Below are 57,671 nucleotides of genomic sequence, written 5' to 3'. Positions count from 1 at the left end.
CACACAGAACATTCATGGTGGAGATTTAATATTTGATAGTGCCAATAGGTTGGTGCATCTTTTGACATTTGGTGGTACAGACAGTGGAGCCTTGTTTTGCTATAGAAAAAACATGAAAAGCATACAAAGGGTAGTAGATACAAGAAGCTTAATCACTCGACTTTATGCATATGGAAAAGATGGGATGACATTTGCCTCTATTAATGGAAATAAAGAATATGTGGAGGACTACAGTTACTCATCAGAAGTAAGAGTGGCAACCCTTGATGCCTCATCCTTTAGCAATCCTTATCAGATGCTCGAGTTTGCTAATATGCGATTAGCACAGTATTCAAGGCCTAGAATTTCCTATGTTCTTTCAGCTATGGATTTATCCGTGCTGACAGGTTATGAACATGAAGCTTGGAATCTTGGAGACATCGTTACCGTTGATGATAAGGATTTAAATCTGTCAGTGAAAACTCGTGTGGTGCGCAGGCAGTACAATCTACAAGAGCCATGGAAAACAGTACTGGAGCTATCCACCACCTTAAGAGAATTAGGGGATGCATCTGCTGGGTGGGATAAAGCTGCCGATATTTTATCCTCAGCCGATGTCCTTGACAGGCAGGAAGTAAAAGATTTAGTCCCCTTTAACCATCTAAGAAACTCAAGAGCCGATGATGGAATCACCTACTGGCTCAATTCAGGATTTGATGTTGATCCAAACAATGGTGTCTCAGGAGATGCTTCTTTTAAAGCTGATGGGGTTTTAGGTATGACAAAAAGTCTAGCTCAAACTATTTATCCAGCAAGCAGGAAAAGTTACACCTTCTCGGCTCAGATTGGATCAGAGAATCTTCAAAAAGGCCCTAATGGACAAGTCGGCATTGAAGTTATGATTGAATACGAGGATGGTACAACCGAAACAAGGTTTATTGATCTCTTTTAGGAAGGAGTGGTGCTATGGCTTATTTTTTCCATACAGCTCATGTTATCTCACCCCGAGGGTTTAGCAAGATAAAGGCTCTAACCATTCGTATATATGTTTCTGATTGCACAGGCGCAGTATTTTTTACTGATATGCTTTTACAAGGAGGCTCTATTGCTACAGGCTGGACTCCCCATGTATCAGAAATTAAATGGACACTAGATGGGTAGGTGGTGATATTGTCAGTTTCTTTTACTAGATTTGCAGAGACCATTCATTGCAAAGAAGAAAAGCGTGTTGTTAGCATAACGGTGAAACTACTTTTAGAAGACTGCACCGGTACGGTTTATTTTACCGACATTCAAGCGCAAGAAGGAGACCGCTTGACGGGTTACACAATCAATACAGAAACCATGCTCGAGAAATTTAGGCAGAATAATAGCATTGTGCCTGTTCGTTTTTATAACGGAGTGGTTCGTAGTAGTGAAACAATCATTCTCTTTAATCTTGGTAAAACCTCAGCTGGACTTGATTGTCACATTTACCCGATACAGGGTATGCAAGCAGGAGGTATTGAGTTATCTCAAGGAGCTGGAGCACATAAGGTTAAGTTTAAAGATTCCATAAACCCAGGAGACACACTTTCTCTTTTAGCCTCTACCAGGCAGTGTTTGAAAAATGGGAGCCCTTCTGAAAAAGAGGGCTTTTTTCAATACACCGCAGCTAGTGATAGTAAGCATGTGGTGAAGTTAGAAGATAGAAAATCTGCCAGGGTATTATTCGAGTTTCAAGAAATGCAGGAAGGAAGTGAACGCCCATGAGAGATTATTTAAAAGGAAAACGGTGCATGGTTTGGAGCTTCATGGGCAATGCTCGTATGTACCAAGCCTTACGTGATTATGGTGATCGCTTGGATACCGTAGGGATTTTTACCTTTGAAGTAGATATTACCGGAACAATAACAGAAACAGGTACAAGCATCTCCAGCATGCTTACTTACATCAACCGATGGCCACATATCAAGTGGCTGCTTACAATCATGAATCATGGTACAGCATCCATTTTTACAGCCCTTAGAAATAATACAAACGGCGCGAAGGATAAATTCCTTACTGAGATTATTCGTATTATGATTAAATACCCTTGGTGCGCTGGAGTGGATATAGACTTAGAGCGTGGTGGTGGCTATGAAAATAAGGATGCGGCCAATGCTCTCTTTCAAGATATCTATAATACGGTTAAAGCATACAATCCATCTAAACTCGTGAATATTTGCTTACCCGGCATGACAGGGGTACAAGGCTCCGTTGGTGGTGAAAACTGGTGTGTTTATGAAGACTTAGATCCCTACTGCGATACAGCAGCAATCATGAGTTATGGCATGGCTTGGGCGGGTTCTGCACCGGGACCTGTATCCCCTAGGAATTGGCTGGAAGGGACCTATGATTATGCGGCTCGCGTAATGACTCCTGAAAAAGTGTTCTTTGGACTGCCTGCTTATGGTTGGAACTGGAGGATACACGATTCTCCTGCGAATCTAGGCATTACCTACCGAGGAATTTCCAACACCTATTATGCAGCCCAAAACTGGATGACTGGAGTCTATAACTTCACAAATGATGCTCCTCCCCAACCTCGTATTCCTATCATTGCGTATTGGGATGATTACGATAAAGTTCCTTGGGCTTTGCCTCAGGTGTATGACTACATGGAAGGGTGGGATGCGGTTTCAAGAACGTATCCGTTAATTGGAGAAACCTATAACAGGCGCAGATATTTGACAGCCTATAGTAAACAGCAAAGAACTGAGTTTGGCACAATCTATGTAGACCGGACTGGAGGAAGTCCATATAGCCATACTGGGAACGTGTCCGTTTCTACTCAAATGGTAACCCTTGGAGAAGGAGGCGAAGCAGAATATGAATTTGAAATAGCTACTGCCGGTGTTTATGATGTTGCATTCCGTATCTCTTTTCCCTTTTGGGATAAGAATGGTATTCATGTTGCTTTGGATGGTGTAAGTTCTACTTTTAGTGAGAATAGACTATGGTGGCCATATTGGCGCACAACTTGCTGGCTTTCCTTGTCTTCGGGTGTATATCTTTCAGCCGGCACGCACACAATCAGCGTCAGTGCGCTAGTACCAGGTGTGCAGTTTTATGGATTTCGTGTATGCTCTAATTTCTCTGAGAGTCCTTCTGCAGGAGAGGCAGAATTTATGTTATCACCACGAATGTTTAAAGATGTTAACGGAGTGATGGCTGAACCGGATCGAGGATTTAAGCTAACCACAGAGGTGCTACGTCGAAAAGCAGACTCTGCACTAGTTTGGTATGAAGACTTTAGGGATGACAACCCCTTACCATCTAGTTATTGGACAGCTTTAAGTGGACAGTGGCAGGTGTGGAGAAATCCTAATCAAACAACTAGTCGTCCCTACTCACAGCTTGATGGATCAGGAGAGTTGGCATGGAATTACACAGGTTTTTCAGATGTTCATTTACGAGCAAGAATAGCATTTACACCGGAAGGAAATGGCCGAGCGGGGGTATTTTGCGGGGGTGTATTTTGCTGTCTTAATTTCAATACGCAACGCATCGAGCTTTATAAAGGTTCTTCCCTACTAGGTAGTACTGCCACTGAGATTATAAAAACAACAGAGGCAAATCTTCGTTCCAATCCGAGGATGTACACTATTGAAATGAGGATTAGAGGTAACTCGGTAAGGGTCTATTCAGGGGCAAGTAATACTCTTCGATTTACTGCAACCCTTAATGGGTTTTCAGGAGGTTATGCAGGGGTTCGTTCTGATGGTCGCATTCTTTGTGAACTATTAAGGTTGGGAGATGCTTGGGTCTATGAACCGTATGAAAGGTTTGATGTGATATTTCCAGGAGGAACGACCGTAGAGTATGGAAGGCTTTCAAGGACTGGTGTGACTTGGGATAATGAGTTTCAGGTATTCGCTGTAAATAGTGATGTGGAGGAGTCTTCAACAAGAAGCCAAGACATCTCTATGGATTATGATTTCTTTCACTCAGGAGTCTTGCCACTTGTATGCGGAAATGATTATTCAGTAAAAGTCGTGCCTAAGGATATCAATGTTTGGATCTCTCGCCTATTTCTTGGAGATGCTGATGGTTTTTCAATTCTTTATTACCAGGACGTAGACAGCCTTGTTTATTGGGCAAATGAAGCAGCATATCGGTGGAAACTTAGAGGAATTGCCATTTGGTCTTTAGGACAGGAGGACATGAGATTATGGGAGGCACTGCCTAAACAAATATAAGCGAATCAATTATAACGATCCAAGAGTGTTTGCGAAGATGCAGGCACTCTTTTTATATATTCAAAATCATGAAGGAGGTAAAAGTCATGAAGGAAATTTGGAACTGGGTACAAGTGGCACTAACTGCATTAGGTGGATTCTTGGGATGGTTTTTAGGAGGGTTTGATGGGTTTTTATATGCATTAGTTACATTGATGGTGGCTGATTATATCACTGGTGTCATGTGCGCCATCGTTGATAAAAAGCTATCCAGCGAAGTCGGTTTTCGAGGCATTTTTAAGAAGGTGCTTATTTTTGTAATGGTAGGAATCGGCCATATTATCGACACGAACCTTATAGGAGACGGTAGCATGCTCCGAACCGCCATCATCTTTTTCTATTGCTCCAATGAAGGGGTTTCCATGTTGGAAAATGCAGGGCGCTTAGGATTACCGATACCAGAAAAATTAAAGGATATTCTTGCTCAGCTGCATAACAAAGGAGGAGAGCAATAATGAATCTCAGAAAGCTTATTTTTACAGAGAATGCTTGCTACAAGGTAGGCAGAAAGATTACACCAAAAGGTATCATGGTTCATAGCACCGGAGCGAACAATCCAAATTTACGCAGATATGTTGGACCGGATGATGGTCTATTAGGAGTAAATCAATATAATAATCATTGGAATCAAGACAGACCAGATGGAAGACTGGTTTGTGTCCATGCCTTTATAGGGAAACTTAAAGATGGCTCCATTGCAACTTATCAAACCCTACCATGGAATCATAGAGGTTGGCATGCTGGAGGCGATGCAAATAACACACATATTGGCTTTGAAATCTGCGAGGACGGTTTGACCGATGCCTCGTATTTTAATGCGGTCTATAAAGAAGCGGTGGAACTGTGTGCATATCTTTGTAAGGAGTATAAACTCGACCCGATGGCTGCCGGTACGATTATCGGCCACTATGAAGGGTATCAACGAGGGATTGCATCCAATCATGCTGATCCAAGGCATTGGTTTTCAAGACATGGTAAGAGCATGGCCACTTTTAGAACAGAGGTCAAAAAGTTACTTTCAGCAAATGAACCACCTGCAGGGGGGTCTGAAAATACAACCTATCCTGAAAAGCTGACTACAGGCTATTACCGTGTTAGAAAGACTTGGGCAGATGCGAAATCACAGCTTGGTGCATATCGTATCCTTTCCAATGCAAAGGCACAGGTTGATAAGAACCCAGGTTATTATGTTTTCAACAACGATGGGATGATTGTATATCCCACCGGTAGCACCTCTTCACCAACTTACAAAGAGTATACGGTAGTTAAAGGTGATTCTCTCTGGGCAATTGCAGCCAAGCTACTCGGTAGCGGCACAAGATACACAGAGATTGTTAAACTGAACAATTTAAAATCAACGATTATCTATACCGGTCAAAAGCTGAAAATCCCTAACTAAGCATGATGCCCTTGGAGGTTTAAAACTTCTTTGGGCATTTTTTTTATTAAACCGTCAGATTTATGTATCTCCTGAGGCTACCAGGTAGAGGGCAACAAATAAAAGCGCCCTTCAGAAAGAGGTGATGGATATGAAGCACAATCTAAAAATTAGTGTTTCAAAGAAACCACAGACAGGCGGGATTGTTACTTACCGTAACTTTTCCGTGAGGGAGCGCATCCTTCGATTCCTTCTTGGGGGAAAGCAGCGTGTAACGATTGTAATCCCCGGAGACAGCATCGAGGAACTCTCTATCTGTGAGATGACGAAAGGAGGAAATGACCTTGAGCAAAATAAAGTTACTGCTTGATGTGGTAAATGATATGCGAAGTCTTGCTGATAGCATACAAGCGGTTTGTGATGCAATGGCAGATAGCGATTCTGCTCCAAAAGAAACACCTACCACAAAGACAGAAAAAGCAAATGAGCCGGATATTTCGCTGGAAAAAGTGAGAATGGTACTTGCCGAAAAAAGTCAGCTTGGCTTTACCGCTGAAGTGCGGGGCATCATTGGGAAGTATGGTGCTGACAAGTTAAGTGCTGTTGATAAGGCTTATTATGCTGACATCTTGAAAGATGCGGAGGTTCTTGGGAATGGGTAATCATGCAATATTATCTGCATCTTCATCACACAGATGGCTTCATTGTTTACCGTCTGCAAGGCTGGAACTTGAGTTTGAAAACACAAATGGAGAAGCAGCAAAAGAAGGTACGGCAGCACATGCCCTCTCTGAACACAAGCTAAAAAAGGCACTTCGAATCAGAAGTAAGAGGCCTACATCAGAGTATGATTCAGATGAAATGGAAGAATGCACCGATGCCTACGTTGACTTCATCATGGAGCAGGTAGAACTTGCAAGAAAGTCCTGTACAGATCCTATCGTTCTTATTGAACAACGTCTTGATTTCTCTTGTTATGTTCCAGATGGTTTTGGGACAGGAGATTGTGTGATCATCTCAGATGATAGACTTCACATCGTAGATTTCAAATATGGTATGGGCGTGCTAGTGGATGCAGAGGACAATCCACAGATGAAACTGTATGCATTAGGCGCTTTAGAGATTTATGACAGCCTATACGACATCAAAGAAATATCAATGACAATTTTTCAACCACGAAGAGAAAATGTCAGCACATGGACTGTTCCGGTAGAAGAACTTAAAGCCTGGGCAGAAGAGGAACTAAAACCAAAAGCCGCAAAAGCCTATCAAGGTGAAGGTGAATATATGCCTGGCCCGTGGTGTACCTTCTGCAGAGCATCCACCAGATGTCGCGCTAGAGCAGATGAAAATCTGAAACTGGCACAGATGGAGTTTAAGATGCCACCGTTACTTACAGATAGTGAGATAGAAAAAGTTCTAACCATTCTTCCCGACCTTACCAAATGGGCGAATGAGATAACTGCTTATGCGACAGACGCTGCAGTCAATCACGGTAAAGAGTGGCATGGTTTTAAGGTTGTGGAAGGTCGATCTGTTCGAAAGTATAAAGATGAAAATGCAGTAGCAGAAAAAGCTGTCATCAGCGGATACAAGGACATTTATCGTAAGAGCCTCATCCCTATGACAGAGATGCAAAAATTGATGGGTAAAACCAAATTTGAGGAAATTCTAGGAAACCTCATTTATAAACCACCGGGCAAGCCGACTCTTGTCCCTAACTCGGATAAAAGACCGGCGATGAACGTAGCTGATGCAAAAAACGAATTTAACGAAATTATGGAGGGTTAATATTATGAGTAAAATTGAAAACAGAACTAAAGTTATTACAGGTGTAAACACAAGGCTTTCTTATTTTCACGGATGGGAGCCAGTATCCATCAACGGTGGCGCAGAAAAATATAGCGTATCTGTGCTTATTCCCAAAGACGATACAGAAACCATTAATGCTATAAATGCTGCAGTGGATGCAGCCATTGAGGAAGGCATCGCTAAATTTGGTGGAAAGAAACCGAACAAAGCGGCAATTAAGCTGCCACTGCGTGACGGAGATGTAGAGCGTGATGATGAGGCTTATAAGGGGCATTATTTTATCAATGCCAATAGCAAAACTGCTCCACAGATTGTAGATAAAAGTGTTAAGCCAATTATGGATCGCAGCGAGGTGTACAGCGGTTGCTATGGTAGGGTTTCACTCAACTTCTATGCTTTTAACTCAAACGGTAATAAGGGTGTTGCTTGTGGTTTGGGTAATATTCAAAAAATTAAGGATGGAGAGCCTCTTGGTGGAAAGACCTCTGCAGCAGATGATTTTACAACTCTTGCAGAAGATGACTTCCTTGCCTAATAGAAAAGGCCAATTGACGGTGGTGGGGGTATTTCCTCTACCACCTGCTTTTTTAGGAAAGGAGGTATATTAAATGGATGAGATATGGAAAGACATACCCGGATATGAGGGGAAGTACCAGGCAAGCAGTGAGGGCAGAATTAAGAGTCTTGAACGTGTAATTCATAGTAGTAATCAGAATGGCGAGTTTGATTATTTATTAAAGGAAAGAATACTTCGACCCGGAAATCGAGGTAATTATCTAATGGTTGTCCTAAATGATCCAAGGCAAACCTTTGCGGTTCATCATTTGGTTATGGCTGCTTTTGTAGGCGAAAGGGATGGTATTTATGTGCTTCATACAAACGGGAATCCAAAAGATAACCGCCTAGTGAACCTTCGATACGATACGCAGACTGAAAATGTTTATGATGTTTATCGCCAAGGCAAGGCATGGAAGAAACTTACAACGGATGATGTTGAAGGAATACGATTTGGATTATTCTGCGGGTTTACCTGCACACGGCTTGGAGAGTTGTATGGTGTGGGTCATCAGGCTATAAGCAAAATAAAGAATGGAGATAGGTATGTATGGTTGAAATAAAAACGTTACACTGTGATATTGAAACTTATAGTAGCGTCAATTTAGCAAAGTGTGGTGTGTATCGTTATGTTCAAGCAGATGATTTTGAAATACTGCTCTTTGCCTATTCCACAGATGGAAGTGAGGTTAAAATAATCGATCTAGCCCGCGGTGAAAAGATACCACCATTGATACTTTCTGCAATAGAAGATGATAAAATTATAAAATATGCTCATAATGCTTCCTTTGAGCGGATATGCTTCTCGCGCTTTCTAGGATACCCAGTGGGCAAGTATATTTCTCCTGAATCATGGAGGTGCACAATGACATGGGCAGCATATATGGGGTTGCCGTTATCATTAGTAGGTGTGGGTGCGGTTCTTGGCCTTGGGAAGCAAAAAATGACGGAAGGTAAAGACCTGATTCGTTTCTTTTGTTTTCCTTGTAGCCCAACTAAGGCAAATGGAAACCGCACAAGAAATTTACCCTCTGATGACTTAGATAAATGGGAACGATTCAAAGCCTATAACATTCGTGATGTCGAAGCTGAGATGGAGATTGAGCAGAAATTGATTAAATTTCCTGTGCCAGAATTCATATGGGATGAATACCATTTGAGTGAGAGCATTAACGACCGCGGCATAAAGGTAGATATGGATTTTGTAAAACAGGCCATTACCATGGATGAGAAGTCACGCACCAAGCTGATGGATCAGATGCAGAAAGCAACAGAACTTGATAACCCCAACTCAGTACAGCAGATGAAAGGCTGGCTCTCTGAAAATGGTGTGGAAACAGATACGCTTGGTAAAAAAGCAGTAGCAGAGTTATTAAAGGACGCACCAGAGCATCTAGCTGAGGTGCTTAAACTCCGTCAGCAACTGGCAAAGTCATCTGTTAAGAAATATTCTGCAATGGAAAATGCAGTCTGCAGTGATGGCAGGATTCGTGGCATGTTTACTTTTCTGGGCGCCAATCGGACAGGACGCTTCAGCTCAAAAATAGTGCAGCTGCAGAACCTGCCGCAAAACCATATGATGGATTTAAAAGAAGCTCGAGGTATCGTCAAAAGTGGTGATTCTGAAGTCCTCGAAATGCTCTATGAAGATATACCTGATACACTTTCGCAGCTTATTCGGACAGCTTTTGTGCCAAAGAAAGGCTGTAAGTTTATAGTTGCCGACTTTTCTGCCATTGAGGCTCGTGTGCTGTCATGGCTTGCGGGTGAAGAATGGAGAACTGAAGTATTCGCAAGTGGTGGTGATATTTACTGTGCATCCGCGTCACAGATGTTTAATGTCCCCGTAGAAAAGCATGGTGTGAACGGTCATTTAAGGCAGAAAGGGAAAATTGCAGAATTGGCACTTGGTTATGGTGGATCAGTGGGTGCTTTAAAGGCTATGGGAGCCTTAGAGATGGGAATTTTAGAAGAAGAACTAAAACCCCTTGTTAATGCCTGGAGGCAGGCCAATCCATGCATCGTAAAATTCTGGTGGGATGTGGATAGAGAAGTTAAGAAATGTATTAAGGAAAAAAAGTCTCAAGAAGTTCAAAATATCAAGTTTCATTACATGAGTGGAATGCTGTTTATTGTTCTTCCTTCTGGCAGAAAGCTTGCCTATGTAAAGCCTAATATTGGAGAAAATATCTTCAGTGGTGAGTCAGTTACTTATGAGGGAGTTGGTGCTACAAAGAAATGGGAGCGGATTGAAAGTTATGGACCCAAGTTTGTAGAAAACATTGTTCAAGCAATCTCCCGTGATATTTTAATGTATGCCATGAAGACACTTAGCACTTGTAGCATTGTGGCTCATGTACACGATGAAGTAATTATTGAGGCTGACCAAAGCCTGTCACTTGATATGGTATGCAAGCAGATGGGCAGAGTACCTCCCTGGGCAAAGGGACTGCTCCTTGATGCCGATGGCTACGAATGCGATTTTTATAAGAAAGATTAAAGAAAACATCAGATTTCACCTCCCACCGTGGCTACCAGGTAGGAGGTGTTTTTTTATGAACATTATTGAAGTGAAAGATGGTTCTCCTATCAAGGGTGAGACAGAACCGATGTCAGAAGAACAGTTACAGAAAGAATATGACTTTTATATAGCTGAGAGCATTGTAGGCATGCTCTATAAAGAGGGCAAGATTACACAAGATGAACTACACAAAATATCAGCATTAAACCGCCAGAAATTCTCTCCGAAGTTAGCCGAGATAATGCCCTGAAACACTTGCTATTATTACCTTTTAGAGTGATATATGTAATAGCAGAAAGTGAGGTGAGATGATGAAAAAGATAACGAAAATAGATGAACTGCCCAAATCACAGCTATCAAAAAACAAACTTCGAGTTGCCGCTTATGCAAGGGTTTCAACGGATAGCGATGACCAACTGGTAAGCCTTAAAGCTCAGCGGGAACACTATGAAAACTATATTAAATCCAATCCAGAATGGGAATTTGCCGGGCTTTATTATGACGAAGGCATATCGGGCACCAAGAAGGAAAAACGACCTGAACTTCTCCGGATGATTCGTGATTGTGAAAGTAATAGGATTGATTTTATTATCACCAAATCCATCAGCCGTTTTGCACGAAATACCACGGATTGCCTAGAGCTGGTAAGGCATCTAATGGATATCGGTGTTTATATTTATTTTGAAAAAGAAAATCTGAATACAGGTGATATGGAAAGTGAATTAATGCTTTCTATTTTATCTGGTTTTGCTGCTGAAGAGTCCGCGTCTATTTCACAGAACACAACATGGTCAATCAGTAAAAAATTTCAAAATGGCAGTTACATTATTGGCACTCCGCCATATGGCTATGCAAACGTAAATGGTTTGATGGTTATTGTTCCTGAAGAAGCTGAAATAATCAAACGTATTTTTGCAGAGTGCCTTTCAGGGAAAGGTGGAAGTGTTATCGCAAAAGGCCTGAACAGAGACAAAATCCCTGCAAGAAGGGGCAATCATTGGAGTTCTGGTACGGTGATTGATATGCTTCGTAACGAAAAATACAAAGGTGATGTGCTTTTCCAAAAGACTTACACGGATAGCAACTTCAATCGACACATTAACTATGGAGAGAAAGATCAGTTCTACTGCAAGGATCATCACGAACCGATTATCAGCAGAGAAGTATTTTCCAAGGCTCAAAAGCTGATAACGCAAAGAGCAAAATCTATGAGCAAAACTGCTAATAAGAAAGCTTATCAAAACAGGTATGTGCTAAGTGGCAGAATCCTATGTGGAGAGTGCGGCAGTAAATTCAAGAGAAGAACAAACTACTCTGTTGGCAGAAGTTATATTGCTTGGAGCTGCAAAGGACACATTGAAGACAAGGACAGCTGCTCCATGTTATTTTTGCGTGATGGAGAGATAAAAGCAACATTCTCAACCATGATGAATAAGCTCGCATTCAGCAAAAAGCTAATACTGAAGCCACTTTATGATTCTATAAACAAGATTGATGAAGAATGCGATCTTGCAAGAATTGATGCCATAGATAAACGCATGGAGCAATTAACCGAAGAACGCAATACACTGATTGGTCTTATGACTAAAGGGTTTCTTGAACCGGCACTTTTTAGTAAAGAACGAAATGTTCTTGATAGCGAAATGAAAAAGCTAACCACTGAGAAGACAAACCTGGTCATGTCATTTACAAGTGGAACATCACAGGCAGACGAGATAAAAGCGCTTCTTGAGTATGTTTCGAAAGATAAGTTTGATGGCAACTATACAGACGAGGCATTTGAAAAGTATGTAGAAAACATCATTGTAAATTCAAGGGATGAACTAACATTTAAATTAAAATGTGGGCTTTCCCTTAAAGAAAGGGTGGTGAGGTAAATGGCCTATGTACCATACGGATATGCAATTACGGACGGAGTTGTTACCGTTGATGAAAGGGCTGCGGATCAAGTAAGGGATTTCTTTGAAAAGTACATTTCCGGGCTTTCCCTTGCTGTGGCTGGTGAGCAGGCTGGTATTCAGAAGACTCATTCATCCATGGGACTTATTTTGAAAAACGTCAACTATCTTGGAAATGACGTATACCCCGCAATCATTGATAAAGAGACGTTTGATAAGGCTGAAGAGGTTAGAAGTAAACGTGCGAAGGATCTAGGGAGGATTGCAGAGCTTGCAGCTTTCAGTGCTCCCCCACCTATAGAGCGATTTAAAATGAGAAAATCGGAAGGGAAACTTCCAGAAGATCCAGTAGGACGAGCGGAGTACCTGTATAGTCTGATAGAAAGCGAGGTTTAAATTGGCAGAGAAAAACATAACTGTAATTCCAGCACGAAAAAGGGTCGGAAGTACAGCCGCAAAAGAAAAAGTAAAGAAACTGCGTGTTGCTGCTTATTGCCGTGTTTCTACAGAAACTGAAGAGCAGAACTCAAGCTATGAGGTGCAGGTAGCTCATTACACCGAGTTTATAAAGAAAAATGCTGAATGGGAGTTTGCTGGCATATTTGCAGATGACGGCATTTCAGGCACGAACACGAAAAAACGAGAAGAGTTCAACCGCATGATTGATGAGTGCATGGAGGGGAACATCGATCTAGTTATTACAAAGTCCATCAGTCGATTTGCCCGTAACACTCTGGATTGCCTAAAATATATTAGGCAGCTGAAGGACAAGAACATATCCGTATTTTTTGAAAAAGAGAACATCAATACAATGGATGCCAAGGGGGAGGTGCTTCTGACCATTATGGCATCCCTCGCGCAGCAAGAAAGTCAGAGCCTTTCTCAGAATGTTAAACTTGGACTTCAGTATCGATATCAGCAAGGGAAAGTCCAGGTCAACCACAATCGATTTATGGGGTACACAAAAGATGAAGAAGGAAACCTAATAATTGTTCCTGAAGAGGCTGAAATCATTAAGCGCATTTACAGAGAGTACCTTGAGGGTAAAAGCCTAGCAGGCATTGGTAGGGATCTTGAGAAGGACGGTATTTTAACAGCTGCAGGAAAACCAAGATGGCGACCGGAGACCATAAAGAAGATTCTCTTGAACGAAAAGTACATCGGGGATGCCCTATTACAGAAGACCTTCACCGTGGATTTTCTAACAAAGAAAAGAGTCAAGAATGAAGGCCATGTCCCACAGTATTATGTTGAAAACAGCCATGAGGCAATCATACCGAAGGAACTTTTTTTACAGGCTCAGGAAGAACTTCATCGAAGGAATAATATTTACACGGGGGCAGATAAAAACAAAAGACTCTATAGCAGTAAATACGCTTTGAGCACCATAACCTTCTGCGGAGATTGCGGGGACATTTACAGACGGGTGTATTGGAATATACGCGGTAGAAAAGAGTTTGTATGGCGATGTGTTACGAGAATCGAGCAAGGCCCTGAAACGTGTAAGAACCGAACAGTAAAAGAAGGTGAATTATATGATGCAGTAATGACTGCCATTAACAGATTGCTTGCCGGTGGGGACAACATGATAAGAATACTGGAAGAGAATATACATGCGGTAATCGGTGATACCACGGAATATAAGATTTCAGAGATTAATGCTTTGCTTGAAGAAAAGCAGAAGGAAGTAATCAACCTCGCCAATAAGGGAAAGGATTACGATTTTCTCGCAGACGAGATAGATAGGCTTCGTGAAGAGCGACAGAGCCTTCTTGTGGAAGATGCATCCTTAAGTGGTGAGAATGAGCGGATCAACGAACTGATAGGATTTATCCGCAGGAACAAATATCGCACCCTACTGTATGATGACACTTTAGTAAGGAAGCTGATCCAAAACGTCACGGTGTACGAAGAACACTTTGTGATCAGCTTTAAATCTGGCATTGAAATTGAAGTATGAAAGACGAATTGAAATAGCCCATGACTCATAAAAGAGCTGTGGGGTTTATTATGGTTATGCAATTTTGAGAAAATAGGAACTAGAATTTACAGTTTAGTTGTGAACTAGAATTTACAGTTTAGTTGTTGACAAAATTATAAAAAAATATTATTATAACTATATAAATCGTACGAACGACCGAATTGTGAGGGGATGATATTGTGTTTTCTGAAACAAATGAACAAACTCAATCGGGGAAAATATTATTAGCAGCTTATTCTTGTATATCGACTAGCGGTTATGCCAATGTTTCAATGAGAAATATCGCCGATGAAGCGGGAGTAGTATTAAGCCAATTAAATTACTATTATAAAAACAAGGAGGGATTGTTTAAAGAAGTTGTAAAAATGATGATTTCAAAATACCTAAGGGAGATTGAAGAATCATTAAAGCAGCAAAGTTCTCCTCAAAAGAGAGCAAGAGGCCTAATTAATTACTTTAAAAACATGTTGCAGCATAATCCGGAACTTTTTAGATTGTTATACGATTTTACAGGTTTAGCTATTTGGTCCCCTGTGTTCGGCAGCTTGCTTAGTGAATTATTTAAAGATTTATCGGATATGATTGAAAAGCATCTTTTTAATGATCTTCAAATAAAGGAGTTAAAAGGTTACTCTGCAAAAACTTTGTCTCGCTTGATTTTGGGGTCGATGTTTGGCACAGGGATTCAGGTATTACTTGACCAAGACGAAGAATTACCTGAAGCATTAAACGCTATGCAAATATTATTTGAATGATTTCATGAAAGTGAGGTAGTTTATTATGTCAGGATTATTTGAAAAGTCAGTCAATTTAGGTCTGGGGTTGTTTGCTTACTCGAGAGAAAAAATTGAAGAAGTAGTTGATGAATTGGTGAATAAAGGTGAAGTGGCAAGGAAAGACGCAAAGGATCTGGTTAATGATTTAGTGAAAAAAGGCGAAGAACAACGTGAAGATTTCAAGAAAATGGTAAAGGATGAAGTTTTAGAAGCTTTAGATGCAAAAGGTATCGCCCGCAAAGAAGATCTCATGGAAAAAGAGGACTTCAGAAAGATTATAAAAGAAGAGTTAATTGACATATTAAAAGAGAAAGAAATAGCTACAAAGAAGGGCATAAACGAGTTAAAAAAATAGGATTTTGATTGGCTAGTTAAAAGACAGAACAACGGTAGGTTATTAAATGTTGGTATGTTTTTTAGCTGAGCAATCTATTAATTAGGAGGCGTTAGAAATGGGGATAGTTATTGTTACCGACTCAAATTGTGATTTACCTATTGAATATATTTCCCAAAACAATGTGCATGTTATTCCATTTACCTATGTACTAAATGGGATTAATTATACAGATGATTTTGGGAAATCATTAAGCTATAAGGAGTTTTATGACGAAATTCGAAATGGAAGTATGCCAACAACTGCTCAGATTACAACGTATACTTTTGAAAATGAATTTAGAAGTTTTGTTTCAAAAGGAGATTCAGTTATCTATATAGGTTTCTCATCTGCTCTAAGTGAAACGTTTAATAGTTCTGTTCTAGCTAGAAATGAAATAATGGAAGCGGACCCAGAAGCAGATATAACAGTGATTGATTCGAAAAGCGCTTCTGTTGGTCAGGGCTTATTGGTGTATTATGCGTGCGAGATGTTAAAACAAGGAAAATCTAAACAAGAAATCGTAGATTGGATTGAGTCTAACAAACTTAAGGTAAATCATTGGTTTACTATAGAAAATTTGGAACATTTAAAGAGAGGGGGGCGAATATCGCCCACCAGTGCAGCTATAGGTGGTTTGCTTGAAGTTAAACCGGTTTTACATGTCTCTAATGATGGAAGTCTTAATGTTGTAAAAAAAATTAGAGGAAGAAAAAAATCAATCAAGACTTTATTTGAAGAATTTAAAACACGTGCCATTAACCCAGAAGAACAGATGATATACATCGCTCATGGCGATTGTATAGAAGATGCAGAGTATCTAAAATCTCTGATTCTGAGTGAGACAACGCCCAAAGACATGGTAATAAATAGTTTGGGGCCAGTTATCGGTACTCATACTGGACCAGGACTGGTTGGCTTATTTTTTTTAGGAAAAGAAAGATAGTAATGTTGTCTGCTCCACTAAGATTAAAAAAGGTATATTAGCTTACGTTTAGGCAGATATAGATGACAGAGCATCTTTTCAATCTATATCTGCTATTTCTATTGAGAAAAATGAGATTAGGCTGAGTGGTGATAAATGATGGCGGTTAGTAAATATAGAAAATTTAAGAGATCCAAGCAAATTGTCAAGGTATTTGTAAATCATGGATTTGGCACCTTAATGGACAGATTGGGCATCCTCAATTACCTTAAAATAGGTAAGCAAACTACAAAATATGCAGAGAGGGAAATTTCAAAATTATCAGTTGGTGAGAGGTTGAGATTATCTTTTGAAGAGTTGGGACCGACATTTATAAAATTAGGTCAAATCATGAGTACTAGACCGGACTTATTGCCTCGTGACATTATACATGAACTGGAAAAACTCCAAGATGCTGTAGCTCCATTTCCTATAACCGAAGTAAGAGAAGTAATAGAATTTGAGTTGGGAGATAAACTTGAAAATATATTTAGAGAGTTTAAAGAGGAACCCATAGCTGCAGCTTCTATTGGTCAAGTCCACCGCGCAAAATTATTATCGGGTAAAGAAGTGGTAGTAAAAGTTCAAAGGCCAAATATAGAGAAAAATATCGAGCTTGATTTAGGTATATTAAAAGATCTGGCAGATTTTATTGATAATCGAACTAGGTTTGGGAAACTTTATAGCTTTAGCAAAATGACTGAAGAATTTGAAACTACTTTAACGAATGAATTAGACTTTAGAATGGAAGGAGAAAATGCAGAAACATTTAAAGTGAATTTCAAGGATGATTCCACTGTAATTGTTCCAGAGATTAGTTGGATTCATACGACTAATCGTATTGTAACAATGGAAGAAATCAAAGGGACTTCGTTAAAAAAAATTGAAGCATTAGATCAATTGGGGTTAGATAAAACAATTATTGCAAGAAATTTAGCTAACTCTATTCTATATCAGATATTGCGGGATGGTTTCTTTCACGGTGATCCTCACCCGGGAAACATTATGGTGCTTGAGAATAATACAATAGCATTTTTAGATTTAGGTATGATAGGACAATTGAACACTCATAGGAAAAACCAATTCCTGAAAATGTTGATGGGAATAACGTTGAAAGATAGTAAACTGATTGTTCAAGCGATTATTGAACTTGATGCAATGTCAGAAAGAATCAATATGAGAAACCTGGAAAAAGATATTGATCGATTGAGAGATCAAGTATTGTCAATCCCATTGAGTCAAATAAAAATTGGTGAAGTTTTTAATGAAATTTTTGATTTGGCATTTTCTTATAATATTATGATTCCTGGAGAATTTACAATGCTTGCCAAATCCCTTATCACCTTGGAAGGGTTGGTTGAAAAATTGGATCCAGAGCTAAATGTCTTGGAAATTGCCGAACCTATTGCGGGAAAGCTGGTTTTTACATTAATTACCCCAGAGAAAATTGGTAGGGAAATCCTGGGTGGCGCTATGGACTACAGCAATCTTGTTCGAAAATTCCCTTCTATTTTCTTGAATTTTCTAGATAAAATGGAACACGATGATTTTACAGTGCAACTTAAGCTTAAAGAGGCAGACCGATATGCGCAAAAGCTTGATAAGGCATTTAACAGGTTATCAATCAGCCTAGTGTTGTTATCCTTAAGTATAGTAATCGCAGGAACAATCGTTGGATTAAGTTTAACTGATGTGGAAGGGTCTAACTTTATAACAGTCGCAAGTACAACACTAAGATGCAGCCTTATCCTAGCATTAAGTACCTTTGTGGCATTGATTATTGCAATTTTAAGATCAAAACGAATATAACCTAATCAATGAAAATTAACTTTAGAGGTGAAAAATTAATATGGTAGTTGATATGATACTTTTTTTTGCGATTTATTCATTCTTAGGATGGGTACTTGAAACTGCATTTGCAAGTATAATACACAGAAAATTTATCAATAGAGGCTTCCTGATAGGACCCTTTACACCGATTTATGGATTTGGCGGGATTCTTATCGTTTCATATTTTAATTGGAGTCCATTTTCTTTAGAGGATAAATCTTTATTATTGATTATGAATTTGATTGTTTCAATATCCTTAGTCACATTATTGGAGTTTGTTACTGGATTTGCATTGGAAAAAATATTCCATTCAAAATGGTGGGATTACAGCGATAATTTTTTGAACCTTAAAGGGTATATATGTATTAAATACTCAATTTTATGGGGAGTGCTCGCCTTTATATTAATTCAGGTAGTCCATCCAATTGTTACGAATTTGGTTCACATAATTCCGGTTCAGTTTAAAAATTCTGTTGCTATCATTTTCATTGTTTATTTTATTATTGATACTACAAAATCTATTGTTGATGTATTGGATTTAAGAAAAACAATTTTACTTTATTCTGAGCTATCTGTGCGCGTATATAAAGAAAAGGTTATAAAATATAAAAAGATATTTCTTGCCTTTCCTAAATTGTTATTCCTAAATGCGGGTATTATAAATCGCGATGTGAGGAGAATTTTGAATGGTAGAGTTAATAAAATCAAAACTGAATTTAAAAATAAATTTCAACCTTAAAAAAGAATATTGCGATTGTGTTCATGATTTGATTGAGCATGAAAAGGTAATGTCTATGGAAAACTATATGCAACATGGAGATATAAGTTGTTATGCTCATAGTCTACACGTGTCTTACATAAGTTTTCGATTATGCAAGAAACTTGGACTGGATTACTTTTCTGCAGCAAGGGGTGGACTTCTTCATGATTTTTTCTTGTATGACTGGCATGCTGATAAAAAAACTTATACTGGGCTACATGGATTTGTTCATCCTGGTATAGCAGTGAAAAATGCTAATGAGTATTTTTCGCTTAATAATATTGAGAAGGATATTATTGAAAAACATATGTGGCCATTAACATTAAGGCTACCAAGATATAAGGAGTCATATGTTGTCTTAATGGTAGATAAATATTGTGCCTTTTCTGAAACCTTGAAATTAATAAGCAAAAAAAATACTAACCCGCTTAAAACATACGAAAGCAGAATCAGCAAATAGTCTACTATACGTTTAATTAACTGAAAAGGTATTAGTGACTGATATGTTCCCACATACGATATCCAATCTTAGATATGTTTCCGAAAACGACCCTTTATAAAAAAAGGGCTTGAAAATTTTTATATGACAGCTATGACCTCATCTCCAAGCATGTGGAGACGGTTGTACTTCTTTCCCACAAAAAAGCAGACACGCATATCAACGTAAATGTAGAGTTTGGCGAGGGTGAAGGGAAAATCCCTGTGGGTAAGATTGTTGAAAAAGCTGGGGAAAATAATGGATTTTAATAAAATATCATAATATTTGAGGCTAAGTCTGAGTCAATAAAATGGCACGTAAACTTAGCCTCTTTTTTTGTATAATACTGGGAATATTTTGATGAAACGTGTATAATAAAAGAAAAGTGTGCAAGGAGTATGAATATGAACTCTGAAATTATAATGTACCAGACCGAAGATGGATTGACAAAAATAGAAACTACTTTTGACAATGATACCGTTTGGCTATCCATTGACCAAATGGCTGAATTATTCCAGCGTGATAAATCCACTATCTCTAGGCATATAAAAAATATATTTAACGAAGGGGAACTGATAAGAAATGCAGTTGTTGCAAATTTTGAAACAACTGCAGCTGATGGTAAAACATATCGAGTTGACTATTATAACTTGGACGTAATTATTTCTGTGGGCTATCGTGTAAAATCTTTACGGGGCACACAGTTTAGAATTTGGGCTAGTAATGTTTTAAAAGAATATATGAAAAAAGGATTTGCCATGAATGACGACCTTCTAAAAAATAATGGTGGAGGAGTTTATTTTGATGAATTGTTGGAGCGAATTCGTGATATTCGTTCATCAGAAAAAGTATTCTGGAGGAAAGTTCTTGATATCTAGGCGACAAGCGTTGATTATGATCCAAGAATGGAATCTTCAATGTTGTTTTTTAAAACAGTGCAAAACAAAATGCATTGGGCTGCACATGGACAAACTGCGGCAGAAAAGATTTACTACTCGGCAGATGCAGATAAACCTTATATGGAATGCTTAGTTTTGAAGGAGAACAGCCTAAACAAGCGGATGCATTAGTAGCAAAAAACTATTGTACAGAAGAGGAGTTATCTGCATTAAACAGCATAGTTTCTGCTTATCTTGAATTTGCTGAAATGCAGGCGAGAAGAAGAATCCCGATGTATATGTCAGATTGGATTGAAACATTAGATGGATTTCTGAAATTGTCCAAGCATGAAATTCTTACTCATGGGGGAAAGATTAGTGCTAAGACTGCTGAACTTAAGGCTAAAGAAGAATATAAGAAATATAAAGCTTTAAATATAAGTGATGTTTCAAAGGCAGAGAGAGATTACATTAAAGCATTAGAAGATATGGAAATGAAACTGCTAGGGGAAGGAGATAAAAACTAAGTGTGAATTATAGTAATAATAAGAAGTCTAACAACCAGCTTTTATGAGATGACTTTGTTGGTGAGTTTATTAAGAAATTGTTTTAAGAGAATATGAAATGTAAAATATTCACATAACATTTAGACAAATAGGAATTTATTGAGCAGACAGGCATAATTAAAAGCACAAAAACTGGTCTTAGGTAAATTATAGGAGGTTTATAAATGAACAAAATAGTTAAGATTAGGAATGAAAAAGAAACAGATTATGAGAGAGTAGAAGAAATCACGAGGAAATCTTTTTGGAATTTATATATTCCGGGGTGCAATGAACATTATTTAGTTCATGTTATGCGATCCCACAAGGACTTTGTGCCGGAGTTAGATCTGGTGATTGAAGTTGATAATCAGATCATCGGGAATATAATGTACACAAAAGCAAAACTGGTTGATGAGTCAGGGGAAGAAAAAGAAATCCTTACCTTCGGTCCGGTTTGCATTATTCCGGAATACCAAAGAATGGGTTACGGGAAAATGCTTATAGAGCATTCTTTTGAACAGGCGGTTTCACTTGGTTATGATGTGATTGTAATATTTGGAAACCCAAGCAATTATGTAAGCCTTGGCTTTAAGAGTTGTAAAAAGTACAATATCTGTCTTGAGAATGAAACATTCCCAGCAGCAATGATGGTAAAAGAACTGAAGCCGGAAGCTTTGGACGGGAGGAAATGGGTTTATTATGACAGCCCTGTGATGAAGATAGACGAACAAGAAGCCGAGCGCTTTGATGAGAGTCTGGAAAAAATGGAGAAGAAATTCCAGCCAAGTCAGGAAGAATTTTATATTCATAGCCATTCTATTATACAGTGAAATTCCTTTAGTGGTATAAAGATAAGCTATAACTTCTAATTTTTAGATTAGATTATGAGCATAACCAAAGTCAGACAAGGCAAGTCGGCTTCCCATTATGTTTATTAGTAGAGAGGTTTCTAATTTTTCCATAAAACTATCAATCTACTTTAATAAAATTTCTTGATGATAGTTTGTGGGGATATGTTTTCAAATTGTAATACCGACGAGACGGTAGTTTTGATGTCAAGGAAATAGAGAAGTGCACTCGGGAAGGCTTGATATAAGCCTTTCACGGGTTTTTACACAAAAAACTGTAAGCGGAAAAACGATGATTTTTTGCTTTAAGGAAACATGTCCAAGATGGCATTTAGATCCCGTAAGAGCGGATTAGATGTCATCGGATGTGTACAGAGCAGATTGGATGTCAGTAGTTCGCGAGTGGTCGATTTAGATGTTTTTTTTAAAATCCGAGGTTTTGTGGTTAGGATTGATTTTTAAGGTTGAGTTGATAAAACGGCCGTGTAATAGGCTAACCAACATAGCCGAAATTTGATTAGATGTTTATTAGCTATAATGCTAAATGGAAAGATGAATTCATGTTATAATAGAGATTGGGAAGTGTGGCAAATTTGAATGTACCGGGCGTCTTTGAGCAAAGATTATTTATATTTGACGTAGAAAGGAATACAGTGCAATGAAAAAAAGTCTATCCCAACTTGTAGTTTTGACTGTGATGTTTGTCATTACTATTGGAGTGGTTTTACTAACAAAAATCCCATATGCCAACGCATTCTTTAACGAAGCAGCGGCAATAGTTATTATATTTTGTGCTTTCTTGGCTATAGATGTATTGCGCTGGATTATTCGCATGACGATAGAAGGTGCTGTGACACAATCGAAAAGGCAGGAAATCAGTTGGACAATCGGCGCGGTGGTGTGTATGGCCTATTTTTTGTGGCGTACGTGGCATCGCTATTCCCTGTGGCAGGTTTGCATAGTGGCGGTGGTGTGTGCTGTGTTGATGCTGGGACTACTGGTACGACTATTTAGTCGGTGGGATGCGGATTGTGTACGCTGGAACACCTGGGCTGGCTGCTGTTTTCTGGTGACGTTGGCCATCGGTATGAGCGTGCTACTATGGAAACCAATGACTGTCACAGAGGCGGAGGAATTGGTCGTTGCATCTACAGGTGATAACAGCTATGCCTTTCAGTATATAGATTCTTCAAAATCGCCTGAATATCCTTTGGGATTCTATCTCTGCCACCGCAAACGAACAGACGGCAGTTGGAGTTCTGACGGTAGGGGGCGAGCCGTGGTGTATCTGGGTGAAAATCAAGAAAACTGGCGTAGTCCAGCTCCGCAAGAATAGGGTGTCCATAACAGCATAGAGTGGGTAAATATATTTCTGCCTCTACACTGCACTTTGCAGATATGATAATAACATTACGAAAACTCTTCTCTATCTTCATCTAAATCAATTAGACACAAGAAGATAGCCAATAGTCGAGAAAAAACGGGGAGAAAACCTGGCGGTCAGCTAGGCCATAAAGGTCACTGTAGAAAAAAACAAATCCCAACTTCTGAACCCGTCTTACTGCTTCCACCACAAGAAATTCTTGATGATCCTGATTTTAAAAAGACATCAAAAACGATTGTAAAACAACATGTAAGAATACGTTTGGTATTGGATGTAACAGAATATCGTGCTGATGTTTATTATAATACCAAGACAGGTGAACGGATTCATGCCGCCTTTCCACCAGGCGTTGTCAATGATGTGAATTACGATGGAAGCATTAAAGCATTCCTGTTCCTTTTGAATAATGACTGCTGTACATCGATTGACAAAAGCAGAAAGTTTCTGTCTGACTTAACCGATGGAAAACTTGCCATTTCCAAAGGCATGATTAACAATCTCTGCAAAGAATTTGCAGAGAAGTCTGAGCAGGATAGAAAAGCAATGTTTGCAGATATGCTGCTGTCTCCGGTCATGCATACTGATTGTACGAATGCGAAAGTGAATGGAAAAAGCGCATATGTATTCATCTGTGCAACGCCCGATGGAAAAGCCATGTATTTTGCACGTGAGAAAAAAGGGCACGAAGGTGTTAAAGGTACACCAACAGAGGAGTACCAGGGAATCCTTGTGCATGATCACGAAAAAACATTTTTCCGTTATGGCACGGATCATCAGGAATGCCTTGCCCATGTCCTTCGTTACTTGAAGGACAGTGTTGATAATGAATCTGACCGTACATGGAACAAAGAGATGTGTTCACTGGTACGTGAAATGATCCATTACAGGAATGGACTTCCTCCCGAAGGAGAATGCAGTTCGGAGAAAATCTCTGAATTCGAAGGTAGATATGACGAGATTCTCCAAAAGGCAACAGAAGAATATGAATATATACCGCCAAGTACATACTATAAGGATGGATATAATTTATATCTGCGAATGAAAAAATATAAGTCGAATCATCTTCTGTTTCTTCATAATCGCAAAGTTCCAGCAACAAACAATGAAGCCGAAAGATTGCTTCGAAGCTATAAAAGGAAACAGGCGCAGGCTATGTCATTCAGGAGTCAAGAGAGCATCGATAATCTCTGCCAATGCATGAGCATGCTTGTTATGATGCGGCAAAAAGAAGAAGCGAATATATTCGACAGAGTATCCAGAACATTTGGATAAAGAAAAACCGATGGTTTTGACATGTATAAGTCTAAACCATCGGCTTATTTAGTTCAAGTTAGCCTCTGAACAGTAACAATTTCATGATGATAACAAACCAGATGCACCGCTTTTTTATGCAACAACGCATGGTGAGAAACATCATCTTTCGACGGATACGGTAGAGAAAATGCTAAAACGCTATGCAGCAAAATGTATATCAAATGGAACAAAGATGCCCTCAAGTGTCCATTGCCATATGATTCGAAAAACGAGAGCCATGAATTTGTATCAACAGGGAATTCCATTGACACATATACAACAACTGTTAGGACATGAGAATATTTCAACCACCTCCGGATTCTATGCTTTTGCAACACTTGATACCTTAGCAAAGTCATTAGAAAAGGCTAATGAGAGCCAGACCGCTAAAAAGTGGAAAGATAAAAAGGTGATGGAAAAACTTTATCGCCTGTAATCAGCGAAATACTATACCGAAATTTATGCTAAGAAACCAGTAGAATGATACTTTCAACAGAATCTCGGTATAGTTATTTTTTCGGTATAAGCAATGCTATACCGATTTCGGTATAGCATTGCCTGTGGCGCAACTGATTTTCGCAAGCAGATAGAAGGACTGGTGGCGATTGTGAATCTACAATTCAGGCTTGATCCATTCTCAGACAGATGTGCCTTCATCTTCTGCAACAAAAGAAAAACAGGCATTAAGGTTTTAAGATATGATAAAAATGGTTTTATTCTGGCCAGCAAGAAGCTGCTGGAAGGAATGAAATTTCAGTGGCCAAAGAATCCGGCTGAAGTAAAAGAGATTACATTCCAGCAGATGGAGTGGCTTCTTCAGGGATTAGAAATGGAACAGAAAAAGGCACTTTATCCTGTTGAAATGAGCGCCGGAAAAACCTGTTTTTAAGCTTCGTGAATATGACAAATAAAAGCCAGGAAACACGCATAAAATCAACACTTTTCAGTTCATCAATATCGTTGGAAATATAGATAAAGTCTGTGAAAAATGGTATACTTAAATCAGCTGAAAAAGAAGGACGAGTATACCCATGACAGAGAATGAAGAACTACAAATGCTTCGAGCCTTAGTTGAAAAACAAAAGAGAGAACTGGAAGCAAAAGATAAAATCATTGAAAAACAGAATATTCAGATAGAAAATATGATACAGGCTCTTCTGCATGCCCGTAAGAAACTCTTTGGTGCTTCTACAGAGGTTACCAAACATGTAGACGAACAGATGAATCTGTTTGAAACAACACAGGAACTGGCAAAGGAACTATTTAAGGAACAGAAAAAAATAACCGTTCCAAGCTACCAAAGAACTGCAAGACAGCCTGGTGTCAGAGCCGAAATGCTTGCAGGTATTCCGAAAGAGGTGGAGGAATATATTATTCCTCCGGAAGAAAACTGTTCCGAGTGTGGAGAAGCACTGAAAGTTATTGGTAAAAAACTTATACGCACCGAAGTGGAATTCATCCCGGCGAAGCTGAAAGTGGTACAGGTTGTCCAGGAAGTTGCCAAGTGCACCAGATGTGGAAAGGAAGGGAGTGAAAATCCCAAAGACCATTTCCAAAAAGCTGCAGTTCCAACTCCGGTTCTGCCACATTCCATAGCAACTGCATCCCTTGTGGCGCAGGTCATGTATCAGAAGTTTGCAATGGGGATTCCTTTCAACCGTCAGGAAAAGGACTGGTACCGTATGGGATTGGTATTACCAAGAGCTAACATGGCGAACTGGACGATCCGATGCAGCGAGGAATGGTTGACTCCGATTTACAACCGAATCCATGAGGAACTTTTAAAATGTGAAGTTCTCCACATGGATGAAACGAGAATCCAGTGCAATAAGGAAGAGGGCAAGAAAGCTAGCAGTGATTCCTTTATGTGGGTCATTCGAAGTGCAGCTTGTGAGGAGATAAAAGGAGCATATTTTTACTACTCCAGAACCAGAAGCGGTGAAGTAGCAAAAATGCTATTAAATGGTTTTCATGGATATTTGACCACAGATGCATATGCTGGTTATGAAAAAGCCGAGGGAATAAAAAGAAATTTATGTTGGGCTCACTGCCGCAGATACCTAATCGAAAGTATTCCACTGGATAATAAGGGAAAAGAAATCCCAGGTTCCAAAGGTGCTGAAGGCAGAGAATTCATTAATCTTCTCTTTAAATTGGAAGATGAGATGAAGGAATTAACATATGAAGAAAAGAAAGAGAAGCGTCAGGTGGCGTCACGAGCCATCCTAGATGCCTTTTGGTCGTGGGTTGAAGAAACATCTGCTCTTTCTACTACAAATGAGAACCTGACAAAAGCCCTTAATTATGCCAAAAACCAGAAAAAATATCTGGAAACATTTTTGGAAGACGGAAGACTTCCCATCTCGAATAATTTATGTGAAGCAAATATTAAACCATATGCTACGGCAAGAAGAGCTTGGCTCTTTGCTGATACACCTAAAGGAGCAACAGCCAATGCTATTCTCTATACAATAGTAGAATCTGCAAAAGCAAATGATCTGGATGTGTATGAATATCTAAGATATATCCTAGCGTCGATCCCGGATACAGATTTTCATAACTATCCTGAAATACTAAATAAGTATCTGCCCTGGTCAAAGGAATTGCCAGAGAAATGCAGATTGAATCAAAGAAATAAAAAGTGCTTCCAAAAATGATAGTATTAGCTTACCACAATGAATATAACGCGGCTATACGTCATCTTTTGAAGCCCTTACAAGAAATATATTCTTTTATTTTTGATCTGTCTAGATTAATTGATGAGCAATAGAGTCTTTTACTTCGTCTTGCTGCCAGACAAAAGAAGAAAAAACGCAGTAGTGCTATTCGTAGGAGATTGGTACTTCTAAGCAATGTTTATATATCATTATCAGAGTAAAATCATTTAGTATATCGAGGGTATGTTTTCCTATACGGCACATGTGGAGTGCGTAATAGGAATGCAAAGGAAAGATACGTAGAAATCCTTAGTTTTCAGCACTTTGCGCGATATACTACTTTCACCACGGATGGCGATGATTTCAGGAATAAGATTTTGAAAAATAAAATTGATGTTTCAGTTGTATTAGATATGGAGTGTGTAGACATGTTTACGCAGTGCTTTATTTAGAGAGTTCAGACATGTCTATATTAGGCAGTGTGAGGTAATTTGAGACTGGGCAATTATGAGAGAATGTTGGCTTTTTGGCTGGCGTTCTCTTTTTATATATTACTTTTAATAGCTACTATAAGAGATAATAAATATTCGAAGATTTTGAAAATTATAGTGTTTTATGTTGAAATAAATCTCCTGAAGATATAAAATTGTTAATAACAATATTGACAATATTGTTATTTTCATCTTGGAGGTTGAAAAATGCCAAATGTTAATGTGCTTTTAGATATTGCGAAGAGTGAAATATCTAATCTTGATCACGGTGAAATCTTTTTGTTAAGGGATTTATTCAAAGGTTATGAGTGGAACAGAATATCAAGAAGTGACCGGCTCCTGCTGGGAACACTGTTTCTAAACTATATTAATATATCATCTAATGAAGTAAAGGCTATTGAAAAGACCTCATCAGGTCAGCAAAGATATATAAAATCTACGGATATCTAAAAAAAGGGGGTAATTATGTATGTGGTTAGATAGAGAATCGGAAGTTGACTTGTTGGCATATAGTCCTTTTGCGGAATTAATAACCAATATAGCGGCAAATAAGCGACTTAATCCTTTGACAATAGGGTTGTTAGGTAGCTGGGGAGTTGGAAAATCAACATTATTAAAACTAGTTGAAGAGAATATTAAAAAAATTGATCCGTCTCATAAGGATATTGTATGTATTCCTTTGAACTCTTGGATGTTTGAAGGTTATGATGATGCTAAAAGCGCTATCATGGAGAGTTTATTAAGGGCATTGTTGGATAACCAGCCTGCTTTTAAAGAATTAAAAGATAAAGTGAATACTCTAATAGGTAGAATTGATTTTATAAGATTAGGTGCAACAGTGATTAAACATGGAATGCCTTTTGCGATGAGTGCTATTAATCCAGCTGTAGCGACTATCACTGCTGCTCAATATCTTACAGAAGATAAACGTAAAGAATTAGTTGAAGATTTCAAAGAGATTTGGAAAGAAAAAAAAGACGATAATACTACAGTAGAAAACATTCGGTTATTCAGAAAAGAATTTGGAGAATTAATTGATCAGTCTAAAATCAAGAACTTGGTGGTAATGATTGATGATTTAGATCGTTGTACACCAGAAAGAGTAATTGAAACACTTGAAGCTGTAAAATTGTTTTTATCTGTTCCAAAGACGACGTTTATAATTGCTGTTGATACCCAAGTTATAAAGTATTCTGTAGAAAAAAAATATCCTAAAATAAGTGAAGATACTATAAGGTTTTCGGACAACTATATTGAAAAAATAATACAATTACCGATTAACATTCCAGAGTTATCAGAAATGGATGTTAAAAACTATTTATTGCTTTTGATTTGCGAATTATATCTTATTAAAGGCGATACAGCGGATGACAAGAAAACTAAAGAAAAGAATCAGTTAAGTATATTATTAAACAGAGTAAAAGAAAAATCAGTTTTTATTAGTGGTGAAAAAATAGATTTGGATTTTATCAAAAGTTCATATGAAAAGTATGATAAAACAATCTTTGAAGATGGTAAACTTGATGAATTTGAAAGTATATTTAATATAATATCCAGTACAAGTGAAGTGATTTCAAGTACTTTAAAAGGAAATCCTCGTCAAGCGAAGAGGTTTTTAAATACTTTCTTGGTAAGGAAAAGTTTGGCTGAGATATATTATAAAGCAGATAAATCCTTTGATTATTCAATTTTAGCAAAACTTATGGCATTAGAATATATTGATGATAAATTGTTTAAAGAATTATATAAGTGGACTGTAGGAAAGAACAAAACCCAAGCAGAAATTAATGAGCTAAAGACGTTAACTGATATTGCAATTAATAATGAAGAGTTTCCAGAGGAATATCGTAAATGGTCAGATAAGAATATCATCAGATGGTTGAAATCTGATCCTGTAGATTTATACAAAAAAGATTTGCCTAAATACTTCTATTTGACGCGAGAATCTTTAGATATAAATTTAAGTATTTCTGATTCTTTAACTAAGGCCGAACTAGAGGTATTTAATAAGATAGTTCAAGGAAAAAGAGCGGTAGCATTTAGCAAGTTAATAAAGGATTTAAAAGATAATTTAAATATAAAATACACAAAGGTATTAGATGCTTTAATTGAAAAGTTCCAAGATGAAATAACTATGCTAGATAAAATACAATATGTGTATATTGATTATCCGGATTATAGGGTAGATATAAAAGATATCATCAAAAAGTTTAAACCATCTGATATTAAACCAGCTAGCATCACTTCTTTAAATGGAATGTATCGTGTAGACTCGAGAGAATTTGAAGATGTAGTTCAAACATTTAGAGATAAAGGAGTTAAGGAAGAAGTATTGGAAATCATTTGCAAAAATAATGAGAAAGATTCTTATGCGGCTACAACAGCTAAAAGATAGCTGAAAGGGAGGTTAGTATGGGGACATCGAAGGGATATATCCCACCTAAAAATGCACAATGGAGACAAGCCAAAGATGCAGTAACTAGAATGTTAGGAACTTCAAAGGGTAATGAAGGTACCAAAAAAGCAATCTCAAAGTATGCAGAAGCATATATGTCCACTCATCTTGCTAATAGCAACGTTGCTACGGTTGTTGGTGGAGTTATGAATTTCTTAAACTCCGTTAATGCAAATGGAATAAATGATACAGCTCAATCATTGGGGTTAGATTCTCTCATAGACAAATCAGGGAATGAACTCTATAAAGGAATTCTTGACTATTTTGCAAGGGATTTTTCTACTATAGATATGCAAATCATAAGAGATAGCTTATCTGAGACTTTTAAGCATTTAGAAGTTGATACCTTTGAGGATTTTGGGAAAATAGCGAGTGATGAGTTCTTGATTAATTTTTTAATTGAATTTGCTATACAGAATTTTGAAGCGTGCTTTGCTGAAAAAATTTTATCAAAATCCGATATAGCCAATGATTATGATCAAATTATGGACGATGTGAGCAGAATAATTGAGAATAAAATTGTTACAGACGTTGTGCTAGGAGAAAAACTTCAACTCGATTATTTGAGTAAGGAAGGACAAAATTACATAATGTCTGTTTGTAGAGATTGTTTTAATACTTTAAGAGTTATGGAGGATGGATATGAAAATTTGGATTAATAAAACTATCGTAGAAAGTCCTTCAAATGATTTTAATGGGGCAATTAGATTTGATATGTTAGATGATAGTACAAAGTCAAATCTAAAAACTAATTTTGACGAAATATGGGGAAGATTTGCAAAGGATAAATTAGAATCTGTTTGTGAGGATTTACTTGTAATAGCTGCAAGTGTATATGCAGCTGATAAAAGAGTTCCTCGATCGGGTACTTATTCTGGAGAAACTTATGACAATTGGACAAGAATTTTAGAGGTTTCAGTTCCAGTAATAGATATAGATAAGTGGTTAGCTGTTAAAGATGAACTTGAAGCAATTCTACGTTTCCTAAGTGGAGATAATTGGAACTTTAGTTTTCGCAAAACGGAACAGCATTACCGTGAATACCTACATCAGGGAAATGGCTCCATAATTGAAAAAGATTTTGATGGAGTTGCTCTATTTTCAGGAGGACTTGACTCTTTTTCAGGAGCAATTAAATTATTGGAGGAAGATAAAAACATCTGTTTTGTTGGCTGCAGGGAATATTATACTCTCGGAAATAGAATAGAAGAATTGTTTGAGTTAATTCAAAATGAATATGTAGAAAGAAATGTTGATAGAATTGTGTTTTACACAGATCCAAGGCATCCGAGGAATATTGATGAAAGTTTGAAGAAAAAATTTAGAGAAGATACAAGCAGAAGTCGTTCATTCTTATTTCTTGCAGCAGCATTAGCAACTGCTTCCTTAATAGGCGAAGAAGTTCCAGTATACATACCCGAAAATGGCTTTATTGGTTTGAATATGCCGTTGACACCTAGTAGGTTAGGTAGTTGCAGCACCAGAACAACACACATTTATTTTTTAAACCACTATAATAAAATTTTGCAGAAACTAGGGATTAAGCATAAGGTCGAAAATTTCTTTGCTTTAAAAACAAAGGGTGAGATTGTCGAAATGGTAAAAGAATCTAATGCATTTATTAAGGGTGCCGGTCGAACTATTTCTTGCTCCCATCCAATGCGTGGTGCAAAAGGGGTTCCGGGCAGACCTAGAAATTGTGGTTATTGCTTCCCTTGTTTAATACGTAGGGCTTCCTTAAATAACATAGAAGTTGATGACGAGTATCTCGACACTTTTATAAAGGACTATAAAATAAGTACTGCATTTATTAGGAACAGCAAATATGCAAATCCGGAAAATGGTAGGACTAAAGATTTAAAAGCTGTACTATTTGCGCTACATGAATACTTGAAAAACGGAAGCTTTGATTATTATATAAATAAAATGATAAATTTAGGTGGATTAAATCTAGATGATATACAACGTTTCGCGAGGGTATATATGAAATCTATGGAAGAAATAAAAGTAATGATAGAAAAACAAGCTGATATAAATGGTATGAATTTATTAGAATATGTAAAAGTAGGTTTAAGGAATGGGTAAATTGATAGACATGCATTTTCATTTAGATTTTTATCCTAATCATTCACAAATATATCATGGTATAAATGAATTTTGCCAACATACATTGTGTGTTACAAATCAGCCTGAGATATTTGAAGCCTGTATGGACATGTATTCAGTAACTAAATATGTGCAATTTGGTCTTGGGTATAATCCACAATGTGTCAATGATGTTTCGTTTAATAAAAGCACATTTTTAAAAAATTTGAAACGAACTAAATATGTTGGTGAGGTAGGACTAGATTTTTCTCCTAAGTATTATAAAAACAAAGACAAGCAAATAGAGATATTTGACTTCATTTGCAAAAATTCCACTGATAAAATTATGTCTGTGCATTGTAGGAAGGCTGAAAAAATATTGCATGAAATTTTAAACAATAATGCAAATTCAAGGGTAGTATTGCATTGGTATAGTGGTGATGAAGTTTGGCTAAAGAAGTTCTTATTGTTTGGAACGTATTTTTCAATTAATGCAAATATGATTAATTCAGATAAAGGTAGAAAAATTATTGAGCGGATACCAATAGAAAGGTTATTAATTGAAAGTGATGGACCATTTACAAAGGTTGATGGTAAAAAATATACTTACGATAAATTAAGCAAAGTTTATGTGTGTCTTAGTGACTTACTTAAAATTAATTCAGATAGAGTTAGAGACCAAATTTCACAAAACTTTATAAGGCTAGTAGAGGGCTAAATATTATTAGAAAGGAAAGGACAAGAAAAATGACTGCTGATGAATATGTAAATTCGATTATTAACAAATATAATGTCAAAGGTGATGTAGATGCTTTAACAAAAATATTAGTTGTCGATCCCCTTTTAAATATCATAAAAGAGTGGGCTGGAATACAATTAAATAATGTATATTATTCTGGGTCGCGGGCAAAAGGAACAGCAATAAATCTTTCATCAGACATTGATTTATTTATTTCTTTAAAATCGGATACTACAAATACTCTTAAAGAAATATATACAAGTTTATACAATAAAGTCGTTGCTCATAAAATTACTGCCAGAAAACAGAATGTATCTATTGGTGTAAATTATGGTGGACATAGCATTGACCTTGTCCCTGGAAAGAAACACTTAGGAAATACTAATGACCATAGTTTATATCGAAGCAAAGTGGATACATGGACAAAAACAAACATCAATAATCATATAAACCTTGTAAAAGCTTCTGGAAGATTATCCGAAATCATAGCCATGAAAATTTGGAGTAAGTTACAAAAATTAGATTTTCCCTCTATTTATCTTGAGCTTACAGTAATTGAGGCTTTGTATAATAAAAACAAAAATCAGCCAGCTAATAATTTTATAACGGTATTGGAATATCTCAGAGATTCTTTTGTAGATAAAACCATAATTGATCCATCTAATTCCAATAATATAATTTCTGATGACCTATATAAGTATGAAAAAGAAGCAATAGCCAAAAAAGCGAAAGAGAGCAGAAATGCACAGTCTTGGGGAGATATAATCTGGTAAAGGTGGTTTGAATATGCGAAAAATTCAATTGAAGGAACTATTTTATGATTTACAAACTCAAATGATTGCTAAGCTTTCAACGAATAGAAGGTCAATAGCACATCCAGGGGCCAAAGGTGATGCATCTGAATTAAATTGGATTCAGTGGCTTAAAGATTATCTCCCCAAAAGATATTGTGTAGATAAAGCATTTATTATAGATTGTGATAATAATATTAGCGATCAAATTGATGTTGTTATTTACGACCAGCAATATACACCTTTTGCTTTCAAACAAGATTCAGTCATATATATTCCAGCAGAAAGCGTTTATGCAATATTTGAGGTTAAACAAGAATTAAGCAAAGAATACATAGAATATGCAGGAAAAAAAGCAGAAAGTGTACGCTCTTTACGAAGAACATCTGCTCCTATACCCTATGCTGGAGGATTTTACCCACCCAAACCGCATAATAATATTATTTCAGGAATATTAACGCTAACAAGTACTTGGACAGAACCTTTAGGTAAAAGTTTTGAAGAACATATAACTTCGTTACCTGACATTCAAAGGATTGACATTGGTTGTGCCTTACAATGCGGTTCTTTTAAAGTTGATTATAATGTAAATCCTATTGCTATTGAAAAAAGTACACAGGAAGAATCATTCATATATTTCTTTTTAAAGCTTTTAATGGAATTACAAAAACTTGCAACAATACCAGCAATGGATATTGAGTGTTATGCTCGTGCTCTTGATTCAATATAAATTAAAGTCTGAAAGATTTTACTTGAAGTCTTTTATGCAAGCAATCGAGTTCTCCATATTTATAATAGGAAAATATCGAATGAATAAGTGAATAAGAGAACATAATTTCATGACTTATATTTCTCTAAAAATCTAAAAAATTATAAAAAGCCGTTTGCTTTATTTCATATAAAGCAGGCGGCTTTTTGCGTGAAAGGAGGAAATTCAAGTGTCAAAAGTAATCGCCCTTGCTAATCAGAAAGGCGGCACGGGGAAAACAACGACCACGGTTAATCTTGGTATCGGCCTTGCGGTACAGGGTAAAAAGGTGCTGCTGGTGGACGCGGACGCACAAGGGAATCTGACAGATTCATTGGGATATCAAGAGCCGGACAATATTCCCGTTTCACTGGCGACCATACTCACCAAGGCCATGATGGAGGAACAGTATGAAGCCAGCGAAGGAATTTTGCACCATGTGGAAGGCGTTGACTTGATGCCGGGTAATATTGAACTGTCTGCTATTGAGGTTTCGCTGGTTAACACTATGAGCCGGGAAACGGTACTGCGAACATATATCAACACGGTCAAAGACAAATATGATTATGTGCTGATCGACTGTATGCCCTCTCTTGGCATGATGACCATTAATGCCCTTGCCGCTGCGGATAGCGTTATTATTCCCGTTCAGGCCCATTATCTGCCCGCTAAAGGAATGACACAGCTATTGCAGACCATTGCTCGTGTGAGAAGGCAGATCAATCCTAAGCTGACCATTGACGGTGTGCTGCTAACAATGGTAGATAACCGCACAAATTTTGCAAAGGATATTTCCTTTATACTGCGGCGGGACTATGGCGACAAGCTGAGAGTTTTTCAAACGGAAATTCCCCTGTCCATTCGGGCGGCTGAAACAAGCGCGCAGGGAAAAAGCATTTATGCGTTTGACCCGCATGGAATAGCTGCTAAAGCCTATCAAGCCTTTACAAAGGAGGTGCAGGATATTGGCGAAAAAAGACGTGCGAAACAGCATAAAACTGACATCAGTAGATGATCTGTTTTCCACCGAAGAAAGTCGTGCAGATAGTCAGCGGGAAAAGGTACTGGATATTCCCTTGTCGGAAATAAGCGATTTTCCTAATCATCCTTTTAAGGTGAAAGCGGATGAAGCTATGCTGGAAATGGCGGATAGCGTTAAGCAGTATGGCGTTTTAGTTCCGGGGCTTGTACGACCGAAACCGGAAGGCGGTTATGAAATGGTTGCCGGACATCGGCGAAAAAAAGCGAGCGAGCTTGCGGGGAAGGAAATCATGCCTTGTATTGTCCGTGAATTGGATAACGATCAAGCCACAATTATCATGGTTGACAGTAATCTGCAAAGAGAAAGCATCTTGCCAAGTGAAAAAGCTTTTGCCTACAAAATGAAACTGGAAGCCATGAAACGGCAGGGACAGAGGACAGATTTAACTTCGCGACCATTGGTCGAGAAGTCAATAAGTGCAGATTTATTGGGCGAAACTACAGGCGAAAGTGGGAGGCAAGTACACAGGTTTATCCGACTTACAGAACTTAATCCTTCTATTTTGGAAATGGTAGACAATAATCAGATTGCTTTCCGTCCAGCTGTGGAGCTTTCCTACTTAACCGAAAAGGAACAGCAGAACCTACACGATACTATGCAGTCGGAGGATTGTACGCCTTCTCTCTCTCAAGCTCAGCGCATGAAAAAGTTAAGCCAGGACGGGCGGTTGAATATGGATGTCATTTTTTCCATTCTCACCGAAAAAAAGCCCAATCAAAAGGAAAAATTAAGTGTCCGGCGTGAACGCATCGACCGCTTTTTCCCAAAAAGCTTTACTGAGAAACAAAAGGAGGATTTGATCGTTCAATTGCTTGAGAGCTGGTACAAGAAGCGGCAGCGGGAGCAGGAACGATAAACGGAAAATAATCACGACGAGTAAATTCATTCTCATGGTTGAGGATGTTTTTTTATGCCCTTTTTGAAAGGAGGTGCTTCCATGTACTTTACAGAAGGGCGGCTGCGCGCATACGAGCGCATGATGCAGGAAAAACCGAAGCATGACCACGAGTCTGCTAAACCTGCGAAAGGACGAGATTGTGAGCATTGTCTGCACTTTGATAAGCATAAGGGAAAATGCAGCAAAGAAAAATGTGTCATAGTGGATGATTAACGAAATGATTTTACACCAAGGGGGTAGTCTGCCTATTTATTTGCAGGTGTCACACAGCAGCGTTGCGGTTTTCCCCTCCCCACACCCCACCCCTGAAAAACTACCAGCCGAAAAAGAAATATTCCTGTCTTTCGGCTGGTAATACAGTGAAATTACATAGAAAGGAGCCTTTTATGAAGCAGACAGCAAAAAAGAAGCCTAAAACCTTCCGAACTCTAATCCGAAGAATCCCTATTATCCACAAAACGGCAAGGCGGGAAAGCAATGAGCCTATTGCAAGGGAAAAGAGCGAAAAGCAGGAACGCGATTCCACTTTCTTTTTCGGCCCGTAATAGTGCTTATTGTGAGAATACGGGGAGTTTTTTATTAACCATAACGGAAGGAGGTATAGAACAGCTTGAAGATACTAAAAAATCGAATATTTCTGAGCGCCCTCTGCATCATTGTTGCGGCAGCCGTTTCCTTTGTGCTTTTGCCAAGGTTTTATGCGAACAAGGATGCAACCGTCATGGTGCTGAGGGCATCGGAGGACATTCCGGCGGGTACCAGGATGGAGGACAGATATCTTACCCAGGTGGAGGTCGGTAAATTTGGTCTGCCGGAAGATGTGATTAACGACAAAGCACTGATTATAGGGAAGGTAGCAAAGACCAGCATAGCCAAAGGTGACTACTTGTTTCCTCAAAAGCTTGGGGATTTTGTTGCTGATGAAAAGCTAGACCGTATAGCAGAAAATGAGCAACGTCTTGTCACCATCAGCGTAGCAAGTGCCGCCGCGGGGCTTTCCTCCCATCTGCAAAGCGGTGACGCGGTAACAGTGGCGGTGTTTTTAGAGGGAGCATCCGGTGGTCAGGATACCTCCCCGCAAGTCATACTCTACCCGGAATTGCACGGACTGGAGGTATACAGCGTAGAGAATGCCCGAACACAGGACACCGCAGAGGTTCGGGAACAACAGTCTGAAAGTCAATCATCCACCGGTGATCCTGTTCCCAAGGCCATCACCCTTATTGTTACTGAGGTACAGGCAGAGAAACTTATCCAGGCTGAATATACTGGAAAAATGCACTTAATCTTTGAAAAAAGAGGTGTGGGCCATGAGTAGAATTATTACCGTCTGGGGCGGCAACAACAGTGGTAAAACCACCTTTGCAGTCAATCTAGCTTGCGCCCTTTCCAAACGGGACTGCCTGGTGGGCCTCATATCCTCCAATTTGACATATGGAGATCTGCAAATCTTTTTCGGTCAAGACGTACCACCGGAAAAGGGGTTATATGAAGCATTGAGCGATGATAACCCCAATATCGGAGAAAAATTTGTGAATTGTGAAGAAAGTAAAAACCTGTTCTTTCTATCCGCGCCCACGCACTATACCGGGCTGCTCTGCGATACAGTGACTATTGAGGAAGTGGAGCAAATGATTAATACCGCATCCCTTGTCTTCGACATACTCCTTGTGGACGGAGCTGCGGAGATAAACAATCCGGTATCCAGCGTGGGCCTATGGCTGGCTGAAAGAATATTTACCCTCCATCGGCCGTCCATAGCGGCGCAGATGTGGCATAAGGGCATTTCGGATTTTGTACAGGAGCTGCACATCGGAGAAAAGCAAACTCATATTCTGCTGGCTCCGAATGGAGAGTTTGACGATAAGACCTACCGCAGTATGACGGAACTGCCCTTTGCCTATGAGCTGCCCTATGTCAAACGGGCCGGAGAATTGGAGAATGCCGGAACACCCATATATTTTTACAATGATAAACCTTGCAGGCGTTACGGCAAGATGTTGGAGAAAATTGTTGATGATATCTGCGGGGGTGAGAAGCCATGAACAGCAGATTTTCAGTAAACGATTTGATTTACCGTGCCAATAAACGTCGCTCTGACAGCGGTCAAATCACTAAAGCCCAGGACTATGGGGAAATCCTCGACAAGCTGCAGCGGCTTATCGCCAAAAACCATTCGGCAGAGCTGGCACAGGTGCTTTATTCGCAGGAGGCCGAAGGAAAGCTCAAAGACCTCATCATGCGCTACCTGAACCAAGAGCAGCTGGTAGCTAAGGACCTTCGAAACATTTCCGAGCTGGTGGACGCAGCGTACTTTGATATGGCCGGTATGGGACTGTTATCTCCCTATTTGCAGGATAATGATACGGAGGAAATAAACGTCAACGGCTCCGGCGGTGCTTGGGTGCTGTATAAGGACAGGAAAGTCCGTCTGAATGAAACCTTCAGCAATGCGGAAGCCTGCGCCAACATCGTTAGAAAGATGAGCCGGTTCGGAAATGTAATTCTGGACGGCAGCAAGCCCATCGGGGACAGCTTCATTGCAAGAGGTATACGCATGTCGGGAGCTATCTCCCCTTGTGTTGACCCGGATGCCGGAGCCATTGCTTCCGTCCGAAAGCAAAAGCCATCCTACATCACACGGCAAAATCTTGTCGAATGGGAAACAGCTACGGCAGAGGAATTGGACTTTCTCACCCTATGCGTAAACAATGGTGTATCGGTGGCCATTGCCGGAGCTACCGGAAGCGGCAAAACTGCCGATATGGGCTATATTCTAAGCTGTATTCCCCATGAAAAGCGCATTGTGACCATTGAGGACACCCGCGAACTGTCTTTGGCGCAATATGATAAAAACGGTGTGATGCTAAATGACGTTATCCACCTTCTTACCAAGGAGGAGCCGAACCCTGTTACCATGCTGGATTTACTTAAGCTCTCCCTGCGGCTGCACCCGGAAATCCTTGTACCTGCCGAAATGCGTGGGAAGGAGGCCCTCACCGTGCAGGAGGCCGGACGGACGGGGCACACCATCGTCAGCACTCTCCATGCCAATAGCGCGCGAACAGCCTATGACCGCATCTTGACCATGTGCCTGGAGGCTGGGACCTCTCTGTCGGAGGAACGGCTTCTCAAAAACATCGTGGAAGCCTTTCCGATTATGCTTTTTAAGATGCAACTACCTGACCATTCTCGTAAATACATGGAAATCTTTGAGGCCACCGGAGTACAAAATGGTGAAGTTATGGGCAGCACCTTGTATAAATATGCGGTTGACCACTACGAAAGGGATAAGGAAGGCAGGATTACCAAGGCGGTAGGCAGTCACCGGCGCATGGGGAATATTTCTCCGGCTCTTGCCGAAAGGCTTTTGGTCGGAGGTGTACCTCAAAAAGAGATCCGCCGCTTTTCGGAAGGAGGTGCGGAATGAACCCGATTCATCTATCACTTATCACTGTGTTTATTTTTATCAGCCTTGCCCTGTTTCTCCTGCTGGGGCTGAATCCCTTTGAGGTGGAGCAAAATCCGTTGAAAAAGCGACGTTTGATTTTAACCGGCACAAAACTGAAAATAACGGAACGTATTGCCATCCACTTTGGAACGCTCCTTAGGCAGACACGCTGTACACGAAAGAAATTTCTTATCTTGTTGCTTGCGGCTTCGGCAGCAGGCTTTACAGCAGGGATACTGCTGTTCGACAGCACCGGGCTGGCGGCGGTTATGGCGGCCTGTGTGCTTCCCGCCCCGTATTTTTATCTGACGGTGAAAAGTTCTGCGGCTGCTCGGGAAGAAATCGAAGGGCTGGAAAACACCATGTCCGTTATCACCAACACCTACGCAGGATGTGACGATATTATCAAGGCGATGGAAACCTTTGTGGAGGAAAAGAACAGGTACATTCCTGCAAACTTAAGAATTCCCACGCCTTTTGACGAGTTTGTCACAGAGCTGCGGTTAGTTAATCCCAATGTGGAGCATGGCCTGTATCGTCTGTCGGAAAAGATTAAAAACAGGTACTTTAATGAATGGGTAAAGATGTTGATTCTTTGTCACCATGACCGGCGATTGAAATTTGCCTTATTCCCAATCATTAAGGCCATGAACGATGCAAAAAGCATGCAGGTTGAAAGTGACGGCATGATGGTGCGGGTATGGAGGGATTATCTGATGACGGCGGGCCTGATGTTTTCCATTATCCCCATGATGCGGTTTGCCAATGCCGAGTGGTTTTACCTTCTGACGAAAACTGCCGTTGGTAAGCTGCTGATTATACTTATGATGGTGATTGCCCTTGCCACTGCTTTTTATGTTATGAAGGCGACAAAGCCCTCAAATAGATAGGAGGTTTTTCGTTGTTTTATCAAGTTATCATTTTTGTCCTGCTGACTGCGGCAGGCTTTTTGCTATGCAGGCAGCTTCTCAAAATTCCGAAGTTGAGTATGAAAAAGAACATCAAGAGCCTGCAGTCCGAAAAGGAAGAGCCGGGTAAACGTCTGCTAAACCGTTTTATAATGCCTCTGGCAAAACCGGTTTCCCGTCTCATACCCCTTGATCCTATAAAAGAAGTACGGATGGCTTCCATGCTGCGGCGCGGAGGATCGGAACTGACTCCCAAGGAGTATTATGCCAGGGCTGTTTTATGCGCTTCGTTTACCCTGATTCTTATGCCGCTGCTTATTGTTATTGGTATGGCAAATCTTGCACCCATTGTTCTTATTTTTGCTGTAGTAATATACTTTCATTTCATGACCGATCTCAAGGACCAAATGAAAGAAAAGAAGCGCCGCATCGAAATGGAATTGCCGGGCTTTGTCCGCTCCATCTTGTATAAGCTAGATGATATCAAGGATGATAGAAAACCTGTTGTACAGGTCGATTTAATCCAGATATTCGAGGATTACCTGAAGGTGGCAAGTGATGCCTTCCGGGATGATGTGGCGATTTTGGTCGTGGAAATGAAGGCCACAGACATTGAAAACGCCCTGCGAAACTTCAATGAACGGCTTGGAATTACCGATGTTTCCTTTCTGGTAAATGCCCTCATCGGGCTGTACCGTGGTGAACACCAAGGAGAAGCCTTGGCGTATCTTGCCAGGGATATGGACATCAAGGCGAAAGAAGCATTGAAAAAGAAACTGGATAAGCTGCCCCGCAGGGTTAAAATTGCATCTATCCCTCTTGTGGCAGTAACTCTTGCCAGTTTGCTGTATGTGATTGGCTCCCACTTGATTCACTCAATGGGGGGCCTTTTTTAATCTGTGAAAACGGGGCAATTCCCTTTTTCAAATACATTTTCAGGAGGTATTACCCATGAAAAACATCAGAATTGCAAACTCAATCACTGAGGAAAGGAGGACAAATTCCATGAGGAAACACATGTCAAACGTTCTTTTGAGAGCGAGAAACGCATTGGCAAATCCGAGCGGCGACCAGATGACCGGCTGGCTTATTGTTGTCTTGATTGTTGTTGTGGTGGGCGCAGTGTTCATGACCTTGTATCAAGGGTCGATTACCACCATCTGGAACAGTATTGTAGACAAAATTACCGGGCTTTTGAGCTAAGGGCAGGCATAAGGTACTGATTCAGGGGAAGTATTGCTTCCCTTTTCCTTTGAAATCAAAATTTAAAAACAAACGGAGGTATTTATTATGATGACTATATTGAAAAACAAAATAAGCATGACATCTGTAAAGGTTAGAGAACTTCTGCAAAGCAGGAATGGTGACCAAATGACCGGCTGGCTTATCGTAGTGTTGGTTGTTGTTGTAGTGGGCGCGGTGTTCATGACGCTGTATCAGGATTCCATCACTACAATTTGGAATAGCATCGTAACCAAGATTACCGGACTGCTAAGCTGATGAAGCCCGCAAAAGGCATATCCGCAAACGCGGGAGGTGCAGAGAAGATGAACAGCAGGCATCGGAGCATACGGGGGAGATTATCTCCCCCAATGCTTTTTCAAAAACTTCTTTCAAACAGAAAAGGAAGCAGCTATTTTGATCTGATGATTAAAACGTTGGTAGTGATTACGCTCATGGTCACAGTGATATCCTTTCTCAGCGTTTTTACCACTTACCTTAATCTAAACCATGTCTGCCGTCGTGTTGTCCGGGTTGTAGAGCTGGAGGGACAGGTTTCCGACCGGGCTTATGATGTGTTTTACCGGCTCAAGCAGCAGACCGGATTATCGCCGGAAATGACTGTTGAGGATGTTGAGTATTGCGAGGATCAGAAAATCCAGTTGAGAGACACTTTCACAATTACTATGACCTACAGCTATCCCTTTACCATATTCACCCCTTCCTTTGCTCCGCTGGTTGAAATCAATATACCAATGCGGGTAAGCATTACCGGAATGTCGGAAAAATACTGGAAACTCATAGATTGAGTACACCGGGAAGGAGGCGAAAGCTGTGGGACATATTAAACGTATTTTACAAAACCGCAAGGGCGACACCTTTATATTAATCATCATTCTTGTTTTTTTCATTCTGACCCTCTCGGCCATCCTGATTGAGTATTTCCGTATGGAAAGCCTTTATCAGCAGGTGGAATACGTGCTACAGCGCGGGGTAAACACTTCTGTGGAATACGGGATGCGCGACGAATACCGCAGGGACGGCTGCGCCTTGCTGAATACGGAGGCTGCGGAAGAAAGACTGTACGAATACCTGCACGAAAGCATGGAACTGGACACGGGATTTAATAAATATGCCGGTAACGAGTGGGTATACGAACTGGAAATCCAAAGTGTTAACGCTACCGAAGGCCCGCCACGGCTGACACTGGACGGGGTGATAAGAACCCGCAGTATTTTCAATTTCTTGACCGGCGAGGTTCGGCTTCCCTTTTATATCTCCAGTGTCAACAATCGTATAGAGGAAGGAGGTTTCTAATGATACGAAAGCTTATTTTAACCATACCCGTTGTTTTTTTGTGCTGTCTGCTTTTTTCCGTCAAGGCATTTGCTGCAGCGAGTGACATTGAAATCCTTGTCACCTCACCTATAGACAGTCTGCACAATGAAAGCGGCGTGGTGGCTGTGGAGCATTTTCCGGCTGAAATTCCCATAAGCATCACAGCATTAACCGGAACGCTGACAGATATAGAACTGGAATATGGCGGCAAGAGGCGGTCGATATCGCCGGAATATACTCTGACTGTAGAAAGCAAGGAGAGCTGCAGTCCCTATACCATCACCGCAAAAACCGATCAGGGAGCTGTTCTGACAGTCACGGCCAACGTGGTGTTTCAAGTAAAGGCTATCTACGATACCCGCTACCGTACTGTAGGTATGTTGATTACAGATACTTATGAAGACAATACACTGTTAGAGTCATTCCCTGAACCGCAGCGCATCGACCTTATAAATGCCAACACCGTTGCCGACTATGAACAGGAGCGCATTGCCGGGTGGATCGGAAGATATGACGGAGGAACCTATACCCTGAAGGGCAGCCTGGTAGTGGAAATCTACGGCTATAAGTCCGGCAAACTGTATGGGACCTATGACACCAAAACCGATTTTGAAGAATTGACCACCCGTTACGGCTGGACAAAAAAAGCACTTATCGCCTTTGAAACTATGCGTGACACGGCATTGTCCTATCAGGCTCCGGTCAGAATTGATGTGGAAGCGACTTGGTGTGATGAGAGCAAGCGGGAGATATACGGGAAGCTCACAGCTCAGGACAAAGGACTGCCGGAGATTCTCTATCCCTATCAAACTACCTCTGTCACATTTCATAAGGATGACATTAAGCTCTCCCGCAACTTTGTGTACAAAGGGCTTGAATGGGATTACACCCCGGAAACCAAAGAGTACGTAGATGGGAAAAGCAAAACACAGACGGAAATCACCCAGAAAATTCACTATCAAATCCCTGCTGCTGACTTTTACTTTAAGTTTAAGGCTTGTGACGGAAACGATCTGTCAGTAGTTATACGTGCTCCTGCCATGGTGAATCGTGGAGCGGATTATTCCTTTACCGTGATTTACATGAACAATGGAAGCAGCTGGGCCTATGATGTCCCAATGAAAGGTACGGTGGATGGAGCCGTTATTGAGGAGATTCCAGTTATGCAGGACTTTTCTCCAAATACAAGTAAAGCCTATGAAGTGAAACGCACAGCGGGCACCGCTGCCGATGAAATTTATTTGTGGGCTAACATCGGTGTACCGGAGGGATTTATTGATGGTAACCTTGCCAACAACACGGCCGCGGCGGTAATAAAAATCGTTGACCTCGAACCGGAGCCGACGCCTGATATTCCTGACACGCCGGATGATACACCGGATGACCCTGTTAATCCACCGGATAACCCGCCGGAAAAACCAAAGGCTTGCGACCTTTCCGCAAGTATTCTTGCGCCGCCCACGATATATGAGCATGAAAGCTACGGCTTTACAATGAGCTTTACCAACCAATCCGACAAGCAACTGGATAATGTGCCGTTGCAGGCAAAGAACAATGAGAGCCTTTTAACGCAAGTTCCATCAACCGGCAACTTTAAACCGGGCGAAACCAAGTCCTTTACCATTGAGAGTACGGCAGGAAAAGCAGGCGAGGTATACATTTTATGGGCAAATATCAGAGCGCCCGACGGTTTCCGGGACGAAAGCCCGGTCAACAATACAGCCGTTTCAAAAATTACTGTAGTGAAAAAGCCTTCGGATAATCCAGATAAACCTGATAATCCACCGGACAATCCTGATAATCCGCCGGATGAATCGGATAATCCAGATAACCCAGACAACCCACCGGATGAACCGGATATTCCGGTGAAAAGCCTGTGTGACGTATGGGTAAACCTCTCATCACCGCCAACGGTTTATGAGAGGGAAGAATACAGCTTCACAGTGTATTTTGCCAATTCCACGGACAAGACACTGTCGGATGTGAACCTGAATGTTACCATAAACGGCAGCACGATTTCCGCCGTACCGCCTATGGATAATTTTGAACCCTATGAAAAGAAATTCTTCCTTATTACGAGTACGGCAGGAGAAAAAGGCATACCCATCCGGCTTTCGGCACAAGTATCACCGCCTGCGGGATATAGTGACAGCAATCCGGGCAACAATCAGGTCTCATCGGAAATCATGGTGCTGGAGCGCCCTTATGATTTGGATGTACAGAGAATCACGCCGGATAAATATAAGGAAAACCAGACGGTTATCAGTACCATCAAGGTCGGCAACCGTGGCAGTCTCGACTTTACGCCCGGACAAAACGTTACGGTGTTGTTTCAAATCCCCGAACTGTCCTTTTCAAAACGAATAGATGCTGTTGTCATGGAAAAGGACACCTGGAATGTGGTATCTCTGCGATGGGACACTCCAAACGTACAGGCCGATAAGGACAGTACCCTGATTGCGATCATCAACCCCGAACATTCTTTAGGCAATGAAAGCAACTCCGACAACAACATATATACCCAAGAGGCGATCATTCAAAATGTCACCTATGAAGAACCGGAAGAAAGCCGGACGCTCCCTGGTCCACCGCAAAGAAGTGAGCAACCAAAGGTGACATGGTGGGAACAAAGGTATGAAGGGGGCCAGTTTATATGGAAGCAATTCTATGTTGAGTTAAAAGTCAGCGCCGTACTGGATTATGATACCAAAGCCAAAGGCTTCTTAAAATCTGGATACGGGTATTCCATCCGTGTTACGGCAACTGTGAATACTGACTATGACAGGCCGGAGCTGATTACTGCTCCACAGACGGCAGAGGTTTATTTACCGGAATACCGCTACGAAACCGCTATCCCCTTAATTAAGGAAGGTGGTCAATTTACTTTCCGGGAGAATCCCGCATCTCCTTTCAAATACCGCAAACAATATGTTCCGATTTGGTTTCCCGATGATAAGGACTATATCTTGCAGCTCCTTGTCACCGATGTGCACACCCCTGGAGGAACATTATCCAAATGGATTACCGGAGGGGAGCTAAAAATCTATGTGGTAGACAGCATGTACGAGGATGACGTCACGACGGGGGACTGATGATGATAATATTTTGTGCTGTTCCCCTTGTGTGGGCGGCTATTACGGACTATAGAAAACGGATTATCCCTGATTGGACATGGATTGCTATTTTACTGACCGGGATTGCATCTGTTTTTTTATCACCAGTTCCCGCCCTGTATGAACGGATTGCGGGATTTCTCTTGCCGGGAGCTTGCCTGCTGCTCCTTGCGATGAAATACGGCGGCGTGGGCGGGGGTGATATCAAGCTTACGGCTGCAATGGGCTTTTGCTTTGGACTGTACTCTCTTGCGGTCATCCTCTTTTTTGCCGTGCTTCCCGCCTGCATATATGCGAAAGCTACAAAGCAAAAGAATATACCATTGGCCACCTTCTTGTGCATTGGTTTTTTCATATACGCTGGTGCTCTTTTTATATATGGACGGATTTACTGATTGAACAGCAGGAGGTGATTTTGTGGAACTGAAAACGATACTGGCCATTGTGCTATGCCTTGTTATTGTCGGTGGTACGGTGTATTTGAATATCAAGAGAAAAAAGAAATAACGGCAGGGCAGCATAAGGGGCGAAAACACAAACGCCATCCCTTCTCTGTCCGCCTGTTCGATTGGAGTGAGAAAAAGATGAATGAAGAAAAGCGCATGGTGGATACCTTTGAGGTAAAACACACCATCCATATTGGAGATAAGGAAGTTCTTTTTTGTGAGGATAACACAAATGCCGATTATCCGTATATGGTTTGTAACTGTACTTGGGATAACCCGTTGGGCGTTGACCAGTTCTTTGAAGCCAAAGCAAGTACGGACTATTTGGAAATGATGACCGAGTTTACCGACCGGATACAGGCACAGCTTGAGGCGGTCAAAGAGGAACGGGATAAAATTACTGTTCCCTTACAGCCTTTCATTTCTGAACAATGCAACCCAAACGATTATGGAGTGAGCATTGAAAATAAAGTGGTAGTGATTCGCCCGGAACGTCTGCGCCCCGAATACCGTACCGCCGACAAGCAGCTTGTGCTGGCTACGGGTGGCTTTGGCGCTCATGCCAATTCCAGAGGACGGGCGGTCTATACCGTCAACATATATTCCGGCAAGGAATCCCGCTGGAATCGGGAGGATATTTTGGGCATCATCAAGCCGGAGCATCTGCCCTATTGGGCAAAGGAACGGCTGAAACAAATACAGATTGAAATGCAGGCAAAGCAGAAAAAACATGAGCAGGTGCGTTAGGAGGTCTGATTATGGAAAAGGACATTAATGCCGGTTACATTATCACCGACCGGCTGACCGTAGGCAATTCGGAATTTGTCATCGGACAAAGGGATACAGAGATTGCGCCGTTCGTCACCTGGAAATGCAGGAAGGGCGAAAAGGACTACTTTTGGGGGCATTATCTTAGTGACCGCCTGACCGCTCTTGAGGACTTATGCAATCGGGTGCTGGATGAAGTCCATTATCTAAGAAGTCTTCAGCAGGAAAAGGAGGCAACCGAAAAAAAGGAACCAAAGTTCCAGAAGAAAAAGCACGGACAGGAACGGTAAGGAGGGATAAGAGTTGGCAACGAAACTGCAACTGATTACAGAGCTTTCGGAGAGGACTGCCCGCACTATCACAAAAAATTTTGTCAACTGGACTTCCTTTTTGAAAACGGCGTCATGGAACTACAAATACCCGTTCCAGGATCAGGTTTTAATTTATACACAGCGTCCCGATGCAACTGCTTGCGCGCCCATTGAGCTATGGAACCGTAAGCTGGGCCGTTGGGTAAACCGGGGCGCAAAGGGCATTGCTCTCATCGATGACAGCGGGAGCCGTTTGAGCCTGCGCCATGTATTCGATGTGTCGGATACCAACAGCCGCTATGACCGCCCCATTGTCCTTTGGGCAATGCAGGACAGATATGCAGAGGCTGTGACGGAAACGCTGGAGAATGCCTTTGGTGAGCCGGAGGAAAAACAGGATATGGCAAGTGTCTTAATCTCTGCCGCCCGTAATGCCGTGGAGGACAATTTTCCGGATTATCTTACCGACTTGGCAGATTGCCGGGAGAACAGCTTTCTAGAGGAGCTGGACGACCTGAACGTGGAAGTTATCTTCAAGGAAGTGCTGAAAAGCTCCGTGGCCTATATGCTCTTAGTACGCTGCGGTTACAATGCCGACGAGTATTTGAGTTCGGCAGAGCTTCAGGGTGTTTTTAACTTCAATACTCTGGATACCGTTTCCCAACTGGGAGCCGCCACCAGCGATATTTCCGAAATGGTTTTAAGGGAAATCGGCGCAACGGTCAAGGAGATGCAAATTACAGAGAAAAATCAAAGCCACACCTTTGCAAAAAATCAAGAGGTTCGCCACAATAAAAATGTAAAACAAAATATAGATTCTGAAAGGAATGGTGAATATGGAACTGACCTACACGCCCAAGGGCGATTATCTGATTCCCGACCTGACGCTAACGGAGGAAGAAACACACATCGGCAAATATGGGATGTTGCGCAAAACATATCTGAAAAACCACAGGAAAGGGATGTACGCCAGCCTGATGCTGTCGGGCAAGCTGAACAGCCATCTGGCAGAGACCGACTGGACGGCGAGGGAAAGCATCGAGAGAATTACGGCGAAACTCTTGGAGAACAGTCCAGCACCGAACAAGGCAGACGACCCGATGGGCTGGACGGGACATATGAACAGCCTGAGACATCAAGCGGAGGAAACGGTGCTGGCGGAGCTGATTTACAGCTAAACCTGTTTCCAACCTTTGAAGAGCAAATAGAAGTCATAGAAAAAGCGGAGGAAGAAAAAACCTCTGCTTTTTCTATTTCTCAAGAAGAAATTGACCATGTGCTTTGCAAAGGTACAGGCTTTCAGGACGGTAAATACCGTGTGTATCTGCATTATCGGGAACAGCATACCGCCAAAGAAACCATTGATTTTCTTAAACGTGAATACGGAACTGGCGGCGGTACGCATTTCTTTATGAATGGAACCCACGGAAACACATGGCACGATGGCACAGGCATCACCATCAGCAAAAGTGGCAGCTTTATTTCGAATCCTGACATCAAACTTTCATGGAATCAGGTGGCAAAACGTCTTGGTGAATTGATCGTTGCTGACCGCTACTTAAACAACAAGGAAAAAAAATACCTGCCCGTTTATGAGCAGCAGGTGGAGGAGCAAAGCCAGCAGCTTGCCGAGAAAGCTTATGCTCATGAAATCCTGAACCGGGAACTGGCTTCCTCCGAACCAAAGCCGCCATCAGGGGAAGATACAAGGTACATCTATTCACTTGGAGATACGGTTTATCTTGGGACGGGCGAGTATGAGATTATTTCCTATGATGACAGTTTTGTACAGCTTCGAGACATAAACTTCCCATTATTCAGCAAGGAGCTTTCGCGGAGTGACTTTGACCGGATGCTGGGGGAGAATCCCTTAAATGACCATTTGATTTCCGATGAGAAGGAAACCCTTGCAACACAGGCGGAAGCTCCTGCAGAGCAAGCAGCCGAAAAAGAACAAGCGCCATCCCCAAGTGCGCTGTACAAGACGTATCTGCCGCAAATCATAAACAGGATACGAACCGACGAGATCTACCCCTACCTGCGGGATAAGGATACCGACCCCGACAGCGCCGAACGGGAGCTGGACAATGCCATCCACCGTATTATGCTTTCTATGCGGGAGGAGCATCCGGCTTTTTATCAAGCCTATACGAGCCTGCCAAAGTTTAAGGAATGGTTCCATGAGGATATATTCCAGCGGATATACCAGGATTATCTGACAGAAAAAAGAGACAGCGTTACCCTTCATGCAGACGATCCCGATGCACCGGAATGGGTACGGGCAACCGGAGATGTGATCATTACCACTGAGGGTGATACTTTCACCATTGACAGCGAAGTCAAAGACGAAAAAACCTATGTGGAATTCGACCTGGAGCTGCTGGATGACCAATCCGAAGACACTGAAAAGCAACCGGCCGAAATACCGAAAACACAGGGAATACCCAAGCAGCCCCGTGTGAATTTTCATATAACCGATGATGACCTGGGTGTGGGAGGTGCAAAGGCCAAATACGGACGGAATGTGGCTGCCATCCGGCTCTTGAACCAACTGGAGGAACAAAACCGTTTAGCCACACCGGAGGAACAGGAAATTCTATGCCGGTACGTTGGCTGGGGCGGTCTGCCACAGGTGTTTGATGAACAAAACAGCCAGTGGGCTAAGGAATACACCGAGCTGAAGGAGTTGCTCACTGATGAAGAATATACATCCGCGAGGGCCTCCACATTAAACGCCCATTACACTTCCCCCATGGTCATTAAAGCGATGTACGACTGCCTTGCCAATATGGGCTTTGAAACCGGTAATATTTTAGAACCTGCCTGCGGAACCGGCAACTTTTTCGGTCTTGTGCCAGAGAGCATGAAAAATTCTAAGCTGTACGGTGTAGAGCTGGACGGCATTACAGGACGGATTGCCAAACAGCTTTATCAAAACGCAAGCATCGCAGTGCAAGGATTTGAGGAAACCAATCTGCCTGACAGCTTTTTTGACCTGGCCGTCGGTAATGTGCCCTTTGGCAGCTACGGTGTGGCGGACAAGAAGTACGACAAGCACAAGTTTTACATCCACGACTACTTTTATGCAAAAACACTGGATAAAGTGCGGCCTGGGGGTATTATCGCCTTTATTACCTCTAAGGGCACGCTGGATAAGCAAAACCCCGAAGTACGCAAGTACATTGCACAGCGGGCAGAGCTTTTGGGAGCTGTCCGGCTTCCCAACAATGCCTTTTTAGCCAATGCCGGCACGGAGGTTACCACCGACATAATCTTTCTGCAAAAGCGCGACCGGGTAATCGACATTGAACCAGACTGGGTGCACATTTCCACCACCGGGGACGGTATCCCCATCAATCAGTATTTTGCCGACAACCCCGACATGGTGCTTGGAACAATGGCTTACGATGAGCGAATGTACGGCAATCAAAACGAAACCGCTTGTGTTCCCCATGAGGACACCGACCTTTCTGAACTGCTCCGGGAAGCGCTGGAAAACATCCACGCGGAAATCACCGAATACGAGTTGGACGAATTGTCCGACGACGAGGACACCTCCATTCCGGCAGATCCGGATGTGCGTAATTTCAGCTTTTGCCTTGTGGACGGTGAAATCTACTACCAGGAAAACAGCCGGATGAACCGCGTGGAAACCTTCGTAACGGCACAGGGGCGCATCAAGGGTATGATTGCCCTCCGGGATTGTGTCCGGGAGCTCATTGAATATCAGACCGAGGATTACAGCGACGAAATAATCCGGGAACAGCAGCAAAAATTGAATAATCTCTATGATGCTTTTACAGCCAAATATGGGATTTTAAACAGCCGGGGCAACAATATGGCCTTTTCGGACGACAGCTCCTACTGCCTGCTCTGTTCTCTGGAGATATTAGACGAGGACGGGAAGCTGGAGCGCAAAGCGGATATGTTCACAAAGCGCACCATCCGGCAGCACACCAGTGTTACCCATGTAGATACCGCCACCGAAGCACTGGCTATCTCCATCGGGGAAAAAGCCTGTGTGGATATAGGTTTTATGCAGACCTTGACAGGACTATCCGAAGAACAAATTCTTAAAGACCTGGAAGGCATTGTATTCCGTAATCCTGAAAAAGCCGACAATGAAGGCAATCCGCGCTATGAAACGGAGGATGAATACCTGTCAGGCAATGTGCGGGAAAAACTGAAAACAGCCCGGCGGTTTGCCGAAATGTACCCAGACCTTTACGGCGTAAATGTTAAAGCATTGGAAGCAGTACAGCCAAAGGACCTGGATGCTTCTGAAATCGACGTGCGGCTTGGCGCAACCTGGCTTCCTCCGGATGTGATCAAAGACTTTATGTTCGAGTTGCTGGAAACCCCTTATATGTACAGGCGCTATATTGGTGTTTTATATTCTGCCTATACCGCTAACTGGAACGTAAAAGGCAAAAACGACGACCGCAGCGACAACATCAAGGCTAACGTGACTTATGGTACCAAGCGTATCAATGCTTACAAGATTATTGAGGAAACATTAAACCTCAAGGATGTACGCATTTTTGATACAATCATCGAGGACGGCAATGAGAAGCGGATACTGAATAAGAAAGAAACCGCCATCGCACAGCAGAAGCAGGAGGCCATCAAGGAGGCATTCCAAAGCTGGATATGGAAAGACCCACAGCGCCGGGAGCGGTTGACGCGAATTTATAACGACCGTTTCAATTCCATCCGTCCCCGTGAGTATGACGGCAGCCACATCCGTTTCACCGGCATGAACCCGGAAATTACTCTGCGTAAACACCAGGTGGACGCAGTTGCCCATGGCCTTTATGGTGGCAACACCCTTTTGGCTCACTGTGTAGGAGCCGGAAAAACTTATGAAATGGCTGCTATAGCTATGGAAAGCAAGCATTTGGGGCTTTGCCAGAAAAGCCTGTTTGTGGTGCCCAACCACCTCACCGAGCAGTGGGCGGCGGAGTTTTTGCAGCTTTACCCAAGCACCAACATCCTTGTGGCTACCAAAAAAGACTTTGAAACCAAGAACCGCAAGAAGTTTTGTGCCCGTATTGCTACCGGCGATTACGACGCGGTAATCATCGGGCACAGCCAGTTTGAGAAAATACCCATCTCCCAGGAACGACAAAAACGGCAGCTTGAGGAACAAATTAGCGAGATAACCAGCGGCATCCGGGAATTGAAAGAAGAACACGGCGAGCGCTACGCCATTAAGCAGCTTGAAAAAACAAAGAAGACTTTGAAATTAAGACTGGATAAGCTCAATGATACCAGCCGCAAGGATGATGTGGTGACCTTTGAGGAATTGGGAGTTGACCGGCTTTTTGTGGATGAGGCGGACTTTTACAAGAACCTGTTTCTTTATACGAAAATGCGCAATGTTGCAGGGCTGTCCCAGACCGACGCGCAAAAGTCCTCCGACTTGTTTGCAAAATGCCGCTATCTGGACGAGCTGACGGAGGGAAGAGGAACCATCTTTGCCACAGGTACGCCTATTTCCAATTCCATTACAGAGATGTACACCATGCAGCGTTATCTGCAATATGAAGCGCTGCGCAGAAACGGACTCCAGCATTTTGACTGTTGGGCTTCCACCTTCGGAGAAACCGTAACCGCCATTGAGCTTGCGCCGGAAGGCACGGGCTACCGGGCCAAAACGAGGTTTGCCCGCTTTTATAACCTGCCGGAACTCATGAATATGTTCAAGGAAGTCGCGGACATTAAGACAGCGGATATGCTGAATTTGCCGGTACCGAAGGCCAACTATCATAATGTGGCGGTGAAGCCCAGCGAATTCCAACAGGGAATGGTGGCCGAGCTTGCGGAACGCGCCGAACGGGTGCGCAACCGGGTGGTGGAACCCTATGAGGATAACATGCTGAAAATAACAAACGACGGGCGCAAGCTGGCCCTCGACCAGCGGCTGGCCAATTCCATGCTGCCTGACCACGAGAGAAGCAAGGTAAACGCCTGTGTGGATAATACTTTCCGCCTTTGGCATGAAAACCGGGATCAGAGATTAACACAGCTTGTATTTTGCGACCTGTCCACTCCCAAAAACGACGGAAACTTTAATATCTATGGGGATGTACGGCAAAAGCTCACTGACCGCGGAGTTCCAGCCGACGAGATTGCTTTTATTCATGATGCTAATACGGAAACCCGGAAAAAAGAGCTGTTTGCCAAAGTCCGTAAGGGACAGGTGCGAATCCTGTTAGGTTCCACCTTTAAGATGGGGGCCGGAACCAATGTCCAAGACAGGTTGATTGCCCTTCATGATCTGGATTGCCCGTGGCGGCCGCGCGATTTGGAGCAGCGTTCAGGACGTATAGTGCGTCAGGGCAACAAAAATGATGAGGTGCATATCTTCCGGTATGTAACCGAAAACACCTTTGACGCCTACCTATATCAGATTTTAGAGAACAAGCAGCGCTTCATTTCCCAGATTATGACCGGCAAGTCCCATGTACGTTCAGCCGAGGATATAGATGAGACGGCACTTTCCTACGCCGAGGTAAAAGCATTGGCCACAGGTAATCCTTATATCAAGGAAAAGATGGATTTAGATATTCAGGTTTCCAAACTCAAACTGCTGAAAGCTAACCATTTGAGCCAGCGTTACGCTTTGGAGGACAGATTGCTCAAGCACTATCCGCAACAGATCAAATCCACCGAGGAACGCATTGCAGGCTATGAAAAAGACCTTAGCATGTTTGAGCAACATAGTAGCCCGGAACCTGCCGGGGATAGCACAGAAGATAGCAAATTCGCGGGCATGACTGTCAAAGACATCCATTACACCGAAAAAGCAAAGGCAGGCGAGGCTATCCTGGAAGCCTGCAAGTTGATGACCTCACCGGAGCCACAGGAACTGGGCAGTTATATGGGCTTTCCATTACTGTTTTCCTTTGACGGCTTCAATAAGCAGTACCAGATCACTTTACGTGGTGCTTTAAGCCATACGGTAACTTTGGGCACGGACATCCACGGCAACATTACCCGTATAAACAATGTGCTGGCCGAAATACCAAAGAAACTGGAATATTGCAAAGAACAGTTAAAAACACTCCGTCAGCAGATGGAAACGGCTAAGAAGGAGATCGACATCCCCTTTGAGAAAGAACAGGAACTGCAAACAAAGTCTGCAAGACTGGCGGAACTGAATATCCTGCTCAACATGGATAAGCAAGAAAACGAGATAATGGATGGCGAGCCGGACGAGGATATGGATGTGCCCGAAAGGAAGGCTGTGGGATATGAAAGATAACCTGTAAAAATGAAAGGCTTTTGTATCTTTGACTTTCAAAAATTGAATGCTTATAGTGAAATAAAAAGGAGTAATGGTATGAACGAGTCAGATAATATACAATCATATGCTTTTCAGGATTTAGCAATACGTTTGGAGGAGTTATTTCCCGAAATTGACAGTGATGTAGCCGTTAATCTTCTTCATGACAATGCTGAATACAAGCAGTTCTATAATAAGAAAAAGGAAATGTTGGAGCAGAACTCTTTCATCCAGGAGGTTGTTGATGGTCATGGCCAGATTACGATAAGCACAAAGGAACATGAAATCCTTCTGGACTACCTGAATGTGGTCAACTGGATGGAAAATATGGAGCGCGTGCAGCTTTATTTCCGCGGACATATAGACGGTTTTTCTTATCTTAAAAAAATCGGTGCAATATAGTTGTACCCCAAAATTCATGGAAAAGCATCGGAAAACTCCGGTGTTTTTTCATTTTCAGAGGTGATGAAGATGCCCTATGTAACACCGGAGCAGATTGAGCGTGCAAAGCAAATGGATTTGCTAACCTATCTGCAATACTATGAACCAAACGAGCTAGTACATTTTTCAGGCAATGTGTATACTACACGCACCCATGACAGCTTGAAAATATCCAACGGAAAATGGTGTTGGTGGTCACGTGGTATCGGGGGGCGTTCTGCTCTTGACTATCTCATCAAGGTGAGAGGCTTGACGCTCCCTGAAGCAGTTGTTCAAATTGACGGACAAGCGACCATCACGCCACCTGCTCAGGCAAAGGCACAGAAATCCACTGAACCGAAGAAACTGCTTTTACCGGAGAAGAACGAAAACAATGACCGTGTTATTGCCTACCTTATGGGACGAGGTATTCATAGCTCTTTAATTGAGTACTGTATCAAAACCGGACGGTTATACGAAAGCCGAGATTATCATAATGCCGTCTTTGTGGGCTTTGACCGCCAGGGCACACCACAATATGCGACACTCCGGGGTACGACCAATAGGCGGTATATGGGTGAAGCCAATGGGAGCAATAAGCACTTTTCTTTTTCCATATCGGCCAGTAAGCAGTGCTGCAGGCTGCATCTGTTTGAAAGCGCTATTGATTTATTGTCCTATGGCACACTGAAACTGCTTTCCGGTAGGGACTGGCAGCTGGAAAACTGTCTATCCCTTGCGGGAATTTACAAGCCGAAAAAGAATATTGAGGAGAGTACTCCACCTGCTGCACTCATGCAATACTTAAAGGATTTTCCGTACATTAAAGATATTGTTTTGCATTTGGATAACGACATACCAGGGCGACTGGCGGCGAAAGCCATTCAAACCATTATCCCGTCCGGCTATACCGTTTCCGATGACCTGCCGAAGCGTGGAAAGGATTATAACGAATATCTGAAAATTGTATTAAGAATACAGCAGCCCCAGGAGCGAGAATAAGCTGAAGGTTTTATTTATGACATGTTAGCGCTGAAATAAAAGTGATAGCGGGAGAAAAATAAAAATATTCTATTTTACACTCTGAGTGGTTTAAGAGTACAGGTTTTTGTTTGGAGTGGTGTAATTTTAAATTTCATTATACAAATCAAATCTCATATTTTACTTATTTATTGACCAAAAATGAAATTTATAGTATCATATAGTTGAGAGTGGGAATACTATGTATTAAAAGGAGGCCTGAAAAATGAAAAAATTATCTGTTGCAAAACTTGCAGAAATAGTGAAGTTAAAACGTGAAGAAAAAGGACTGACACAAGAACAGCTAAGTGATCTTACCGGTATAAATAGAGTAATGATAGGCCGCATAGAACGTGAGAACTTTATTCCTTCTATTATCCAGTTGGAGTCTTTGGCCAATACGCTTGAGTTTGATATTGTTGATATGTTCATTGAAAAACAAGAATCGAACTCATTTATTGCTTTGCGCAGTGAAACATTAAGTGAATCTGAAAAAGAAGGGGTAGAAAAACTTTTTACAATGATGCTATCTCTTAGGCAGCAAATATTGTTAAGGAGTAAATTTGAAAATGAATCACTCAATCTCTCTTAATGAAATTCAAATTGAAAATATTCGTAAGTTAGCAGGGGATGAGCGCCGCAAACTGGGCTTTATAGGTGAAACACCAATTGCTAATGACATTTTTACAATTCTTGAAAATATGAATATTCTATTATTAGAATATCCTATTAAGTCAGATGATGTAAAACCGGCATTCTCTGCGGCACTCATGTGCTCCACGGAAGGTGATAAAGAGCTTGTTTTCATTGGTTTAAACACTGCTGACTTTTTTGACAAGCAGATATTTGCCATTGTCCATGAGCTATATCATTTTTACACAAAGACCGGTTCACATCTTAGTCGATTGTCAGAGGAAGAGAATAGTTATGTAGAAGCTGAGGCTAATCGATTTGCTGCTGAATTCCTCC

General features: G+C 41.3%; 57 protein-coding genes and 3 pseudogenes (2 of these 60 running past the window's edge). All 60 read left to right on the top strand.

Features of this window, described 5'->3' with window-relative positions; translation table 11 throughout:
• Positions 1-931, top strand: partial view of a phage tail protein gene (locus QKW49_RS03415; protein ID WP_282866177.1) — the 3' portion only. The gene continues 1,592 nt to the left of window position 1, outside the view; 931 of the gene's 2,523 nt are visible here — the last part of the coding sequence; its start codon lies beyond the left edge, outside the window; its stop codon occupies positions 929-931.
• 14 nt (positions 932-945) lie between these two features.
• Positions 946-1,140 (top strand): hypothetical protein, encoded by a 195-nt coding sequence (locus QKW49_RS03410; protein ID WP_069980589.1) that lies wholly within the window; start codon positions 946-948, stop codon positions 1,138-1,140.
• Between the two features lie 6 nt (positions 1,141-1,146).
• Positions 1,147-1,731: a hypothetical protein gene (locus tag QKW49_RS03405; RefSeq protein WP_349239120.1), complete on the top strand. Its 585-nt coding sequence runs from the start codon at positions 1,147-1,149 to the stop codon at positions 1,729-1,731.
• Complete coding sequence (locus QKW49_RS03400; RefSeq protein ID WP_282866175.1) at positions 1,728-4,199, top strand: glycosyl hydrolase family 18 protein; 2,472 nt, start codon at positions 1,728-1,730, stop codon at positions 4,197-4,199. Before QKW49_RS03405 ends, QKW49_RS03400 begins: the two co-directional genes overlap by 4 nt.
• 86 nt (positions 4,200-4,285) lie before the next feature.
• The gene (locus QKW49_RS03395; protein ID WP_202695146.1) at positions 4,286-4,693 is read left to right on the top strand and encodes a phage holin family protein; all 408 of its coding nucleotides are present in this window, start codon (positions 4,286-4,288) and stop codon (positions 4,691-4,693) included.
• A pseudogene (locus QKW49_RS03390) lies at positions 4,693-5,406 on the top strand (peptidoglycan recognition family protein); the annotation flags it as partial. The gene QKW49_RS03395 and the pseudogene QKW49_RS03390, both read left to right, overlap by 1 nt.
• A gap of 39 nt (positions 5,407-5,445) precedes the next feature.
• Positions 5,446-5,637, top strand: coding sequence for a LysM peptidoglycan-binding domain-containing protein (locus QKW49_RS03385; protein WP_282868052.1), 192 nt, complete (start codon positions 5,446-5,448; stop codon positions 5,635-5,637).
• A 130-nt stretch (positions 5,638-5,767) separates the two neighbouring features.
• Positions 5,768-5,986, top strand: a complete 219-nt coding sequence (locus QKW49_RS03380) for a hypothetical protein (protein WP_069980594.1) — start codon at positions 5,768-5,770, stop codon at positions 5,984-5,986.
• A complete protein-coding gene (locus tag QKW49_RS03375) occupies positions 5,961-6,278 on the top strand; it encodes an rRNA biogenesis protein rrp5 (RefSeq protein WP_110133574.1) in 318 nt (105 codons plus the stop codon). Before QKW49_RS03380 ends, QKW49_RS03375 begins: the two co-directional genes overlap by 26 nt.
• On the top strand, positions 6,271-7,407 hold the full coding sequence (locus QKW49_RS03370) for a DUF2800 domain-containing protein (RefSeq protein ID WP_282866174.1): 1,137 nt from the start codon (positions 6,271-6,273) through the stop codon (positions 7,405-7,407). Before QKW49_RS03375 ends, QKW49_RS03370 begins: the two co-directional genes overlap by 8 nt.
• Before the next feature lie 4 nt (positions 7,408-7,411).
• The gene (locus tag QKW49_RS03365) at positions 7,412-7,963 is read left to right on the top strand and encodes a DUF2815 family protein (protein ID WP_282866173.1); all 552 of its coding nucleotides are present in this window, start codon (positions 7,412-7,414) and stop codon (positions 7,961-7,963) included.
• Between the two features lie 73 nt (positions 7,964-8,036).
• Positions 8,037-8,546: an NUMOD4 domain-containing protein gene (locus tag QKW49_RS03360; protein WP_282866172.1), complete on the top strand. Its 510-nt coding sequence runs from the start codon at positions 8,037-8,039 to the stop codon at positions 8,544-8,546.
• Positions 8,543-10,483 carry a DNA polymerase gene (locus tag QKW49_RS03355; RefSeq protein WP_282868051.1) on the top strand — a complete coding sequence of 647 codons (1,941 nt, stop codon included), beginning with the start codon at positions 8,543-8,545 and terminating at the stop codon, positions 10,481-10,483. The genes QKW49_RS03360 and QKW49_RS03355 overlap by 4 nt, the downstream gene beginning before the upstream one ends.
• 55 nt (positions 10,484-10,538) lie before the next feature.
• Entirely contained in the window at positions 10,539-10,754 is a 216-nt protein-coding gene (locus tag QKW49_RS03350) for an SHOCT domain-containing protein (protein WP_026478190.1), read from the top strand.
• A gap of 61 nt (positions 10,755-10,815) precedes the next feature.
• Positions 10,816-12,381, top strand: coding sequence for a recombinase family protein (locus tag QKW49_RS03345; protein ID WP_282866171.1), 1,566 nt, complete (start codon positions 10,816-10,818; stop codon positions 12,379-12,381).
• Positions 12,382-12,798, top strand: a complete 417-nt coding sequence (locus QKW49_RS03340) for a recombinase (protein WP_282866170.1) — start codon at positions 12,382-12,384, stop codon at positions 12,796-12,798. It begins immediately after the preceding gene.
• Between the two features lies 1 nt (position 12,799).
• Positions 12,800-14,362, top strand: coding sequence for a recombinase family protein (locus tag QKW49_RS03335; RefSeq protein WP_282866169.1), 1,563 nt, complete (start codon positions 12,800-12,802; stop codon positions 14,360-14,362).
• Between the two features lie 200 nt (positions 14,363-14,562).
• Entirely contained in the window at positions 14,563-15,138 is a 576-nt protein-coding gene (locus QKW49_RS03330) for a TetR/AcrR family transcriptional regulator (protein WP_282866168.1), read from the top strand.
• Between the two features lie 25 nt (positions 15,139-15,163).
• Positions 15,164-15,514 carry a hypothetical protein gene (locus QKW49_RS03325; protein WP_282866167.1) on the top strand — a complete coding sequence of 117 codons (351 nt, stop codon included), beginning with the start codon at positions 15,164-15,166 and terminating at the stop codon, positions 15,512-15,514.
• Positions 15,515-15,611: 97 nt separating this feature from the next.
• Positions 15,612-16,478: a DegV family protein gene (locus QKW49_RS03320; RefSeq protein WP_282866166.1), complete on the top strand. Its 867-nt coding sequence runs from the start codon at positions 15,612-15,614 to the stop codon at positions 16,476-16,478.
• Between the two features lie 135 nt (positions 16,479-16,613).
• Positions 16,614-18,305 (top strand): 2-polyprenylphenol 6-hydroxylase, encoded by a 1,692-nt coding sequence (ubiB, locus tag QKW49_RS03315; protein WP_282866165.1) that lies wholly within the window; start codon positions 16,614-16,616, stop codon positions 18,303-18,305.
• Positions 18,306-18,345: 40 nt separating this feature from the next.
• Positions 18,346-19,065, top strand: a complete 720-nt coding sequence (locus QKW49_RS03310) for a hypothetical protein (protein ID WP_282866164.1) — start codon at positions 18,346-18,348, stop codon at positions 19,063-19,065.
• On the top strand, positions 19,013-19,546 hold the full coding sequence (locus tag QKW49_RS03305) for an HD family phosphohydrolase (RefSeq protein ID WP_282866163.1): 534 nt from the start codon (positions 19,013-19,015) through the stop codon (positions 19,544-19,546). Before QKW49_RS03310 ends, QKW49_RS03305 begins: the two co-directional genes overlap by 53 nt.
• 416 nt (positions 19,547-19,962) lie before the next feature.
• A pseudogene (locus QKW49_RS03300) lies at positions 19,963-20,969 on the top strand (virulence RhuM family protein).
• 203 nt (positions 20,970-21,172) lie between these two features.
• On the top strand, positions 21,173-21,817 hold the full coding sequence (locus tag QKW49_RS03295; RefSeq protein WP_349239070.1) for an N-acetyltransferase: 645 nt from the start codon (positions 21,173-21,175) through the stop codon (positions 21,815-21,817).
• Positions 21,818-22,493: 676 nt separating this feature from the next.
• Positions 22,494-23,171 carry a hypothetical protein gene (locus tag QKW49_RS03290; RefSeq protein WP_282866162.1) on the top strand — a complete coding sequence of 226 codons (678 nt, stop codon included), beginning with the start codon at positions 22,494-22,496 and terminating at the stop codon, positions 23,169-23,171.
• Between the two features lie 309 nt (positions 23,172-23,480).
• Positions 23,481-24,491, top strand: coding sequence for a transposase (locus tag QKW49_RS03285; RefSeq protein ID WP_349239069.1), 1,011 nt, complete (start codon positions 23,481-23,483; stop codon positions 24,489-24,491).
• A gap of 121 nt (positions 24,492-24,612) precedes the next feature.
• Positions 24,613-24,948 (top strand): annotated as a pseudogene (locus tag QKW49_RS03280) (tyrosine-type recombinase/integrase); the annotation flags it as partial.
• 93 nt (positions 24,949-25,041) lie between these two features.
• Positions 25,042-25,401, top strand: coding sequence for an IS66 family insertion sequence element accessory protein TnpB (tnpB, locus tag QKW49_RS03275; RefSeq protein WP_282866161.1), 360 nt, complete (start codon positions 25,042-25,044; stop codon positions 25,399-25,401).
• 142 nt (positions 25,402-25,543) lie between these two features.
• Complete coding sequence (locus QKW49_RS03270; protein WP_282866160.1) at positions 25,544-27,169, top strand: IS66 family transposase; 1,626 nt, start codon at positions 25,544-25,546, stop codon at positions 27,167-27,169.
• Between the two features lie 698 nt (positions 27,170-27,867).
• Positions 27,868-28,110, top strand: a complete 243-nt coding sequence (locus tag QKW49_RS03265; protein WP_282866159.1) for a single-stranded DNA-binding protein — start codon at positions 27,868-27,870, stop codon at positions 28,108-28,110.
• Positions 28,111-28,129: 19 nt separating this feature from the next.
• Positions 28,130-30,055, top strand: coding sequence for a P-loop NTPase fold protein (locus QKW49_RS03260; RefSeq protein ID WP_282866158.1), 1,926 nt, complete (start codon positions 28,130-28,132; stop codon positions 30,053-30,055).
• A 17-nt stretch (positions 30,056-30,072) separates the two neighbouring features.
• Positions 30,073-30,774: a hypothetical protein gene (locus QKW49_RS03255; protein WP_282866157.1), complete on the top strand. Its 702-nt coding sequence runs from the start codon at positions 30,073-30,075 to the stop codon at positions 30,772-30,774.
• Positions 30,758-32,200: a Qat anti-phage system QueC-like protein QatC gene (gene qatC / locus QKW49_RS03250; RefSeq protein WP_282866156.1), complete on the top strand. Its 1,443-nt coding sequence runs from the start codon at positions 30,758-30,760 to the stop codon at positions 32,198-32,200. Before QKW49_RS03255 ends, qatC begins: the two co-directional genes overlap by 17 nt.
• Positions 32,193-32,918 (top strand): TatD family hydrolase, encoded by a 726-nt coding sequence (locus QKW49_RS03245; RefSeq protein WP_282866155.1) that lies wholly within the window; start codon positions 32,193-32,195, stop codon positions 32,916-32,918. Before qatC ends, QKW49_RS03245 begins: the two co-directional genes overlap by 8 nt.
• A gap of 29 nt (positions 32,919-32,947) precedes the next feature.
• The gene (locus QKW49_RS03240; RefSeq protein WP_282866154.1) at positions 32,948-33,712 is read left to right on the top strand and encodes a nucleotidyltransferase domain-containing protein; all 765 of its coding nucleotides are present in this window, start codon (positions 32,948-32,950) and stop codon (positions 33,710-33,712) included.
• Between the two features lie 13 nt (positions 33,713-33,725).
• Positions 33,726-34,460, top strand: coding sequence for a DUF6602 domain-containing protein (locus QKW49_RS03235; protein ID WP_282866153.1), 735 nt, complete (start codon positions 33,726-33,728; stop codon positions 34,458-34,460).
• A gap of 208 nt (positions 34,461-34,668) precedes the next feature.
• A complete protein-coding gene (locus QKW49_RS03230) occupies positions 34,669-35,493 on the top strand; it encodes an AAA family ATPase (protein WP_282866152.1) in 825 nt (274 codons plus the stop codon).
• Positions 35,444-36,376, top strand: a complete 933-nt coding sequence (locus QKW49_RS03225; RefSeq protein ID WP_282866151.1) for a ParB/RepB/Spo0J family partition protein — start codon at positions 35,444-35,446, stop codon at positions 36,374-36,376. The genes QKW49_RS03230 and QKW49_RS03225 overlap by 50 nt, the downstream gene beginning before the upstream one ends.
• Positions 36,377-36,430: 54 nt before the next feature.
• Positions 36,431-36,631 (top strand): hypothetical protein, encoded by a 201-nt coding sequence (locus tag QKW49_RS03220; protein WP_282866150.1) that lies wholly within the window; start codon positions 36,431-36,433, stop codon positions 36,629-36,631.
• 264 nt (positions 36,632-36,895) lie between these two features.
• Positions 36,896-37,219: a hypothetical protein gene (locus QKW49_RS03215; protein ID WP_282866149.1), complete on the top strand. Its 324-nt coding sequence runs from the start codon at positions 36,896-36,898 to the stop codon at positions 37,217-37,219.
• Positions 37,140-37,736, top strand: a complete 597-nt coding sequence (locus tag QKW49_RS03210; RefSeq protein ID WP_282866148.1) for an RcpC/CpaB family pilus assembly protein — start codon at positions 37,140-37,142, stop codon at positions 37,734-37,736. Before QKW49_RS03215 ends, QKW49_RS03210 begins: the two co-directional genes overlap by 80 nt.
• Positions 37,737-37,914: 178 nt before the next feature.
• Complete coding sequence (locus tag QKW49_RS03205; RefSeq protein ID WP_282866147.1) at positions 37,915-38,463, top strand: cobalamin biosynthesis protein CobQ; 549 nt, start codon at positions 37,915-37,917, stop codon at positions 38,461-38,463.
• Positions 38,460-39,848 (top strand): ATPase, T2SS/T4P/T4SS family, encoded by a 1,389-nt coding sequence (locus tag QKW49_RS03200; RefSeq protein ID WP_282866146.1) that lies wholly within the window; start codon positions 38,460-38,462, stop codon positions 39,846-39,848. The genes QKW49_RS03205 and QKW49_RS03200 overlap by 4 nt, the downstream gene beginning before the upstream one ends.
• Positions 39,845-40,759: a hypothetical protein gene (locus QKW49_RS03195; RefSeq protein ID WP_282866145.1), complete on the top strand. Its 915-nt coding sequence runs from the start codon at positions 39,845-39,847 to the stop codon at positions 40,757-40,759. Before QKW49_RS03200 ends, QKW49_RS03195 begins: the two co-directional genes overlap by 4 nt.
• Before the next feature lie 11 nt (positions 40,760-40,770).
• Complete coding sequence (locus QKW49_RS03190; protein ID WP_282866144.1) at positions 40,771-41,673, top strand: hypothetical protein; 903 nt, start codon at positions 40,771-40,773, stop codon at positions 41,671-41,673.
• Positions 41,674-41,728: 55 nt separating this feature from the next.
• Complete coding sequence (locus QKW49_RS03185; protein WP_282866143.1) at positions 41,729-41,980, top strand: hypothetical protein; 252 nt, start codon at positions 41,729-41,731, stop codon at positions 41,978-41,980.
• 87 nt (positions 41,981-42,067) lie between these two features.
• Positions 42,068-42,277 carry a hypothetical protein gene (locus QKW49_RS03180; protein ID WP_282866142.1) on the top strand — a complete coding sequence of 70 codons (210 nt, stop codon included), beginning with the start codon at positions 42,068-42,070 and terminating at the stop codon, positions 42,275-42,277.
• Positions 42,278-42,324: 47 nt separating this feature from the next.
• Positions 42,325-42,807, top strand: a complete 483-nt coding sequence (locus QKW49_RS03175; protein ID WP_282866141.1) for a DUF4320 family protein — start codon at positions 42,325-42,327, stop codon at positions 42,805-42,807.
• 25 nt (positions 42,808-42,832) lie between these two features.
• The gene (locus tag QKW49_RS03170) at positions 42,833-43,315 is read left to right on the top strand and encodes a hypothetical protein (RefSeq protein WP_282866140.1); all 483 of its coding nucleotides are present in this window, start codon (positions 42,833-42,835) and stop codon (positions 43,313-43,315) included.
• Complete coding sequence (locus tag QKW49_RS03165; RefSeq protein WP_282866139.1) at positions 43,315-46,428, top strand: hypothetical protein; 3,114 nt, start codon at positions 43,315-43,317, stop codon at positions 46,426-46,428. The genes QKW49_RS03170 and QKW49_RS03165 overlap by 1 nt, the downstream gene beginning before the upstream one ends.
• Entirely contained in the window at positions 46,428-46,844 is a 417-nt protein-coding gene (locus QKW49_RS03160; RefSeq protein ID WP_282866138.1) for an A24 family peptidase, read from the top strand. Before QKW49_RS03165 ends, QKW49_RS03160 begins: the two co-directional genes overlap by 1 nt.
• Before the next feature lie 189 nt (positions 46,845-47,033).
• Positions 47,034-47,642: a hypothetical protein gene (locus QKW49_RS03155; protein WP_282866137.1), complete on the top strand. Its 609-nt coding sequence runs from the start codon at positions 47,034-47,036 to the stop codon at positions 47,640-47,642.
• An 11-nt stretch (positions 47,643-47,653) separates the two neighbouring features.
• Positions 47,654-47,953: a hypothetical protein gene (locus tag QKW49_RS03150; RefSeq protein WP_282866136.1), complete on the top strand. Its 300-nt coding sequence runs from the start codon at positions 47,654-47,656 to the stop codon at positions 47,951-47,953.
• Positions 47,954-48,801: 848 nt separating this feature from the next.
• Positions 48,802-49,152 (top strand): TnpV protein, encoded by a 351-nt coding sequence (locus tag QKW49_RS03145; RefSeq protein ID WP_349239068.1) that lies wholly within the window; start codon positions 48,802-48,804, stop codon positions 49,150-49,152.
• Between the two features lie 233 nt (positions 49,153-49,385).
• On the top strand, positions 49,386-55,241 hold the full coding sequence (locus tag QKW49_RS03140) for an SNF2-related protein (protein ID WP_349239119.1): 5,856 nt from the start codon (positions 49,386-49,388) through the stop codon (positions 55,239-55,241).
• Positions 55,242-55,319: 78 nt separating this feature from the next.
• Positions 55,320-55,664: a DUF6664 family protein gene (locus QKW49_RS03135; protein ID WP_282866134.1), complete on the top strand. Its 345-nt coding sequence runs from the start codon at positions 55,320-55,322 to the stop codon at positions 55,662-55,664.
• Positions 55,665-55,733: 69 nt separating this feature from the next.
• Positions 55,734-56,684: a DUF3991 and TOPRIM domain-containing protein gene (locus QKW49_RS03130; RefSeq protein WP_282868049.1), complete on the top strand. Its 951-nt coding sequence runs from the start codon at positions 55,734-55,736 to the stop codon at positions 56,682-56,684.
• A gap of 244 nt (positions 56,685-56,928) precedes the next feature.
• Positions 56,929-57,294: a helix-turn-helix transcriptional regulator gene (locus QKW49_RS03125; RefSeq protein ID WP_282866133.1), complete on the top strand. Its 366-nt coding sequence runs from the start codon at positions 56,929-56,931 to the stop codon at positions 57,292-57,294.
• Positions 57,272-57,671: the 5' portion of an ImmA/IrrE family metallo-endopeptidase gene (locus QKW49_RS03120; protein ID WP_282866132.1), read on the top strand. 473 nt of this gene lie beyond the right edge of the window; 400 of the gene's 873 nt are visible here — the first part of the coding sequence; the start codon lies at positions 57,272-57,274; its stop codon lies off the right edge, out of view. The genes QKW49_RS03125 and QKW49_RS03120 overlap by 23 nt, the downstream gene beginning before the upstream one ends.

This window comes from Petroclostridium sp. X23 (assembly GCF_030013905.1).
GTDB lineage: Bacteria > Bacillota > Clostridia > SK-Y3 > SK-Y3 > X23.
The sequence above is the reverse complement of the archived record's forward strand: the minus strand, read 5'-3'. Positions and strand labels throughout refer to the sequence as shown.

Excerpts from the sequence above, each read along its gene's own strand:
- QKW49_RS03410 (WP_069980589.1), top strand. The coding sequence starts at position 946 with ATGGCTTATTTTTTCCATACAGCTCATGTTATCTCACCCCGAGGGTTT.
- QKW49_RS03400 (WP_282866175.1), top strand. The coding sequence starts at position 1,728 with ATGAGAGATTATTTAAAAGGAAAACGGTGCATGGTTTGGAGCTTCATG.
- QKW49_RS03395 (WP_202695146.1), top strand. The coding sequence starts at position 4,286 with ATGAAGGAAATTTGGAACTGGGTACAAGTGGCACTAACTGCATTAGGT.
- QKW49_RS03385 (WP_282868052.1), top strand. The coding sequence starts at position 5,446 with ATGATTGTATATCCCACCGGTAGCACCTCTTCACCAACTTACAAAGAG.
- QKW49_RS03380 (WP_069980594.1), top strand. The coding sequence starts at position 5,768 with ATGAAGCACAATCTAAAAATTAGTGTTTCAAAGAAACCACAGACAGGC.
- QKW49_RS03370 (WP_282866174.1), top strand. The coding sequence starts at position 6,271 with ATGGGTAATCATGCAATATTATCTGCATCTTCATCACACAGATGGCTT.
- QKW49_RS03365 (WP_282866173.1), top strand. The coding sequence starts at position 7,412 with ATGAGTAAAATTGAAAACAGAACTAAAGTTATTACAGGTGTAAACACA.
- QKW49_RS03360 (WP_282866172.1), top strand. The coding sequence starts at position 8,037 with ATGGATGAGATATGGAAAGACATACCCGGATATGAGGGGAAGTACCAG.
- QKW49_RS03350 (WP_026478190.1), top strand. The coding sequence starts at position 10,539 with ATGAACATTATTGAAGTGAAAGATGGTTCTCCTATCAAGGGTGAGACA.
- QKW49_RS03345 (WP_282866171.1), top strand. The coding sequence starts at position 10,816 with ATGAAAAAGATAACGAAAATAGATGAACTGCCCAAATCACAGCTATCA.
- QKW49_RS03340 (WP_282866170.1), top strand. The coding sequence starts at position 12,382 with ATGGCCTATGTACCATACGGATATGCAATTACGGACGGAGTTGTTACC.
- QKW49_RS03325 (WP_282866167.1), top strand. The coding sequence starts at position 15,164 with ATGTCAGGATTATTTGAAAAGTCAGTCAATTTAGGTCTGGGGTTGTTT.
- QKW49_RS03320 (WP_282866166.1), top strand. The coding sequence starts at position 15,612 with ATGGGGATAGTTATTGTTACCGACTCAAATTGTGATTTACCTATTGAA.
- ubiB (WP_282866165.1), top strand. The coding sequence starts at position 16,614 with ATGATGGCGGTTAGTAAATATAGAAAATTTAAGAGATCCAAGCAAATT.
- QKW49_RS03310 (WP_282866164.1), top strand. The coding sequence starts at position 18,346 with ATGGTAGTTGATATGATACTTTTTTTTGCGATTTATTCATTCTTAGGA.
- QKW49_RS03305 (WP_282866163.1), top strand. The coding sequence starts at position 19,013 with ATGGTAGAGTTAATAAAATCAAAACTGAATTTAAAAATAAATTTCAAC.
- QKW49_RS03295 (WP_349239070.1), top strand. The coding sequence starts at position 21,173 with ATGAACAAAATAGTTAAGATTAGGAATGAAAAAGAAACAGATTATGAG.
- QKW49_RS03290 (WP_282866162.1), top strand. The coding sequence starts at position 22,494 with ATGAAAAAAAGTCTATCCCAACTTGTAGTTTTGACTGTGATGTTTGTC.
- tnpB (WP_282866161.1), top strand. The coding sequence starts at position 25,042 with ATGCTATACCGATTTCGGTATAGCATTGCCTGTGGCGCAACTGATTTT.
- QKW49_RS03270 (WP_282866160.1), top strand. The coding sequence starts at position 25,544 with ATGACAGAGAATGAAGAACTACAAATGCTTCGAGCCTTAGTTGAAAAA.
- QKW49_RS03265 (WP_282866159.1), top strand. The coding sequence starts at position 27,868 with ATGCCAAATGTTAATGTGCTTTTAGATATTGCGAAGAGTGAAATATCT.
- QKW49_RS03260 (WP_282866158.1), top strand. The coding sequence starts at position 28,130 with ATGTGGTTAGATAGAGAATCGGAAGTTGACTTGTTGGCATATAGTCCT.
- QKW49_RS03255 (WP_282866157.1), top strand. The coding sequence starts at position 30,073 with ATGGGGACATCGAAGGGATATATCCCACCTAAAAATGCACAATGGAGA.
- qatC (WP_282866156.1), top strand. The coding sequence starts at position 30,758 with ATGAAAATTTGGATTAATAAAACTATCGTAGAAAGTCCTTCAAATGAT.
- QKW49_RS03245 (WP_282866155.1), top strand. The coding sequence starts at position 32,193 with ATGGGTAAATTGATAGACATGCATTTTCATTTAGATTTTTATCCTAAT.
- QKW49_RS03240 (WP_282866154.1), top strand. The coding sequence starts at position 32,948 with ATGACTGCTGATGAATATGTAAATTCGATTATTAACAAATATAATGTC.
- QKW49_RS03235 (WP_282866153.1), top strand. The coding sequence starts at position 33,726 with ATGCGAAAAATTCAATTGAAGGAACTATTTTATGATTTACAAACTCAA.
- QKW49_RS03220 (WP_282866150.1), top strand. The coding sequence starts at position 36,431 with ATGCCCTTTTTGAAAGGAGGTGCTTCCATGTACTTTACAGAAGGGCGG.
- QKW49_RS03215 (WP_282866149.1), top strand. The coding sequence starts at position 36,896 with ATGAGCCTATTGCAAGGGAAAAGAGCGAAAAGCAGGAACGCGATTCCA.
- QKW49_RS03210 (WP_282866148.1), top strand. The coding sequence starts at position 37,140 with ATGGTGCTGAGGGCATCGGAGGACATTCCGGCGGGTACCAGGATGGAG.
- QKW49_RS03200 (WP_282866146.1), top strand. The coding sequence starts at position 38,460 with ATGAACAGCAGATTTTCAGTAAACGATTTGATTTACCGTGCCAATAAA.
- QKW49_RS03195 (WP_282866145.1), top strand. The coding sequence starts at position 39,845 with ATGAACCCGATTCATCTATCACTTATCACTGTGTTTATTTTTATCAGC.
- QKW49_RS03185 (WP_282866143.1), top strand. The coding sequence starts at position 41,729 with ATGAAAAACATCAGAATTGCAAACTCAATCACTGAGGAAAGGAGGACA.
- QKW49_RS03180 (WP_282866142.1), top strand. The coding sequence starts at position 42,068 with ATGATGACTATATTGAAAAACAAAATAAGCATGACATCTGTAAAGGTT.
- QKW49_RS03175 (WP_282866141.1), top strand. The coding sequence starts at position 42,325 with ATGAACAGCAGGCATCGGAGCATACGGGGGAGATTATCTCCCCCAATG.
- QKW49_RS03165 (WP_282866139.1), top strand. The coding sequence starts at position 43,315 with ATGATACGAAAGCTTATTTTAACCATACCCGTTGTTTTTTTGTGCTGT.
- QKW49_RS03160 (WP_282866138.1), top strand. The coding sequence starts at position 46,428 with ATGATGATAATATTTTGTGCTGTTCCCCTTGTGTGGGCGGCTATTACG.
- QKW49_RS03155 (WP_282866137.1), top strand. The coding sequence starts at position 47,034 with ATGAATGAAGAAAAGCGCATGGTGGATACCTTTGAGGTAAAACACACC.
- QKW49_RS03150 (WP_282866136.1), top strand. The coding sequence starts at position 47,654 with ATGGAAAAGGACATTAATGCCGGTTACATTATCACCGACCGGCTGACC.
- QKW49_RS03145 (WP_349239068.1), top strand. The coding sequence starts at position 48,802 with ATGGTGAATATGGAACTGACCTACACGCCCAAGGGCGATTATCTGATT.
- QKW49_RS03140 (WP_349239119.1), top strand. The coding sequence starts at position 49,386 with ATGAATGGAACCCACGGAAACACATGGCACGATGGCACAGGCATCACC.
- QKW49_RS03135 (WP_282866134.1), top strand. The coding sequence starts at position 55,320 with ATGAACGAGTCAGATAATATACAATCATATGCTTTTCAGGATTTAGCA.
- QKW49_RS03130 (WP_282868049.1), top strand. The coding sequence starts at position 55,734 with ATGCCCTATGTAACACCGGAGCAGATTGAGCGTGCAAAGCAAATGGAT.
- QKW49_RS03125 (WP_282866133.1), top strand. The coding sequence starts at position 56,929 with ATGAAAAAATTATCTGTTGCAAAACTTGCAGAAATAGTGAAGTTAAAA.